The sequence below is a fragment of the Paenibacillus agilis genome (genome assembly GCF_007786455.1).
Lineage (GTDB): Bacteria > Bacillota > Bacilli > Paenibacillales > Paenibacillaceae > Paenibacillus_B > Paenibacillus_B agilis.
Map to the genome: position 1 here is coordinate 1 of NZ_VNJK01000007.1, position 55,940 is coordinate 55,940.

The 55,940-nt window shown below is 38.9% G+C and carries 79 protein-coding genes (1 of these 79 running past the window's edge); 4 read left to right on the forward strand and 75 right to left on the reverse strand.

Annotated elements, in window-relative coordinates; translation table 11 throughout:
• The first annotated feature begins 828 nt into the window (after positions 1-828).
• Positions 829-2,073 carry a DNA polymerase IV gene (locus FPZ44_RS24540; protein ID WP_144994987.1) on the forward strand — a complete coding sequence of 415 codons (1,245 nt, stop codon included), beginning with the start codon at positions 829-831 and terminating at the stop codon, positions 2,071-2,073.
• Positions 2,070-2,402, forward strand: coding sequence for a YolD-like family protein (locus FPZ44_RS24545; protein WP_144994989.1), 333 nt, complete (start codon positions 2,070-2,072; stop codon positions 2,400-2,402). The genes FPZ44_RS24540 and FPZ44_RS24545 overlap by 4 nt, the downstream gene beginning before the upstream one ends.
• Before the next feature lie 1,050 nt (positions 2,403-3,452).
• Here FPZ44_RS24545 and FPZ44_RS24550 read toward each other — a convergent pair.
• From FPZ44_RS24550 to FPZ44_RS24655, 24 genes are all read right to left on the reverse strand, one after another.
• On the reverse strand, positions 3,453-4,025 hold the full coding sequence (locus tag FPZ44_RS24550; RefSeq protein ID WP_144994991.1) for an SMI1/KNR4 family protein: 573 nt from the start codon (positions 4,023-4,025) through the stop codon (positions 3,453-3,455).
• Between the two features lie 18 nt (positions 4,026-4,043).
• The gene (locus tag FPZ44_RS24555) at positions 4,044-4,925 is read right to left on the reverse strand and encodes a hypothetical protein (protein WP_144994993.1); all 882 of its coding nucleotides are present in this window, start codon (positions 4,923-4,925) and stop codon (positions 4,044-4,046) included.
• Between the two features lie 58 nt (positions 4,926-4,983).
• Positions 4,984-5,214 (reverse strand): aspartyl-phosphate phosphatase Spo0E family protein, encoded by a 231-nt coding sequence (locus FPZ44_RS27185; protein WP_144994995.1) that lies wholly within the window; start codon positions 5,212-5,214, stop codon positions 4,984-4,986.
• Between the two features lie 156 nt (positions 5,215-5,370).
• Entirely contained in the window at positions 5,371-5,511 is a 141-nt protein-coding gene (locus FPZ44_RS26625) for a hypothetical protein (protein ID WP_186786230.1), read from the reverse strand.
• Between the two features lie 14 nt (positions 5,512-5,525).
• A complete protein-coding gene (locus tag FPZ44_RS24565) occupies positions 5,526-6,794 on the reverse strand; it encodes a helix-turn-helix domain-containing protein (RefSeq protein WP_144994997.1) in 1,269 nt (422 codons plus the stop codon).
• 290 nt (positions 6,795-7,084) lie between these two features.
• On the reverse strand, positions 7,085-7,303 hold the full coding sequence (locus FPZ44_RS24570; RefSeq protein ID WP_144994999.1) for a hypothetical protein: 219 nt from the start codon (positions 7,301-7,303) through the stop codon (positions 7,085-7,087).
• Positions 7,304-7,683: 380 nt separating this feature from the next.
• Positions 7,684-7,989 (reverse strand): helix-turn-helix domain-containing protein, encoded by a 306-nt coding sequence (locus tag FPZ44_RS24575; protein WP_144995001.1) that lies wholly within the window; start codon positions 7,987-7,989, stop codon positions 7,684-7,686.
• Positions 7,982-8,497: a hypothetical protein gene (locus FPZ44_RS24580; protein ID WP_144995003.1), complete on the reverse strand. Its 516-nt coding sequence runs from the start codon at positions 8,495-8,497 to the stop codon at positions 7,982-7,984. Before FPZ44_RS24580 ends, FPZ44_RS24575 begins: the two co-directional genes overlap by 8 nt.
• 53 nt (positions 8,498-8,550) lie before the next feature.
• Positions 8,551-9,123 carry a hypothetical protein gene (locus tag FPZ44_RS24585; protein ID WP_144995005.1) on the reverse strand — a complete coding sequence of 191 codons (573 nt, stop codon included), beginning with the start codon at positions 9,121-9,123 and terminating at the stop codon, positions 8,551-8,553.
• Positions 9,124-9,153: 30 nt separating this feature from the next.
• On the reverse strand, positions 9,154-9,732 hold the full coding sequence (locus FPZ44_RS24590; RefSeq protein ID WP_144995007.1) for a hypothetical protein: 579 nt from the start codon (positions 9,730-9,732) through the stop codon (positions 9,154-9,156).
• A gap of 678 nt (positions 9,733-10,410) precedes the next feature.
• On the reverse strand, positions 10,411-11,619 hold the full coding sequence (locus FPZ44_RS27005; RefSeq protein WP_261378542.1) for an AP2 domain-containing protein: 1,209 nt from the start codon (positions 11,617-11,619) through the stop codon (positions 10,411-10,413).
• 124 nt (positions 11,620-11,743) lie between these two features.
• A complete protein-coding gene (locus FPZ44_RS24600) occupies positions 11,744-11,965 on the reverse strand; it encodes a hypothetical protein (protein WP_144995009.1) in 222 nt (73 codons plus the stop codon).
• A gap of 69 nt (positions 11,966-12,034) precedes the next feature.
• Complete coding sequence (locus tag FPZ44_RS24605) at positions 12,035-12,823, reverse strand: CRISPR-associated protein Csx16 (RefSeq protein ID WP_144995011.1); 789 nt, start codon at positions 12,821-12,823, stop codon at positions 12,035-12,037.
• Positions 12,824-12,965: 142 nt separating this feature from the next.
• Positions 12,966-13,310: a hypothetical protein gene (locus FPZ44_RS24610; protein WP_144995013.1), complete on the reverse strand. Its 345-nt coding sequence runs from the start codon at positions 13,308-13,310 to the stop codon at positions 12,966-12,968.
• A 121-nt stretch (positions 13,311-13,431) separates the two neighbouring features.
• Positions 13,432-13,872 carry a hypothetical protein gene (locus FPZ44_RS24615; RefSeq protein ID WP_144995015.1) on the reverse strand — a complete coding sequence of 147 codons (441 nt, stop codon included), beginning with the start codon at positions 13,870-13,872 and terminating at the stop codon, positions 13,432-13,434.
• Between the two features lie 33 nt (positions 13,873-13,905).
• On the reverse strand, positions 13,906-14,055 hold the full coding sequence (locus tag FPZ44_RS26630) for a hypothetical protein (protein ID WP_186786231.1): 150 nt from the start codon (positions 14,053-14,055) through the stop codon (positions 13,906-13,908).
• 620 nt (positions 14,056-14,675) lie between these two features.
• Entirely contained in the window at positions 14,676-14,945 is a 270-nt protein-coding gene (locus tag FPZ44_RS24620) for a hypothetical protein (RefSeq protein ID WP_144995017.1), read from the reverse strand.
• Positions 14,929-15,561, reverse strand: a complete 633-nt coding sequence (locus tag FPZ44_RS24625) for a hypothetical protein (RefSeq protein WP_144995019.1) — start codon at positions 15,559-15,561, stop codon at positions 14,929-14,931. Before FPZ44_RS24625 ends, FPZ44_RS24620 begins: the two co-directional genes overlap by 17 nt.
• Positions 15,562-15,996: 435 nt before the next feature.
• Positions 15,997-17,187 (reverse strand): DUF3560 domain-containing protein, encoded by a 1,191-nt coding sequence (locus FPZ44_RS24630; RefSeq protein ID WP_144995021.1) that lies wholly within the window; start codon positions 17,185-17,187, stop codon positions 15,997-15,999.
• A gap of 472 nt (positions 17,188-17,659) precedes the next feature.
• On the reverse strand, positions 17,660-18,067 hold the full coding sequence (locus tag FPZ44_RS24635) for a hypothetical protein (RefSeq protein ID WP_144995023.1): 408 nt from the start codon (positions 18,065-18,067) through the stop codon (positions 17,660-17,662).
• 13 nt (positions 18,068-18,080) lie between these two features.
• A complete protein-coding gene (locus FPZ44_RS24640; RefSeq protein ID WP_144995025.1) occupies positions 18,081-18,302 on the reverse strand; it encodes an AbrB/MazE/SpoVT family DNA-binding domain-containing protein in 222 nt (73 codons plus the stop codon).
• A gap of 471 nt (positions 18,303-18,773) precedes the next feature.
• Complete coding sequence (locus FPZ44_RS24645; RefSeq protein WP_144995027.1) at positions 18,774-19,112, reverse strand: hypothetical protein; 339 nt, start codon at positions 19,110-19,112, stop codon at positions 18,774-18,776.
• 216 nt (positions 19,113-19,328) lie between these two features.
• Positions 19,329-19,529 carry a hypothetical protein gene (locus FPZ44_RS24650; protein ID WP_144995029.1) on the reverse strand — a complete coding sequence of 67 codons (201 nt, stop codon included), beginning with the start codon at positions 19,527-19,529 and terminating at the stop codon, positions 19,329-19,331.
• Between the two features lie 2 nt (positions 19,530-19,531).
• Positions 19,532-19,876 (reverse strand): LPD28 domain-containing protein, encoded by a 345-nt coding sequence (locus FPZ44_RS24655; RefSeq protein ID WP_144995031.1) that lies wholly within the window; start codon positions 19,874-19,876, stop codon positions 19,532-19,534.
• A gap of 541 nt (positions 19,877-20,417) precedes the next feature.
• On the opposite strand from FPZ44_RS24655, the gene FPZ44_RS24660 reads away from it, so the two are divergent.
• Positions 20,418-20,834 carry a PBECR3 domain-containing polyvalent protein gene (locus FPZ44_RS24660; protein ID WP_144995033.1) on the forward strand — a complete coding sequence of 139 codons (417 nt, stop codon included), beginning with the start codon at positions 20,418-20,420 and terminating at the stop codon, positions 20,832-20,834.
• A 37-nt stretch (positions 20,835-20,871) separates the two neighbouring features.
• Here FPZ44_RS24660 and FPZ44_RS24665 read toward each other — a convergent pair whose 3' ends face one another.
• The 3 genes from FPZ44_RS24665 to FPZ44_RS24675 form a co-directional block, all read right to left on the reverse strand.
• A complete protein-coding gene (locus FPZ44_RS24665; RefSeq protein WP_144995035.1) occupies positions 20,872-21,057 on the reverse strand; it encodes a hypothetical protein in 186 nt (61 codons plus the stop codon).
• Positions 21,058-21,088: 31 nt separating this feature from the next.
• Positions 21,089-21,439, reverse strand: coding sequence for a hypothetical protein (locus FPZ44_RS24670; RefSeq protein WP_144995037.1), 351 nt, complete (start codon positions 21,437-21,439; stop codon positions 21,089-21,091).
• A 160-nt stretch (positions 21,440-21,599) separates the two neighbouring features.
• A complete protein-coding gene (locus FPZ44_RS24675) occupies positions 21,600-22,010 on the reverse strand; it encodes a DUF6573 family protein (RefSeq protein WP_144995039.1) in 411 nt (136 codons plus the stop codon).
• A 538-nt stretch (positions 22,011-22,548) separates the two neighbouring features.
• On the opposite strand from FPZ44_RS24675, the gene FPZ44_RS24680 reads away from it, so the two are divergent.
• Positions 22,549-23,343, forward strand: coding sequence for a hypothetical protein (locus FPZ44_RS24680; RefSeq protein ID WP_261378543.1), 795 nt, complete (start codon positions 22,549-22,551; stop codon positions 23,341-23,343).
• A gap of 436 nt (positions 23,344-23,779) precedes the next feature.
• Here the strand turns inward: FPZ44_RS24680 and FPZ44_RS24685 are convergent, their stop codons facing one another.
• From FPZ44_RS24685 to FPZ44_RS24905, 48 genes are all read right to left on the reverse strand, one after another.
• A complete protein-coding gene (locus FPZ44_RS24685) occupies positions 23,780-24,133 on the reverse strand; it encodes a hypothetical protein (RefSeq protein WP_144995041.1) in 354 nt (117 codons plus the stop codon).
• Positions 24,134-24,424: 291 nt separating this feature from the next.
• Entirely contained in the window at positions 24,425-24,778 is a 354-nt protein-coding gene (locus tag FPZ44_RS24690) for a protein kinase family protein (protein ID WP_144995043.1), read from the reverse strand.
• A gap of 12 nt (positions 24,779-24,790) precedes the next feature.
• Positions 24,791-25,030 carry a hypothetical protein gene (locus FPZ44_RS24695; protein WP_144995045.1) on the reverse strand — a complete coding sequence of 80 codons (240 nt, stop codon included), beginning with the start codon at positions 25,028-25,030 and terminating at the stop codon, positions 24,791-24,793.
• Positions 25,031-25,103: 73 nt separating this feature from the next.
• Positions 25,104-25,427: a hypothetical protein gene (locus FPZ44_RS24700; RefSeq protein WP_144995047.1), complete on the reverse strand. Its 324-nt coding sequence runs from the start codon at positions 25,425-25,427 to the stop codon at positions 25,104-25,106.
• 71 nt (positions 25,428-25,498) lie between these two features.
• Positions 25,499-26,317: an ArdC-like ssDNA-binding domain-containing protein gene (locus FPZ44_RS24705; protein WP_144995049.1), complete on the reverse strand. Its 819-nt coding sequence runs from the start codon at positions 26,315-26,317 to the stop codon at positions 25,499-25,501.
• A 1,177-nt stretch (positions 26,318-27,494) separates the two neighbouring features.
• Positions 27,495-27,749, reverse strand: coding sequence for a hypothetical protein (locus tag FPZ44_RS24710; protein ID WP_144995051.1), 255 nt, complete (start codon positions 27,747-27,749; stop codon positions 27,495-27,497).
• A gap of 636 nt (positions 27,750-28,385) precedes the next feature.
• A complete protein-coding gene (locus FPZ44_RS24715; RefSeq protein WP_144995053.1) occupies positions 28,386-28,967 on the reverse strand; it encodes a hypothetical protein in 582 nt (193 codons plus the stop codon).
• A gap of 46 nt (positions 28,968-29,013) precedes the next feature.
• Positions 29,014-29,370 (reverse strand): hypothetical protein, encoded by a 357-nt coding sequence (locus FPZ44_RS24720; protein WP_144995055.1) that lies wholly within the window; start codon positions 29,368-29,370, stop codon positions 29,014-29,016.
• A gap of 28 nt (positions 29,371-29,398) precedes the next feature.
• Entirely contained in the window at positions 29,399-29,875 is a 477-nt protein-coding gene (locus FPZ44_RS24725) for a hypothetical protein (protein WP_144995057.1), read from the reverse strand.
• 3 nt (positions 29,876-29,878) lie between these two features.
• Entirely contained in the window at positions 29,879-30,094 is a 216-nt protein-coding gene (locus FPZ44_RS24730; protein ID WP_144995059.1) for a hypothetical protein, read from the reverse strand.
• 255 nt (positions 30,095-30,349) lie between these two features.
• On the reverse strand, positions 30,350-30,508 hold the full coding sequence (locus FPZ44_RS26635) for a hypothetical protein (protein ID WP_186786232.1): 159 nt from the start codon (positions 30,506-30,508) through the stop codon (positions 30,350-30,352).
• An 83-nt stretch (positions 30,509-30,591) separates the two neighbouring features.
• On the reverse strand, positions 30,592-31,038 hold the full coding sequence (locus FPZ44_RS24735) for a hypothetical protein (protein ID WP_144995061.1): 447 nt from the start codon (positions 31,036-31,038) through the stop codon (positions 30,592-30,594).
• 220 nt (positions 31,039-31,258) lie between these two features.
• Complete coding sequence (locus tag FPZ44_RS24740; RefSeq protein WP_144995062.1) at positions 31,259-32,071, reverse strand: DNA adenine methylase; 813 nt, start codon at positions 32,069-32,071, stop codon at positions 31,259-31,261.
• A gap of 41 nt (positions 32,072-32,112) precedes the next feature.
• The gene (locus FPZ44_RS24745) at positions 32,113-33,912 is read right to left on the reverse strand and encodes a DNA cytosine methyltransferase (protein WP_261378544.1); all 1,800 of its coding nucleotides are present in this window, start codon (positions 33,910-33,912) and stop codon (positions 32,113-32,115) included.
• Positions 33,913-34,477: 565 nt separating this feature from the next.
• On the reverse strand, positions 34,478-34,897 hold the full coding sequence (locus tag FPZ44_RS24750; RefSeq protein WP_144995064.1) for a hypothetical protein: 420 nt from the start codon (positions 34,895-34,897) through the stop codon (positions 34,478-34,480).
• Between the two features lie 113 nt (positions 34,898-35,010).
• Positions 35,011-35,358, reverse strand: coding sequence for a hypothetical protein (locus FPZ44_RS24755; protein ID WP_144995066.1), 348 nt, complete (start codon positions 35,356-35,358; stop codon positions 35,011-35,013).
• Between the two features lie 395 nt (positions 35,359-35,753).
• Positions 35,754-35,927: a hypothetical protein gene (locus tag FPZ44_RS26640; RefSeq protein WP_186786233.1), complete on the reverse strand. Its 174-nt coding sequence runs from the start codon at positions 35,925-35,927 to the stop codon at positions 35,754-35,756.
• Between the two features lie 243 nt (positions 35,928-36,170).
• Positions 36,171-36,752 (reverse strand): hypothetical protein, encoded by a 582-nt coding sequence (locus FPZ44_RS24760; protein WP_144995068.1) that lies wholly within the window; start codon positions 36,750-36,752, stop codon positions 36,171-36,173.
• 18 nt (positions 36,753-36,770) lie between these two features.
• The gene (locus tag FPZ44_RS24765) at positions 36,771-37,016 is read right to left on the reverse strand and encodes a hypothetical protein (RefSeq protein ID WP_144995070.1); all 246 of its coding nucleotides are present in this window, start codon (positions 37,014-37,016) and stop codon (positions 36,771-36,773) included.
• An 89-nt stretch (positions 37,017-37,105) separates the two neighbouring features.
• Entirely contained in the window at positions 37,106-37,477 is a 372-nt protein-coding gene (locus tag FPZ44_RS24770) for a hypothetical protein (protein ID WP_144995072.1), read from the reverse strand.
• Between the two features lie 222 nt (positions 37,478-37,699).
• A complete protein-coding gene (locus FPZ44_RS24775) occupies positions 37,700-37,885 on the reverse strand; it encodes a hypothetical protein (RefSeq protein ID WP_144995074.1) in 186 nt (61 codons plus the stop codon).
• A gap of 31 nt (positions 37,886-37,916) precedes the next feature.
• Entirely contained in the window at positions 37,917-38,162 is a 246-nt protein-coding gene (locus tag FPZ44_RS24780) for a hypothetical protein (protein WP_144995076.1), read from the reverse strand.
• 86 nt (positions 38,163-38,248) lie between these two features.
• Positions 38,249-38,800, reverse strand: a complete 552-nt coding sequence (locus FPZ44_RS24785) for a hypothetical protein (RefSeq protein ID WP_144995078.1) — start codon at positions 38,798-38,800, stop codon at positions 38,249-38,251.
• Positions 38,801-38,835: 35 nt separating this feature from the next.
• Positions 38,836-39,402 (reverse strand): AbrB/MazE/SpoVT family DNA-binding domain-containing protein, encoded by a 567-nt coding sequence (locus tag FPZ44_RS24790; RefSeq protein ID WP_144995080.1) that lies wholly within the window; start codon positions 39,400-39,402, stop codon positions 38,836-38,838.
• Between the two features lie 111 nt (positions 39,403-39,513).
• On the reverse strand, positions 39,514-41,829 hold the full coding sequence (locus FPZ44_RS24795) for an ATP-binding protein (RefSeq protein ID WP_144995082.1): 2,316 nt from the start codon (positions 41,827-41,829) through the stop codon (positions 39,514-39,516).
• A gap of 274 nt (positions 41,830-42,103) precedes the next feature.
• On the reverse strand, positions 42,104-44,791 hold the full coding sequence (locus FPZ44_RS24800) for a type IA DNA topoisomerase (protein WP_144995084.1): 2,688 nt from the start codon (positions 44,789-44,791) through the stop codon (positions 42,104-42,106).
• Positions 44,792-44,815: 24 nt separating this feature from the next.
• Positions 44,816-45,892 carry a GGDEF domain-containing protein gene (locus FPZ44_RS24805; RefSeq protein ID WP_144995086.1) on the reverse strand — a complete coding sequence of 359 codons (1,077 nt, stop codon included), beginning with the start codon at positions 45,890-45,892 and terminating at the stop codon, positions 44,816-44,818.
• Complete coding sequence (locus FPZ44_RS24810; protein WP_144995088.1) at positions 45,885-46,115, reverse strand: hypothetical protein; 231 nt, start codon at positions 46,113-46,115, stop codon at positions 45,885-45,887. The genes FPZ44_RS24805 and FPZ44_RS24810 overlap by 8 nt, the downstream gene beginning before the upstream one ends.
• Before the next feature lie 281 nt (positions 46,116-46,396).
• Positions 46,397-46,579 (reverse strand): hypothetical protein, encoded by a 183-nt coding sequence (locus FPZ44_RS24815; RefSeq protein ID WP_144995090.1) that lies wholly within the window; start codon positions 46,577-46,579, stop codon positions 46,397-46,399.
• The gene (locus FPZ44_RS24820) at positions 46,580-46,837 is read right to left on the reverse strand and encodes a response regulator transcription factor (protein ID WP_144995091.1); all 258 of its coding nucleotides are present in this window, start codon (positions 46,835-46,837) and stop codon (positions 46,580-46,582) included.
• Between the two features lie 14 nt (positions 46,838-46,851).
• The gene (locus tag FPZ44_RS24825) at positions 46,852-47,265 is read right to left on the reverse strand and encodes a hypothetical protein (protein ID WP_144995093.1); all 414 of its coding nucleotides are present in this window, start codon (positions 47,263-47,265) and stop codon (positions 46,852-46,854) included.
• Between the two features lie 449 nt (positions 47,266-47,714).
• The gene (locus tag FPZ44_RS24830; RefSeq protein ID WP_144995095.1) at positions 47,715-48,614 is read right to left on the reverse strand and encodes a Fic/DOC family protein; all 900 of its coding nucleotides are present in this window, start codon (positions 48,612-48,614) and stop codon (positions 47,715-47,717) included.
• A gap of 26 nt (positions 48,615-48,640) precedes the next feature.
• On the reverse strand, positions 48,641-48,811 hold the full coding sequence (locus FPZ44_RS26645) for a hypothetical protein (protein WP_186786234.1): 171 nt from the start codon (positions 48,809-48,811) through the stop codon (positions 48,641-48,643).
• Positions 48,812-48,869: 58 nt separating this feature from the next.
• Complete coding sequence (locus FPZ44_RS24835) at positions 48,870-49,106, reverse strand: hypothetical protein (protein WP_144995097.1); 237 nt, start codon at positions 49,104-49,106, stop codon at positions 48,870-48,872.
• Positions 49,107-49,205: 99 nt separating this feature from the next.
• Positions 49,206-49,463 carry a hypothetical protein gene (locus tag FPZ44_RS24840; RefSeq protein ID WP_144995099.1) on the reverse strand — a complete coding sequence of 86 codons (258 nt, stop codon included), beginning with the start codon at positions 49,461-49,463 and terminating at the stop codon, positions 49,206-49,208.
• Positions 49,464-49,478: 15 nt separating this feature from the next.
• On the reverse strand, positions 49,479-50,054 hold the full coding sequence (locus tag FPZ44_RS24845) for a hypothetical protein (protein WP_144995101.1): 576 nt from the start codon (positions 50,052-50,054) through the stop codon (positions 49,479-49,481).
• Between the two features lie 19 nt (positions 50,055-50,073).
• Positions 50,074-50,463, reverse strand: a complete 390-nt coding sequence (locus tag FPZ44_RS24850; protein ID WP_144995103.1) for a hypothetical protein — start codon at positions 50,461-50,463, stop codon at positions 50,074-50,076.
• Positions 50,464-50,812: 349 nt separating this feature from the next.
• Entirely contained in the window at positions 50,813-51,043 is a 231-nt protein-coding gene (locus FPZ44_RS24855) for a hypothetical protein (RefSeq protein WP_144995105.1), read from the reverse strand.
• Between the two features lie 50 nt (positions 51,044-51,093).
• On the reverse strand, positions 51,094-51,549 hold the full coding sequence (locus FPZ44_RS24860; RefSeq protein WP_144995107.1) for a helix-turn-helix domain-containing protein: 456 nt from the start codon (positions 51,547-51,549) through the stop codon (positions 51,094-51,096).
• Between the two features lie 20 nt (positions 51,550-51,569).
• Complete coding sequence (locus FPZ44_RS24865; protein ID WP_144995109.1) at positions 51,570-51,947, reverse strand: hypothetical protein; 378 nt, start codon at positions 51,945-51,947, stop codon at positions 51,570-51,572.
• A 45-nt stretch (positions 51,948-51,992) separates the two neighbouring features.
• A complete protein-coding gene (locus FPZ44_RS24870; protein WP_144995111.1) occupies positions 51,993-52,499 on the reverse strand; it encodes a hypothetical protein in 507 nt (168 codons plus the stop codon).
• Positions 52,500-52,592: 93 nt separating this feature from the next.
• Entirely contained in the window at positions 52,593-53,537 is a 945-nt protein-coding gene (locus FPZ44_RS24875; protein WP_222429838.1) for a tyrosine-type recombinase/integrase, read from the reverse strand.
• A 287-nt stretch (positions 53,538-53,824) separates the two neighbouring features.
• On the reverse strand, positions 53,825-54,121 hold the full coding sequence (locus FPZ44_RS24880; RefSeq protein ID WP_144995113.1) for a hypothetical protein: 297 nt from the start codon (positions 54,119-54,121) through the stop codon (positions 53,825-53,827).
• Between the two features lie 39 nt (positions 54,122-54,160).
• On the reverse strand, positions 54,161-54,433 hold the full coding sequence (locus FPZ44_RS24885) for a hypothetical protein (RefSeq protein WP_144995115.1): 273 nt from the start codon (positions 54,431-54,433) through the stop codon (positions 54,161-54,163).
• 49 nt (positions 54,434-54,482) lie between these two features.
• Complete coding sequence (locus tag FPZ44_RS24890) at positions 54,483-54,890, reverse strand: hypothetical protein (RefSeq protein ID WP_144995117.1); 408 nt, start codon at positions 54,888-54,890, stop codon at positions 54,483-54,485.
• 1 nt (position 54,891) lies between these two features.
• Positions 54,892-55,224 (reverse strand): hypothetical protein, encoded by a 333-nt coding sequence (locus FPZ44_RS24895; RefSeq protein ID WP_144995119.1) that lies wholly within the window; start codon positions 55,222-55,224, stop codon positions 54,892-54,894.
• 1 nt (position 55,225) lies between these two features.
• Positions 55,226-55,438, reverse strand: a complete 213-nt coding sequence (locus tag FPZ44_RS24900; RefSeq protein WP_144995122.1) for a hypothetical protein — start codon at positions 55,436-55,438, stop codon at positions 55,226-55,228.
• 206 nt (positions 55,439-55,644) lie between these two features.
• Positions 55,645-55,940 carry the 3' portion of a hypothetical protein gene (locus FPZ44_RS24905; protein ID WP_144995124.1) on the reverse strand. Its footprint extends 37 nt past the window's final position, so the window shows 296 of its 333 coding nt (coding positions 38-333); the start codon falls outside the window, past its right edge — the gene reads right to left on this strand; its stop codon occupies positions 55,645-55,647.

Sequence of the window (55,940 nt, forward strand, 5' to 3'; positions counted from 1 at the left end):
GGCGTAGCCGCCCTTGCAGGGCTGTTTACGGTGTGATTGGCTAAGATTGACCAATACGTTACGTCTACGGATGTGCGATGAAAATTTCAGGAGAAAGGAGCTCGCAGCAACTACCTGGTGATCAACCTTGCTTTTGACTTTTTATCGAATAAGTGACGGGACATATCCCGTCTTCCACGCTTTTGACCCTAGCGCTGGCGACCACCAAGTCGCCGTTTAGCGTAACTATTTCTTTTCCCTGCTCTGTTCCCGTGGCTTGCTGGGACGGGAATGCCTTTGACCCTAGCGCTGGCGACCACCAAGTCGCCGTTTAGCGTAACTATTTCTTTTCCCTGCTTTGTTCCCGTGGCTTGCTGGGACGGGAATGCCTTTGACCCTAGCGCTGGCGACCACCAAGTCGCCGTTTAGCGTAACTATTTCTTTTCTCTGCTCTGTTCCCGTGGCTTGCTGGGACGGGAATGCTCTTTTGCATGCCTTTGCATCTCTTTTATCCTTTGACCTTCCGCGCCGCCGGGTACCCCTTTTGCGTAGCAAAAAATTCGGAATGGAACAGAATGCTTTATCTGTTCGCTTCCGAATTTGGGGGGTGGCGGGGTTTCGCGGCCAAATAATTATGTTTTAAGGGTTAGATCCTATCTCTTTCCTTCCAGAAGATTTTAGATTTTATTTCAGGCCGCAAAAAAAGCCCTTTGTTCGTAAAATAGAGCAAACAAGCATGCAAGGACGTAATAAAGGCAAAATGACTGTGATCCAATAATATGTATATTGAATAATCTGCTCTTGATCCCATATAATAAGAACACACGTTCTATTTTTGGAGGTCTTAATGTGTCAGCAAAAAAGAAGGAGCGAATCATCTATTTGTTGGACTGCGAAAGTTTCTACGCGAGTGTTGAAAAGGCGCACCAACCACAATTCAAGCATCTTCCACTAATTGTTTGCGGCGACCCAGCCAGACGAAATGGCATCGTGCTCGCTGCTTGTCCAATTGCTAAGAGTTATGGCATTTCAACAGCAGATAGGCTATGGGAAGCCCTTAACAAGTGTCCAGATGTGATTGTAGTTCGGCCGCGCATGCAGCTCTATATTACGGTGTCCATGCAAATTACAGAGATCCTGGAAACGTATACCGATTTGGTGGAGCCGTATAGCATCGATGAGGTGTTTATCGATGTGACGAACAGTATTCATTTGTTTAAGATGACGCCCGAAGAACTTGCTGCAGACATCCAAAAAACTGTACTACTTTCGACGGGAGTCCGTATCAGAGCTGGACTTTCAAATTGCAAAATTATGGCGAAACTGGCAACGGACCTAGTCGCAAAAAAGAATAAGAGCGGTATATTCACATTGACGAAAGAAAGGCTGCCGGAAGCAATTTGGCCTCATCCGGTAGAAAAAATGTGGGGCGTTGGCTCACGAATGAAGCGAAATCTTAATCGAATAGGTATTCGAACGATCGGGGATCTTGCGAATACACCGCTGCCGAGATTAGCCAAGTGGGGCGTTAACGGAAAAATTCTATGGAGAGTAGCGAATGGCTTGGATGAATCTGAGGTAACCACTTCATCCCACGTTCATCAGAAAGCGATTGGGAACGGCCTCACTTTACCGATTGATTTTGTGGAAGCAGCTGATATAGAGATTTGTCTATTAGAGATCAGTTCGTGGGTAACTAGACGCTGCCGTTCAAAAAAACTTATGGCAAGTGTGGTATCCGTGAGCTGTGTAGGTGCGGATTGGGATCGGCCAACAGGCTTTTCTAGGCAACAAAGATTGCCCGACCCAACCCATTCAACGGATGATATTTACGCAGCAGTAAAAAAACTGTTCCATAAACATTGGGATGGACAGCCGGTTCGGAGATTAGGGGTTTCTGTATCTGACCTATCCGACGATTCGGTCTATCAGATTACCCTATTCGATAACCAGGAGCAAAAACGTAAATTGGACGCCGTTATGGACTCCATTAAAGATAAATTCGGAGAAACTGCCATTCTAAGAGCAAGCAGCTTTACTAGCGCAGGACAATCTTTAGATAGAGATCGTAAAATCGGAGGACATTTCAAATGAGCTTGAAACTAAAAGGAAATGGCTTGTGGGAATCAAGCCGAATGATGCTGCCGGAACACAAAGAAGCCATTAAGCTTCGCGAAGGACTATATAACCGACGTAAAAAACCCATGCTTAATGAAGATAATCTGGAGCAGCTTAATCATTACATCCAGGAGTCGTTTGAAAACATGCAGCGTATTACCTTGCAGGTTTTTCATCCGTTTGAACAAATAAGCATTTCAGGAATTATTATTGGATTCGATACCGTTGGCCGAAGAATAAAAATTCAATGCGAAACGATCCAATGGGTTAAAATCGTAGACATCCTGGATGCAATCTTAGATTAAAATAAGGAACTAAAAATATAACCCAAAGATTTTGTTTATGATAAAATCTCTCCATAAATGTTATTGGTTCTTCCTTCCAGTAAATTATTTTATAACTTTCTACTCTTTAAGAAGAATAAAATAACTACTGGATATTGGATGGTAATGGTTTTTTTGGCGAAATCAATTCCCCCCAATTTGGGGTATTTGTAATTCTGCAAGTAAAGAATTTTTGCAGATATCCAGAATAGCAAATCCCCCATTTTTAAAAATTTTCGTATGCGATGGTTTAAAAACCGAACAACTCATGATACAATCAAGCTCATAAAAATGAAAAAAACCACTAACGGCTGCAACCGTTAATGGTTCATAAGGATCTGGGATGCCTAATGGCTCTCCGATGTTTACCAAAAGTAGTTGTACATTCCTCGGGAAAAAGGGTGCAGCTACTTTTTGCTTTTATTACGATACTCCAGGGCTAGTTTTACCGAATCTCGAATAAAAGTAAGAATTGCAAGAATCACGAGCAAGTCGGAGTTCATCATCTGGATCACCTCCTCTACATGGAGGCACCAGAAGGACAAACCCATATCCTACTAGTCAAATTATATCAATATATAGGGGATGTCAATGGACTTGCATGTATTCCTAACGTGAATAAACTTGATAAACTCCAAAGAGCCTTGATATGAAAGGATTCTTGCATAAAAATTATTTTTTTATGTAGCCCAAGTGACACTACTACATCTAGCGTCCGGTACGGACGCGCCCGCATGGCGAGTTGACGGGAACCGGCGAAGAGCCATGCGGGCCGCCCAAAAGCCCCCTTAAACCTTCTGAGAAAAGAAAAAAGCACGGACACTATGCCCGTGCGACTTCCTATTCATCAATTGATGCCTTCATATCTGAAAGGTGTAAGGCCTAGAATACTCTATCGAAGACACCCTGACGAATATAACTGGACTCTGGCAGCTGCAATCAGACGGCTGGGATACTAGGGACAATGAACAATCGAATGTACTAATGAAAAGGGGATCGGCTCTGAGAGCTGATCCCCTTTTGTTTTAGACTCTAACTTTCTTGTTGGCGCTTATTAATTTCCTCAACGTGGTCATCATAATAGATGATTTTTCTGTTCTCTATAGTTCTACATTCAAACGTATTAGTTTGAAGATTGCCATTAGATCTTAGCAGCAAGGATAACCATTCTCCGAAATTCATGTTCATCCAGAAAAACGTACTTCCCCCACTCCAGAACATATAAGAGTCTTCGTTAACCCTAGATAAGTCATAGAAGTATTCGGTCGAACCACCGTAAGCAATCGGCATTAGTTGTTTGTTCGTTGAGTCAAGGAAGGAAAGGGTTTCTTTCAATTGGCTAAGGGAGTAAACGGATGTATCTTCTCCTCTATTACTGGTGAAGAATCTAGCGCCATTGTGTAATAAAAGAAAATCGATATACTCTTGCGGTAATTGAATGTCTGCCTGTTGCTGAAAATACTTAATTTCATCCAATGTTGCAGGAGGATTAAGTTCGTATGAAACTTCTTGAAGATCGCCATCATAATCTTGGATTAGCAGGTTATTCGAACTGTTGAACCTGTTTTTGAAGTTGTTTATTAGGTGTTCTATATTTATTGACATAGGCGTTTACCTCGATGATTAATAGTTTACAAACCAACTTGTGAAAGGAGTATGTTCCGATTTTCTTAGCGGAATTATGCTATCGAAAGGGCCGTTTGTTCCCCCTAAGTCGAGAGGATGCACATGGTGGCCTTCGATGCCGTCCCAATTGAAGTTAGCTCCTAAGCTGTACTTTTGTTGGATGTACGGCCTCCATTGTTTGTTTCTAACAGTATTATCCCATGCAGAGCGTAGTTTGTTATAAGAGTCACGGGGTGCTTTTACCCAATTTAATGAACCGGGTTCTGGGACACATTGCGGCACAACAGAGCTACAAATATTCGGATATACCTCCCCCTTTTTATTCATCAGACTGTGACCGTAGTCCGGGTAATTCACCGGGAAATTTGTAGAGCCTGTGTAGTAAATTTCACCGGACATTTGGAAACGCCAATAGTTTGTTCCGCCGATATACGTATCAACGGTTTCCTGATAGCCAACGCGGAGGTTATTGGTATTAACATACCACGTATGAGATCCATATTGCGAATATGCGTTATTTTTGTGTTTATTTACTTGAGGTGTGACCGTAACCGTTAGTCTATTCGGGGGACTGCCCGTCATTGAGGTGACTCGGTAGCCATAAGACAGTATGCCATTAACTGAATTGATTCGCACCATAACGGCTATTGAATCCCTACTCAAAGGGCTAGGGTTTTCGCTAAGTAATTGATTGTGTGCTTCTTCCCCTACTATTGGAGTGTGGTCCTTAAAAAAGGTGACTGGTATTTCCCTAGAAAAGTTTTGTAACTCGCTAGATTCTGTTTCGAAGTAACTCGTTTCCGCCTCAAGGGCGAACGCACTGCCTAACGATGTGAAAATAAGCACAACAAATAGCAATAACGACAATAGCTTTTTCAAAATAACGCCTCCTATGGATGATTCCAGCGCCTTCATCGGGTAGTTGCTGGGTAGGATGCTATTTTAGTTCATTCTGAGAGGCATCACCTCCTAACATAATAACGTTTTCTCTTCCATTAATTGATTTTAAGTGAAATGATTTGCTTTCATTTTTGTGTGTAGTATGGAACTTCGTAAGAAGTTTGTCGAGGTTTTGACTTATGTGGATCATTCGAACATCGGTCAGTGACAGGCCTGTCTCAAAAGCATCGTGCATTTGTTTTCGTAGGTGTTCAATTTCATTAATCATGGATATCAATCCTTTTTACATTGGTAGGTGAATCTCCCCATTCACCTACCATTACATCAGTTCCCCAGTGTTATCATACATCACGTTGTTTGTGATCCTATGATTTGAATTTAGAACAACAAAAAAAGACGCCAATTGGCGTCTTTTCAACCCGAATTACTTTGGAAACCATGGGATACCTACATTGTAGGGAACTACATTCCCACCGTTAGATCCTCCAACAACAATAGGTAGAATAGTGATGATAAGTCCCAATAAAGTAGCTGAGTACAACACTTTGATAGCTTTATTCTTCATGGTGACCCTCCTGTTCACAAAAATCGGTTATAGTAGTTACTGATCTTCTCTATTACGTCAGCTGATAATTGCGGTAGCTTGCCTATATTGAAGACAAGCCTCAAGCTTTCGCGCTCATTATCGACGTCATCTATGCACGCATAGGCATAGGCCCCTTCGATATACTCGCTAACTGCTTGGTTAATATCATTTACTTTTGAATAATAATCCCCCTTGAGCTTATAAAATCTTGCAACGTCACTCCTTTCCATAGGAGTCGTATAGGTTTGTGCTAAGATCTTACTTTCATAGGTTACGAGAAGATTCTGTATTTTATTTATATGACCTAATTCGAAACATAATGATATATATTCAGGCACTATATGCACCACGAATTTCTGGTCACAAAGCTGAAGAGACTTCTCGAACTGCTCTACAGCAAGATCTAACTTACCCCGTTTTGCATTTATCATAGCCGTTAGCAATCGATCATTATCTCCTTCTACAGATGGAACACACTTCCGGTATTCTTCTGCGTACTTCTCAGCTAAATCGTAATTACCTAAGTAGTAGTGAGAACCACGTAAAAGATCTGTCATATAAGCTCTGACTGCAATGGCTTCCTCTTCATTGCTTATAAGAACGGCCTTACTATATTTCACGGCATCTAGATATTCCCTTATTACAAAAGCATGAACAGCAAGACAATAGAGCAACGTTATGTACTCCCCAGGAGGTAACTGCTCTTTGTATTTGAGTACATACTTTCCAGATTGATACGTATCTTTTAGCTTGCTAAATTCGTTTCGCTCGATGAAATATACCTGGCACAAAGAACGAGCCAAAAAGGGCACAACACCGCGACCACGGCAGTAGTTAATAATTGTTTGGTGTAGAGAGAGTTTCAATTCGGAATTGTCTAGGGATTGTGTGGAATTAAATAGTTGTTCCGTGGCGTCATAACTGTCCAAACGTTCGGATTCTAGGAATTTGATAGCGATTTGGGTGATGGTTGCTATTGGCCTCATATCCTTGATAGCGTCTTCAAGAATACCGTGAATTACGTTAGGACTTTGTTCAGTTTCAATATAAAAAATTAAATACGTTTCATAGGGTATTTGAAGTGCTTCGGCTATTGCTTTTAAAGTTTTAAACTCAGGCTTCTTTACCTCACCGCTCTCAATTCTAGAAATAGTTGCTTTGTTTACGTTTGATAAACTTGCAAGTTCACTTAGAGATAACTGCGCCTTGTTTCTGTGTTGTCGAATCAGATCTCCAAATGTAAGTGTCGTAACTACAGTCATCTTACATTCACGTCCTTTTTCGTTATTAGAACTGATAACATGGGAAATTCATGATGAAGAATTATGAGGAACGAATCATAGAGGAAGTTTATGGTTGAATATCCATTTTAGATTATACTTCTTCAAGAGGTGTTGTCAATTAATTATCGAACACTGTTAGAAGGAAACTCAAATCGAACCAATTTTAAGCAGTCCTTTTTCCTTCCAGAACTTCTCTTGAAGTTCCGTTAACAGTAACTTTTAGGGAAGTATCCTTCAACAATGGCTATATAGCTAATAACGCCTACTAATCATACAACTATGGGAAGATTTTCTTTGTTAATGCGCATGTAACGCATCTCTGAAAGTGGCAATTTGCGCAAGCTACTCAGGGAATTTTGTTCGGATTTTAATGATTTGCTCGCTATTGACATTGTAGTGATCATTTGAAATAATAAGCCTTGAGTGATCCATGATTCTTTTTCATAGGGAAATAAAACTGCGCCTTGGTAGGGTACGCGGTTTTCCAAACAGCTGGCTCCAAACAGTTGGTTGGAAGGGCTAATAAATACTTCTTTTCCTGTAAAACAATGAACGAGTGAAACCGTTGAAACCGCGCCCGGCGAAGGCGCGGTTTTTTTTAGCTACGAACCGTAGATAATCCAATAACGCAACGTCAAATATCGTAGCTCGACAAACTAAGCACCTTTATTTTATAAAATTTACAATGTACCTGAACTGTTATATGTATATTTGAGAATAATTTAGCTATTGCGAGACGCAATGTCTCGCTTCCTCTAGCGTCCGGTACGGACGCGCCCGCATGGCGATTTGACGGGAACCGGCGATGAGCCATGCGGGCCGCGCAAAATCCCCTTAAACCTTCTGAGAAAAGAAAAAAGCACGGACACTATGCCCGTGCGACTGCTTGTTCATCAAATGATGCCTTCAAATCTTGAAGCTCTAAAACTTTGAAGACTCTATCCATTACATCCTGACGAATATTCCCCGTCGCACTTTCCAGCTGTGAAATACGTCCTTGAGTGGTTTGGGCTAAAGCAGCAAGCTGTTGTTGAGATAGCTTCAATTGCATTCTTCTAGCAAAGACAATATTTCCAATAACTACGGAGAAACTATCTAGGTAGTCTCTCACCTCTGGAATCTCGCGCGCTTCCTGTGCCAGCGCTTTGAAATCTTGCCCTAATCTCTTATTCATGTTCTTCAACTCCTATTTTGATGTACTTTTCTGGATTCGCCGTAAAATCGGCATATACCGATTCGGCTTCGTTGGCAATCCGTTCAAAATCATCATCAAATGTTGTTTGTTTAATGACCGCTCGCGTGAAGCAAAGTACCTGCATTCCTTCATATTCCCATTCAAAGAATACCGCTCGAAATGCCCCTGACCCTTTCCAATTCACACGAAATTCTAGTAGTGGAACATGATCTCGCAATTCTTTCAGCAGCATTATGGTGTATGGCCGTCCATCCTCACGATGAGTCTGGAAGTAGTTTTTAAAAGCATGCGTTACCCCATGCAGTTCTAAAAACTCAAGCCCACGGATGATGAAAGCAAACAACTGTAGCTTCCCTGTATCTTGTTCCTTTTCTGCTTCTAACTTTAGCTGACGGATGAAATCCAGAACCTGTTGTTGACCCGTATTCGGGTCATGTAGAAACTCAATTACTGTCTTCATTATATCGTATACGGTATAACATAGCAATGTTATACCTGCCTCCCCACTATATTTTATAAAATAGAAACTGCTGATTTTACTCAGCAGTACTCCTGCATATAATCGTTGCAACAAGATGGACACGGGGCAGACTGCTCTACTTCTTTACCTTCTTCTGTGAGCTCAATGGCTTTCTTTCTAGCTTCTGCTTTGCTCTTACACTTAATAAAATCTGTATAGCATCCATTAAGCTTACAAAGTCCTGTAGGTATCACCCAAGAACATTGATCGAAGCGATAGTAATAGATGAAATTTAACTCAGGATCTTCATCCTCATCCATTTCAGGGTCAACTATTTTATATGTATTTTCGAGACCAACAAAACTATATGTACCTTCTGTATGGAAGGCTTGAATAATACATTCTAATGAGTTCGTGATCATAAACTCACTTTTAAACAATGCGCAATAGATTGGCTCGTCAATATCGATTGGCTTCATCCCTTCATATTGGAAGGATTCTAGAACATCTTCCCCCCACGCTGCCAGGTGCATCTCATATTGTAGTTCATTCCATTTACTAATTTCTACCTCTGTTCCATTTAAGATAAAGGATGCTTGGTTGAATGGGCCAAGCACCATATTCATTTCTTTAACGATCGTTTTCTTATTCATCTCTATCTCTCCTCACCATATTTATAAGCTTTAATAGGCTTCTGACCAATCCATGTGCTCCTGATGGCAATCTTCACAAGCCGATACTTTAATCACTTCTTTCCCTTCATTTGTGAACTGTACGGCTTTTTCTATTGCATCTGCTTTGTTCTCGAAATATACAAACTCAGTATCGCAACCACCGAGCATGCAAATCCCCATCGTAAGCATCCAACTGCAACGATTAAAGTCATAGGAATATTCGAACCTAACACTCCGATCAGGAACCTCAGGAACTTCTGGTTCCACATATTTATACGATTCTATTAATCCAGTAAAGCTGTAAACATCCTCTACTTGCAATACATGTATAACAGACTCCAAAGCGTTAGTAATCATGTAATCATTTTTAAAGAAGCACAGATAGATAGGCTGATTAACATCTATCATCCCCATTCTTTCGAATTTGAAAGATGAAATTGCTTTTTCTCCCCATTGTGATAGGTGTTCTCTAAGTTGCTGTTTATTCCATTTATTGATCTCTATCTCAGTCCCATTAATAACAAAAGTAGCACGATTAAATGTACCAAATACCGTTTTCATTTCATTCAGGATGGTCTGCTTATTCATTTTAATAAATTTCCTCCTATAAAGTTGATTTATTGGCTGGAACCCCTCAACATCCGGCAACGGCCGTGTGTCTAGCCCTAGCGGCGATGAGCGGAATCCTTTAAGGTTTGAGAACAAAGGTGTTACTAAAGAGCTTGCTGCTTTCGTATGGAATTTTCAAAGAGCAAACATCCGTGTAACGTTGTGGTCATAGCCAAGGTCTTCACACCGGAGGCTGCCGTGCAAGGGTATGCCCGTCAGGGACGGCGTAGCCGCCCTTGCAGGGCTGTTTACGGTGTGATTGGCTAAGATTGACCAATACGTTACGTCTACGGATGTGCGATGAAAATTTCAGGAGAAAGGAGCTCGCAGCAACTACCTGGTGATCGATCCTTGCCTTTGACTTTGCTTTTATCTTAATCAAGATCGGGCGCTGCCCGATTACCTTTTGCGTCCGGAACGGACGAATCCGTCTTACGCTTTGGAGGAAACCGGAAAAGTGTAAGACGGGCACGCGGCCATTTCCTATTTTTTAGTCTGTGTATGTATTTCAAACGACAAGGGAATGTTGTTGACATCATTGTATAGTGATGATATCTTTACATCATAGTCGCTGGTCATGCACTAGCGTGGATTGTAACAAAATTACTTTTGCGAAAGCAAAAATAAAGAGCCTAAGGATTAATCCTTACGGCTCTTTTATCTTTCTTCATCCAAGTAGGGTTTATGATATTTATCCTCGGCTTTCCTTCTTGCTTCAATGGCCTCTTCCTTCTCGACAAAATATCCAAGAGATACCTGTTTGCCTTTATAACCAATATGTGCAGTCCACTTTTGCCGTGATTCATTCCAGCGCACGCCCTTGATACCACTCTTATTGTCTTTGTGAAGCTTTGCCTTTAATGCCGACTTCCGTGTACCGTCTACTTTGTCAGATTCGATGTGACGTTTAACTCCCTCATCTCGCTTAGCTAGTTTTTTACATCCACAGCTTTTGTAATGCCCAGCACGTAGACTGATACCTGCAACATAACTAGTTTCACCACAGCTACACTTGCATTCCCATAAGAGCACGTTATGCTTATCTCGTTTCTCACTGAGCTGGATGACAGTAAGCTCACCAAACTGCTGACCTTTTAAATCGATGCGGCGAGAGTCAACACGCTTAATTTTTCGAATTCCTTTGGACTTGTAAAAAGCAATTATTGTTTCAGGCAGCCAATACGGACTCTTACCGTTATAACCATCTGGCTTAGGTAGTTTATTATTATGGTATTGGTATTGTAGAGTAGGTTCTGGAATTCCAAATTCTTTACTAATTCGTGGTCGGTTATATATGTCTTTAGGCAAACTAATTTTTTTACTCATTCTTTCTGTATATCGGTCTACCATTGGGAAACTATTTATTGGTGTGCATCCAGGACAAGTGCGCTGATGCCATGCCATTACCTGATATGGATTCCGACAAACATCACAAAAATCCAAAGATCCCATTTTCCTTGCTTTTCCTGCCTTCCTTTTCTTGAAAGACGCGCTGCTAGATTCGTTTGCTCGTGCCCTTTTGCACTTTTCGCAGTAGCGAGCTCTTGATGAGGCCTGAAATATATCGTTACATTGGCGGCAATTTATATCAATTTTGGGTATTGGTCTACTTTTTCTTTTTCTTGAAGATATCCAAGGGTCATAACTCTGAGATTCTAGTGTAACTGTAACGGATTCTTTTTTCTTAGGACGCATACAACCACATGAAGTTACTTGACCTCCTCTCAAGTTTGATAATAATACAGGTTTTTCGGTTCCACAATCACAGCGACATAGCCATTGTGTCTTGCCCCTTCTATCTTTTTCGGCTTTTTTTAAAGCAACAAGATGACCGTATCTATCTCCTGTTATGTCTAGTTTTCTCATGGTTTTGTACGACCTTTGTAGTATTTTTGACACTTCTTACATTGTTTCGTTTTCTATTATTCATTACATATCTCCTAGAATGAAAATACAAGGAGACCGTAGCCTCCTTGTGTATTGAGTTAAACTAGCCTATTTGTGCGAGAATTTGGAACATAACATCGTTTGCACCGATAAGTTGAAGCCGCAGATAATTGTCCTCCGGTTTTGCTGAATGAGCTAGCCTATTGATATCCACCTGATTAGTCTTGATACGAGCCTCTAGCACGGAGCGAAGAGTTTTCGTGTCTGTTATGGTTGTTGTTGTCGTTGAAACGTTAATGAAACCAAGTCTGTCTGTTCTTTTCAATGTTGTTCATCCCTTCAATGTTTAAAGTCACTCTACAAAGTTATTCAAATTCCTGTAGGGGAATACTTACTACATCCCATTTAGATTATCTATTTTACCTAGCAGCTCCGCGAGGTCTCCGTCTGAAAACCAGCCATAAGAGATTGTCCCTTCTGCCGACACTTGCACACCCGATGGGTGCGTATACATCACATAATTGAGAGAATCAAGATATTGCCCCAAGACGACTTTTAAATACTCATGATCTCCTGACGTATAAGTCATTGGTGCTCCATAGGAAGGGTCACGGGGGTCTAATAGCGATATGAAGATGGTGTGGACTATTTCTTTTACGCAGATAGCGTCTGGAGCTACTATAATGCGGTCAAGCAGCTCCTGCCCTGAGATATCCCCGTCTTTGGCGAAATCATAATCTTTTATACTTACAGAGGTGTACGCTGCGCATGCTGCGATCAGATGCGGTGGTAAGGTGCCTACAACATGTTTACCCTTGATGTCCTCGGCATCGATGCTAGCCAGGACTATAGCATCAGGGTAAGTCTCTTTAAGTATATCGACTGTGCCTTGATGCCTTGAGACGATGACAGTATCGAGATCTACAATGCTTGCAACTGATACGCTAAACTTGCGTACTGGGAGGTTTGCTGCGATAATTTCCTCTGCAGACGCAAGCTTAGCGTCGCGCGGGATTTCCAAAGCGTAGAACTCTGTAATCCCTTTGTCAAGCAATGCAGCAGGGGCCAGCGTGGACAACACCACTTCCTGCACTCCTTTGCTGTGTGCACCTAGAGCAGCAACCGCAGGAAATCCAGTAGTTACGACTTTGAATGTATTTAATAGAGAGTTAATAGTTTGCATTAAATTAGCCCCTCTCGTCCTCATCCGCTATTTACGGCCTATTGGTAGGAGAGCTACGGCATTGCAGCACACCATAAAGTGCGATACAATGACCGTAAGCTCAGCGTCTCCTTACGGTCTGCATACCGTTTGGGGACTTTTTTTATTCGAACGCTTCGTCTAGTGCACGGTTTACAGCAGCAGCGTAATCTTCTAGGTCGGTTTCGTCTGCACTTTCTACTACTTCTTGTACACGAGCTGCACCGTGAACTTCTTTAAGTTCTTCGATTCTATCATTCAGAGCTTGGTTATCACTTACGACCTTCTTCCACCAATCGTACGTCTTCTGTAAGCAAATGTAAGCTTTTTTGTCTTCATCCCATGTAAACTGTCCATCATTTAGCGCACCAGTGTTTCCGATGAAGTTTGTTACGAAGTTAACACCCGTACCACTGTCAATAATGCCCAACGTAGCTTGATTACCTGTCTCTTTAATTTGTACTATCATTTTTTTCGCTCCTTTAATATGTTTTTTAAAAGTTAAAATCTCTATTGATAAATTAACTATAAACAATCCACTTTACTAAGTAAAACGAACAAAATTTTAATTTTGTAAGTTATAGCTAGTACTAATTACTCCTTTTATTCCTCCCTTTTTCTAGTACCATTTGTTCTGCGAAACTTTCACGAATTTCGAAGAATACTCTCACCATGGACTCAACATCTGGTATCAAGTGTTGACCATACGCTAAGCTAAAATGATAGTTTGTCTGGGGATCATTCGTTTCCAATACCATGGAAAGTTTGATAAGTCCTTTGCAGACATCGTTCAGCCTCTCGTGTACTGACTCCATCACAATGGTAGTTGGCATCATAAAATTAACGGGATTCTCTTCATCTAATACACAGTCAAACAATTGAAACGTTTCCTTGCTGAGCTTTAGCTTCACTTGTTCTGCATATTTCGCATCTACTCCATTAAAGAACCAATACTCATTGTTTTCACGTATCAGGACAACGTCCTGATACGTTTTGCTTAATGAATTCAGAATTTCATGCATGTTTACCACATTCATCATCTCCTAGTAGATTTTTCGTACCACTTAACGTAGAGACAAGATGTATGAAACACATTCGCTATATTTAGAGCGCGTAATATAGCCGCGCTGGTACGCATCATAAGCACGATCAAGCTTGTGCCCAACCCCATTCCACATTATTGAAGCAACATTCAAATTTTTACGATTCATCATTTTCATCCATCCCTTCTTTTTTCGAACATCCGGCAACTAAGGCGTGTCTAGCCCTAGCGGCGATGAGCGGAATATTTTAAGGTTTACCGGTTTGCTGTACAGTCGAATTGCCCTCGTAACTTGCTTTGCCTATGGAGTTTTCAAGGAGCGTAAACATCCGTGTAACGTAGCGGTCATAGCCAGGATTTTCACACCGGAGGCAGCTCTGCAAGGGTTTGCCCGATAGGGACGGCGTAGCCGCCCTTGCAGAGCTGTATACGGTGTGATTGGCTAAGATTGACCGATACGTTACGTCTACGGATGTGAGCCCTTGAAAGGCGACATAGAGCAAAGCACTCGAGGTAGACTCAGACGTACAGCAACCGGCTGTGCGGGCGAAGCCCGCGGTCTTTCTTTTGGCATGCAGGCGTGGCAGGATGACAGCGGATTTGGGCTGTCATGGGCCACGCCTGCATGCTTCAATCAGAGCCACCGCCTCCTGGCGCGTGGCATCCATGCTTTTCACATTAAAAAAAGACGCCAATTGGCGCCTTTTCCATTAATCTTTTCCTTCCAGAAGTTTTTTACTTGAATTCGCAACTTTTTGTACATTTGAAACGACAATACTTATTGGAGAAAAATTAACGATAGTGTTTCCCTAAATCTAAAAATTGATTGGGTCGATTAATAACATGAACGATATGATTACGTTCTCGTAAATAAGAAAGAAATTGGTTCTCATATTCTTCCCATTCTTGATCAACTTCTTTGCTACATGTAGATGTAAAGTCATTCTCGTATTCTATGAATTGCTCTGGCGATATATTGGTGTTGATATAAGCATAGTTCCCTTGGTCATCTGACCAAACATCATACCAGTATGGCTGCAGCTCATTATTTTCTTTCTTCATCGTGTTCAGCTCCTATCAAAAGGGATATAACTTCCCAACCTTCTCGAACCGCTGCGTCTGATAGAGCTGCTTCAATCTCAGAAAGTGCATCATATAAAGCATCATCCGTTGTACTGGAAGGAAAACGATCTCGAATATCATCAATGTGCCATGTCGTTGCAAGCACTGTATGCTTAGGTATGAATTTTCGAAGGCCTATTCTGCTTAGAATATCCGAGTGAAACATCTCCCCGTTATCTGCCTTTTGTAGATAATCTTCTAGCTGCAGTAGTAATTGGTGAACTTGTTCCCGATCGTTATTTAAAGAGTCGAATTGATTCTGCTTCTCTTTTATTAAGAACATCGAGTCATAGATTTGATCTAATTTTTCTTTTGCATCGTACCAGTGAGCTAATAGCTCCCAAGCTATTGTGTCGTCTTCCAATAAATAAATGGTTACTGCAAGTTTATTCTCATTATCATTTCTGTAAGTGGCATCATACATATATTTAGCATTTTTGTGTCTGTAATGCTTTTCATCAATAAAATCAATAAGATTCTCTTCATTGAACTCGAATTCATTTGCTTCCTCAAATTTTCTACAGAAATGAATAAAGTCATTATATGTGATTTTCAATTCTTTCAGCTCCCTTGGTTGTGATGATCTTACGTGGAGAACCGATCATGAAGCGCCGGCCATGCAAGTCTGGACGAATTGAGCGTAAGGGAGTGAAACGGCTGGTTTGGCCGTTTTTGCCCCTGGAGTGAAAGCTTTTTCGTCCACCACGAAGTGAAACGGAGTGCTCGGACTTGCATGGATGGAGGCGCGGAATGATAAGGTCGGAGCGTAAGATCATCTCTCTTACTCGGAGCAACGCGACAAAGTAAATCAAGAGTTTCCGGAAGGAAGCTTACCTTTTGAGCAGCTGCGCTGCTTGCTTCATTTCAAAGGTCTGCTTTTAGCAGAGCAACATTTCAAGCGCATTTTATTTTCTGCACGTTTGCAGCAATGAAATCAATGAACGTAAAAGGCCCAAAGAATCTTTATTCCTTGGGCCTTTTATTTGCTATATTAGTTCCACCAATTGATGACTGGTACACTGCCGTTCTCATATTTGTATAGATAGCAGTCTTCATAATTTACTACAAACCTGCCTTCTCGGTCTTGTCTTACTCCACGTCTTTCTTGAAACCATGATTTAAAGTTATTTTTTTGGGGAACATCGTTTTCTATACATATTTCTTTTATTGTGACGCTTTTTTCAGTTTTCTTAATAACCTGGAACGCTTTAATCATTTTTTTCCCACCAATTTCTATACGAACTACAATATCGTCTATTTCAAAAGGATTAACTGTTTCCTTTTTCTGTTCTATCCATTCCTCTGGAATTTTCATATCCTGAATTTCTGCATACGTGTATTTGAGTGTATATGGAACAACATCGGGCTTAACCTCTACAGTTTTTACATTTGCTTTAACAACTTTATCCCAACTACCGCGAATTTTAACAAGATAACCAGGTTTCAAATTGTCCTTGTTATATTGAACGCCGCCTAACTCTTCTAATTTATTGTGGATGAACGCAAGTTTATCTACTTCATATTCCATTTTCTCTATAAGAGTTTCTAGGCGTGAATCATCTTGAGTCTTCTCAATTAGACGCTGGTAAGTACGAATATTTTTATTACATTCTTCAATTCGATTGCTCAAGTATGATCGGTCCGTAAATTTACTCATACTTGCAGTTTGTTCAGCTGTTAAAGCCCTATCACGGAAATATTCACTTTTACGGTACTCTTCAAATCCTTTGTGATAACGGTCAAACATCTTTTCTCTTCTACGTGCGAACCGTTGAGATCCTGCATGTCCTGCAATAATAGGCTGCGTAAAGAAGGCAATGTCACCGTGCATACTGTTAATATCTGATTGCAGATTTTTTGCTCTTGTCTCTGCATTGTCAGCATACTTTTCTAACCGCTCAATACGTGCTTCTGCTTTTTCTACTTGTCTATCTATTTCTTGAGCGTAGGACAAACGCTCACCAATTTTGCCGCCATCTGTAAAGCCTAGATTTTGAGCTACTCGTATAGCTGAGAAATGATTTTTGGTTGAACGGGATACCCAAGCAGAACGAGCGCCCGAGAACATAAATGCACGAGTAATTGCTTTTTTCTCATCCGTGCTTAAAGATTTATACTCTTCTTTAGAGAACTGTAATTCGATTTTAGAACTATCAAGATTAAGAATATATTGTTTAGTCATTATAGTTTCCTTCTTTCTAAGAATGTATTTGCCTGCATGATATAGCAGCCGGTGTGCTTGCCGCTTGGCACATAAGGACCGTGTAAGGCTAGTTCCACCAAGGTTCCACCAGGCGCTTAAGCGGCGCTGGAACGGTGGAACTCTATTGTCATATGGGTAAACTGCAAAGCAGGCAAACCTTTGACAATAGAGTCCTACATGGTACGCTGGGACAGCTGCGGCAAGGGCCACTCTTTTAGGCTGCAGGCTTCAGCTCGGCTGAAGTCCACCTATATACAAAAAAAGAGTAACGATGACTCGTTACTCTACCTAATCTGAAGAAGTATTTGTTTTTCTATGTAATCAGGGTCCGTAAAGGACCATCAGTGCTCTTTGGATAGTATATTGGGCTTTAGTAGTAAATGAAGTAAGTACATCTTTTGTTCCGATGATAGTTGATCATACAATGTATCTCTTTCTTGAGTATGTAAAATCAATCGTGAATAACCTCCTGATTTGAATGTATCAATTTCTCTAAGCGTTTTTGTACCCTTCCAAGAACCATATTATTTCTTCTTTCTTCTTCTATTTCCCATCCTATTTCAGTGTGAAATAATGCATCTTTAAGCAAGTAATTCTTTAATTCCTCATCATTTGTACTCAATAGTGTTTCTGATAGCGATTTCCATTCTCCACAGTCTTTAAGAAGACATTGAGCTTCCATTACGATATCTATAAAATCTTCAAGCTTCTTTTCCTTAATGATGTAAAGACCTATAACAGACATAAAGTGTTCATCTGATCTTTCCCAAAATGGGTCAATTAAATGAGTTTTCGTCATTTCGATTACGATTTTCCCAATTTTATTTTGAGTCGCAGGCAGAATTTCTCCATTACTCATCCGATCATCTCTCCTATTCATCTTTATTAAAAGATATGTTATGTGATCCCTTGCTATCTAAAAGCAAAAATTGATTAAGCTGTTCTTGGTTGATTTTTTTTATAAGGTAGCTACTATCATCCACCTTTATAAATACAACTTCATCCTGTTGAGCAAGTTTTAAATCTTCTCGTACTTTCTTAGGAATCGTTACCTGTCCACGTTCTCCCACAGGTCTAGTTAATGACTTCGACAAGACTATCACTCCCCTAAATCCCAATTAAGTATGAAATTCATATAAGTATGTATTTCATACTTATAATATATTACACCCTTCCTTATTTTTCAATCTATAAATGATATGAAGGCGCGACGTCGTACGATGAAGCACCATTCAGAATTACATTTTACCAACGGGCAGTTGGTCCGTGATTTTTGGATCAGCGCCCCTCGCTGCACGAATAAAGGGTTATAATTGCAAGCTTATCATTTAAAGTGTTGTAACTTGTATGCCATTTAGAAAATCTGCTTAGTGGCAGATCTTGCAGCGAAGCTGCACTATTCAATCAAGAGCTGGCAAGCCAGGTCTCCTTTTCAGCGATTATATATTTCAGAATCGCAATAAAGCCCAACAAATAGATTAATCGTTTGTTAGGCTCTATTATTACTATGACTTCATTTTACTCATTAAATTTCATAACCAAATTCCCCACCAAATCAGGTTATTTTAAATCCCCAGCAGACAATAAGCACGAATACCTTGATGAATAACTATTTGATCACGCAGCTGCTGAATAGCGAGATCACTTCTCATTTCCCCATCAAAAGGATAAGACCAAATTGTTTCTTCGGCATCATGATCATCTACATGAGCTACTATAACTTTTGCATAACCGTCTTCTGTTCTTAACTCCTGATCCTCAGCGGTTTTATAACCATAAAGTTCAAGGTATTTCGTAATTGCCAATGCTGCAGAATGCAAGAAGCGTTCCATATCGTAATCTGGTATTGTTCGTTGAGAAAATCCCTCATCAATGATCTGTAAAATATATAGCGGTTGATTCATGTTGTAACTCTCCTTCTCAAGACTAGATAGTCTTATAAATTGTGTATTCGCCTGAATTTTCTAATAATCTAACATGGGAATGATCCATATAGATGTTTTTAGGAAGTAACCAATACTCTGCTTCATATCGAAATGTTAAACTTCCATCGGACCATGCCTGTATATCTTCTAACTTGCAATGTAGGTATTCGGCTAATATTTCAACTTCATCACCATTTAAAATATATTTAATGAGTCATCACTCCTTGGTAACCGAACACTCACTTGATATAGAACAGTGGAATCCTCATGATAAATACGGTCTTTTTTCATTTCTTGAATTGCGAGTGTAGAAGCTTCTGCATCCGTTTTTGCTTCAACATCAAATACTACGTCATAGACCCCAAGTAGAATGTAATGCATCTGATATACAACCACTTTCAGATTTCCCCCTTTTTAAAAGAATCTCTTGTTATTGGAGAATATAATATTCTCCTTATTATTTGTTGATCATATATTTCCTCACCTGAGAACCGAAATTGACGTTTGTAGTAAGACGATAGATCAAGGGAAGGAAATTTAGAAGATAAAATCATATAGTCTGCAACAAGTGTCCCCCAATGGTTTACTATCACCTGATTACGCTCAATCGATATTGGAATGACCGAATCATCGCCATGTCGAATATCATAATAAAATTTGTTCGGCACCCTTTCATTATTAGGGATTTTTAAACCCTCACATATCAATACGGGTCGCGCTTCAAAAAACGTTTTTCGTAACATTAATTATTGCTCCTTTCGTTTCTATGAGATTTTGTATTTGATGTTCCTTACGTGGAGAACCGATCATGAAGCGCCGGCAATGCAAGGTTGGACGAATGAACGTAACGGAGTGAAACGCCTGATTTGTGGCGTGTCGCCCGTGCAGTGAATGCTTTTCGGCCACACGGAGTGCTTGGCCTTGCATTGTTAGAGGCGTGGAGTGATAAGGTCGGAACGTAAGGGGCATCTCTTATAACAGGAGCTCTGCGACAATTTCAATCAGAAGTTTCCGCTAGGAAAGTTTCCTTTTAGAGGATTTGACAAACTGTCGAGTTCTCTTTTTTTATTTTTTTGATCTGTGCCACAAATGAGCGTTCACTTCGATATTAAACCTCTGAAAGGGGCTAACCGATATTGATGTTTTTATTCAATCGTGTCACACAGAAACATGTGTATCGTTATTAGACCCCTATAAAAGTTATTTCATCATAGAAGCAATTTTTTTGAGATATAGAGCGATGTCTATGGTGAAAAGACCAACACACTATAGGAGGAATCGATAATGAAGAAACAAATCTTAAAACTAACTCCCAAAATGGTACGTAATCTGGAGCTACCCTTAATACCTGGTTCGCCAATTATTATAGGCAGCGCGAATATTCATCACATTCAAGAGCGCCATCCTCGAGATTATCGCAAGTACTTCAAATCGATGCGAAGCATTTTAAAGAACCCAGACTTAGTAAAGCCACGCGAGGACGGATCACTCCAATTTATCCGCATAATTAATGGAGAAGAAGTAATTGTCGTTGTGCGACCAACTAAGAAAGGTGTCCTGTTTGTACGCACTATGTATTCAAACAAAAGACGAGTTGCAGAGACAATATCTCGCAACCCGTCTTTTTATATAGGCATCTTTTTTGTTGTTGAAAATGCAAAAGAGAGGATCATAAACAACTTCCAATGTGTTTTACTCTGATATCCATTTTTTCATTCCTCCTATCTTTAACTCCTTGTTAAACATAGAGCTTCCCATACCAAGGCTGGAAGCTTTTACGGTTATCTCTCCATGCTTGCTTTACATCTTCCGTCTTAAGATCACATTCTCCTTTCGCCCAAGTAGAAGCATAGCTATACCCTTTTCGGGTTGTTACTATAACGAGATCGTGTGTTTCTGAATAATTTTGTATACTAACTTGCATGGCTGAACTCTCCTTTACAAGTAAGGGGTGGTTATGGTTGGTCCAATAATTGAGATACACGAGCTGCAGCTTGAGCAGCAAGATACATTTCGTTCTTGATCTCTTGATATTTGGTATCTTGTAAAGCTACAGAGACCTCTTCCTCGTTTAAATCAATCAATCCGCTAATGGCGTAATATCTACACTCGGCTTCTGCATCAGTTAAATCACGCATAGGCAGTAGACGTCTATCATTTAAAAATTCTCCTAGTTCATCAGTCCATACAACATGAGTTAATAAATCATATGCATTGGCTAACAGCTGTAAAGCTGCTTGCTGCTCTGCAGTAAGCTTCAATCTATCTACTTTAGTTTTGCTGACATATGAAGAATAATTCATCACGTAAATAATTCTTCTCCTCCTCGCTTAGTTCTAGGCCTTCGTAAGCCCAAGACGCATTTACTTGTTGGAATTCCTTTTCAAATCTATCGAAAGCTTCGACTCCTGGTAACAACATCATAGCCCCACCTCTATTTTTAGTTGTAGAGGAGCCGAAGCCCCTCTATTCTTCTTCTTTAGGAAGCATGATCGTTAGAACAGGTTCTCCTAGATCACCGGATCCAAGACAACATTTCAAAAAGATGATTTCGTTTCTACCGTGTAGAGGATAAAGTACACCGAACTCAAGTTCATGCTTTCCTATCACCTTCTTTGCGGCAATCTTTAGCATCCAAAGAGTATCCCATAGACGCCCAGCCGTTGATTCACCAGACCGCCTATCGCCCTCAGAAGGTACGATATACGTATCCCAAACGGCTCTAGTTACTCCTACAGGAAATGAAAGTCCTGCTGTTTTGGCAGTGGCCGTCACATCAATAAGGCCACCGTCCGCTATAAATTGTGCTCTGGAATAAGCATCGATGATTTTCATTGGTGCATGGGTTTGATTTTTTCCTATTGCCGTTGTACTCATCCTTGTTCTGCTCCTTTCTTTTGCCCATCGCATGGCATGGGTCCCCAAAAGGGGAACTTTTTTTCCTTTTGACACGACCTGGAACCAAACGGTGAGCGAGCTGTCAAGGTTCCTGGCAGCTCTTTTTTTCTCTACCTTATTAATCATCCAAGAGAAAAAAAGAGTGCCCTTGACAGGTCGCGTCTCGATCTTAGTAAGAATTGTGAGGAGGAGCTTGCGAGAGGCTCCACACAATTCTTGCTTAGATCGATCCGGTTGGTACCATGCGAGGGGCAGAAGAAAAAAAGTACTGCGATCAGAGCAGGCGTAGCCTGCTTACCATGCCCTAGAATCCTTAAAGACATCGGCACGCAAAGGGGGATCAGACGGTTCATGGAATCTAGGGAGACTTAGACAGACTTGTCTTAGTCTCCCTAAGTCGCTGAACTGGCCCTCCTGCACGAGCTGGGGGAATAGTGTTATCACTACATATAGATTTTGCAAAGCTATAGTCTATTAGAGTGAACTATATATTGTGCGTCTGAAAAAGATGACTTTTTTGATTGAGTATGATATATTGTCTAGTGCTCTACCATATTTAATTCCAAAGGAGGAAAATAATCTGAACAATAAAGTGAAAAAGAAAGCCCTCAGAATTAGAGTAAATGCGAAAGAAAGTAGTAGACCTCGTCGTCATGTAGAAGCCAATCTCGTTTTTAAAAGTGTGTCCCATGAATTTACAGACGCGAAGACAGAATGGAACATCGATCGTTGTGTAGATAAAGACAGTGAAGGCTTCTCATCAAGCTGTGAATTATGCAACATGACGGGTCTAAAATATAATTTCGTCTTGTCTAACCCCAGCACCAATGAAATGCTTCGAGTGGGGACAACCTGCATTGTCCGCTTTAATATAGGAAAAGGTGTAGTTGATGTAGATAGTGGTATCACTCTTTTACAGAACAAAGCCAATGAATTTGTACATCTTCATAATCTTCAAACTATGGTAAATGACGTTTTGCTTATCACCCCAGACCCCAACACCCTACGTCAATTCTACGAGCTGCTAAAAAAGATAATGGACATCAAAGGCATCAAACACCCAACTGACCAACAATTGAAAGAAGCCTTCTGGGGAGATAAAGCCTCTTCCATAGAAGATAAATATAAGCTTATGCGTATGCGAATGATATGGGACAAGCCAGGAGCAATCGATACCCATAAAGTGAAGAAAACAAAGTATGAACCTGTTCCAAAAGAACATTCAACGTTTGGTTATAAAAGAAGGTCCCGTGTACAAACTACACTCGGTACATCTGGAGCAACTAGAGATCCACAGCGAAAATATTCTTAACCAAGTAAATAGATGCATAGATGTAATCGAATAATCGATGACACATCGTTCATATAGATGATTTTTTTCTTCTAGACTGGTTTTAATCTTAGGGGCTCTTAGCGACTTTTTGCTTAGAGCCCTTAGTTTTTCTATGAATAGAAGATTTCCAGAAGGAAAACAACCTTTTGCGGCAGCCATCTGTCGTTTACAATCAAGAGCTGGTGTAAGCCAGGTATCCTTTCACCTCAAACAGAATAAGCAGCATGCTGTTGACAATAACCAATTACTTATGTGATAATTAGTTCTCTAATTCCTTGTATAGAAATGTTTGAGCGAAACCGCGTACCTGCCAAGGCGCGGTTTTTTTATTTCATAGAAGATCGATATTCACTCACCAATTAACTAACCCATCTCAGGCTTTGCACATCAGGATCCAATCCGCAATCGATTCCCGTTATTCCTTCCTCTCTTGCGTGTAAATTAGATTACCGTCTTGTCTAAGCTCCGTTAAGTGATAACCTATCAGCTGCTGCGGCAACGCTAATGGACCATAACGGCATGATTCACAACAAGCAAACTTAATGTGTACCTGGTTTTTAACCCACGAAGGATCAATTCTAGGACGGACAATCATCTCGAACGTGAGCTGATAAGCTATGCGCGTAATACGTGGCACCACCGTATCGCAGTAATCGCAATAGAACGGCAAATACCCATCAAACAAATCCCCCGCCGGATTTACATTCATATCCTGACGATACCAAATCATCCGTAAATGATCGTAAATTGCATACACATTACCATACATGGAGCGCCTAAACTCCCATCGGCTGCCGTGGCTTAAAAGTTCGTCCCTCCTCTTTTTACTTCTAGCATCCATTCGAATATTGACATACCTTTTATGCATACAGGGATTCTGTGATATATAAGGCATTCCATAACAATCCTTTCAGAGATCTTCCTGAATCGATTGAACGACATCCAGGGCAGCGAGCAGCTGCACGTTTCAATCAAGAGTTGGCGTAAGCCAAGTTTCCTTTAAGCCTGGAAAGGGATGCTACCCCTTCCCAGGTACTTTCATTGTGTTGTTTGCAGCAGGCTATCCACCTTCTGTTACAGATAAGTTAATCTGACGGATTACATCTGGATCAAATACACAGAGTTCAATTTCTCCTGAAGGATAATGAATAGCTATTGCTTTACAATTAAACTCCTTGACCATTTCTGGCCAAGTCTCTTCATTAGGGTGTTCGACCTCCCAGCACTTGAAATCTATATGCTTCATTTCTGCCGCCGGAATATGTGCCTGAATAATACTTCCACCAAAGAGTGAAGCACCGTCTCTACTAGAAGAGAAGTAAACTCCATCCCCCCATATTCCCAAACTGGTATGAAATCTTGTTTTTAAAATCATTTCCTTGTTCGTTTTCGACGTGCCGTGATACCAGTTCAACGCTTCCCCCCTTTAGTAATAGCCAACGCGCACAGCACCTGGATGAATAAATTGTATGATGTGATAAAAGGACTCTATCCGTCTAATGGCTTCATCGATGGAATCAAACTGAATTTCCCACAATTGAGCGCAATCTGTGTTCATGATTCGGATGTAACCGTCATCCTCTACAATTAATAAAGCTTTATCATCATTTACGATAACCAGGCTGCCGATTTCAGGTTTTGTACATGTCAGTTGTTCTAGAATCATTGAATGTCCTCCTCGATGTTGAAAATTCCAGTTCAATCGGGTCTCGGTGAATCCGAGATCCGATTGACAGCTTCTAAGTAATGTACAAACTCCTTTCGTGTATCTCTTGCCTACCTGGTTCCATTAGTACATATCGAACGCAGGCGTAACCGGAATTACTGTCATAGTCAACGCTCACTTGCCATTGTGCTCTATCCGTTTTAGCCATGAACGCAAGTTGTCCTTCTTTGGTCAACCCAATGAATCGGGCCGACTGGAAACCAAGCATTTCAACTAAAGCATTGGTAATATCAACTGCATGCTCTTGATTGTCCCCCGCACTCAGCCCGTAAAAGCTTTTAGGATCTTCTGTATACCCCTCGTTGTACTCAATCAAGCTCCTATGTATCTTACTCATGCTGTTCATCCTTTCATTTGGTGGTAGGAGATTCCCAGCCTTCGGTTTATCCAAAGGCTGGCTTATTTCATCTATGCAACTTGCTTTGCTGATTGATTACGTTCTTTTTCAATCATTTCAATGATCTGGCAAGCTGTTTTTTGAATAGTGCTTGCAGCACTTTCGATATCTTTGGATTCCTTGGAGCCGTTCCACCCAGCAACATAGCCGAATGAGTATTGGCTTGTATCAAATCCAAAATAGGAAAGAACGACATAGGCTGTCCCTTCTGCTTCTACTTCCTCCATTCCTCGCGTTTTAGAGGAATTTTTATGTAGATAGGCATGTGACATTTCATGTATAAGCGTTTTACACTTATGAAGAGAAGCCATTCCCTTTTTAATTTTGATTTGATCCGTTACGGGGCTATAGCTTCCCTTTATCCCTTTCGACAATGTAGTTTCCTCGATAGGAAATTCGCATATGGACTTAAGCGTTTCGTAAAAGCTTTTTAGCTCTTCTGTTTCCATTTTTAATTCTGGCGTTAAGGTAGGCAGCTCTTCTCCCCCCGTTTGGGAGATGTCAAAAACAGAAACCGGATAATAGCCGTTTACTTTTGGTACCTCCTCCTCCGTTTCTTCGTCTTTCTCGATTTTGATAGAAGGAGCCCATATCTTTATCGCTTTTTCACCGCGCTGAACGAATCTCTTTACTTTTTTCCACTCTTTAAATCCGAGAATTCGCGTTGCATGCGGGCATTGTAAGTAGATAAGAATGGTATTCCTCCATGAATATTTATGAAACAGCGATTGTACCTTCAAAAACTCCTTCCATGCCTGCGAATCATAAAGGCTATCAACTCCTGATTTCAAAACTGCGTAAAGCTCATTTACCTTTTGATTGTTGCTCATGATGAACACTCCTCTATATGAAATATGGTGGGCAGGATGTCATCCTGCCCTTATCGGAATTAGCGAAGAAGTAAAGACCCTTGAACCGTTAAGTTCTTAAGCGCTTGAAGACGCTGTAATTTGGAAATTGCGATTGCTTGCTGTGACTTTGTTGTCAAGGAAACCATCTCCTTTAGATTTATGGATTAACCCCACTTCCAACTTCGGCTGCCGGTCTAGCCCGAGCGGCAATGAGCGGAATCATTTAGGGATTGGAAACAGAAAAGTGACTTGCGAACTTACTAGCTTGCGTATTATGTTTTCAAGGAGCTTTCTTCCACATGTCGTAGCCGTCATAGCCATGATTTTCACGCCGAAGGCAGCCATGCAAGGGTTTACCCTTTAGGGACGGCGTAGCCGCCCTTGCATGGCTGTATGCGGTGTGATTGGCTAACATTGACGGATACGACATGGCTTTGGAAGAAGCGGATGAAAACATGGAGGAGCACGCTAGTTTCGCAACCAACACTTTCGTTTCCAATCCCTTTGTGAGGCGCATGCCCTGGGCGCCGAGCAACCGTGACAACTGGCGCAGCCGGTTGTCTACCTTGCCCTTGACCTTCATCTTTGTTTTGTTCTGTTGTTTCAAGACCGTCTTTGAAAAGAATAGGAAGTTATAGAGAAGGAATATCTCTTATAGGAACAGCTGCTGCAGAACGATCCCTATATGAGCTGCAGCATGCAGTTAGTTATGAGGAAATAAAAAAAAGCCCCTTCGGGCAGCGAAGGAGCTTTACATCTATTTGAATATGATATGCAGTTTATCAGTAACACCTTCCACCCTTAACACCACTTTATAAATCCGTTTACCAAAGGAAGTAAACTCGTGAATAATTAGCTGTTATCAACAAAATAATCGATGGTGAGCATTAGAGACACATCTCTAAGTTGTAAAGTCCATCAAGCCGGCGGCCATTAACAATAACGTTCCAATGATAACGATGGTAACTGAGATTCGCTTTTTTAGTTTCGATCTACCTTCATCTACTGTAAAGGGGCTAAACAGTAGACCTATAAAACCTAGAACTTGAAGAATTATTGCTATTATTACACCTGAGATATTCAAATAGCCCATCATGCTTCACCTTACCTTATTATTTTTATGAATTTCTATGACGACTTCGCAGTAGCTTTTGTCTTAAGAAATAATCCCTATTTGGAACTTTTCATACGAACTATCTCCATCATAGCGTATAAGAAACTCAAGGATTATCTTTGTCCCATTGAAGCTTTTACCATTGTTGTTATACCCTAAATCCGGCTGCTTTACGGCTTTCCCCATCTCAACTAATTTCTCAACTACAGCTTGTCTTTCTTCTACATCGACTGCTTTAACCTCTGGCATATACTCTTTTAAAACGTAATATGTAGTGAGATTTATGATATTGTCCATATGATTACTCCTTTATATTAAAAGTCGTTACTGCTTCATACCTTTCCAGAAAAATAGCCAATCAGAAATGCAATAACAGCAATGATTATTCCTCTCTTCCAGCTATATTTATTCAATTTTACTCCTCATTTCTTGATTTCTTTTCAAGCATGATTCGTTTTATTACAGCCATGCTGTTCTCGCCCCTAGTTCAACAAATTCATTTTCATTTAATAGTTCAATAATGTTATTGAACCAAATAATACTATCAAAAGTATGAAGTTGAAGGCATTTGGAAATCTCTTTGATCTATTCGGCATATATAGTAACAGGCTTAAAGAAAGAACCAAGATACAGAAATATAGAATGGTCATTTTAACCTCCTTCTAGCAGCAGGCTACTATTCATTGAAAATTTTTAAACGACTGTCCAATGATTGCAGAGGATTTAAGGTCAGTCTTATCATCATTTAATAAGTGCTGATTTGTGACCAGTTTAATCTTCTTTATGTGTTTTCTCAGTTCTTGTGAAGGATTTGGTAATACCCTATAGCCTTCATCCAGATATGTTTTGCTAGGGTTATTTTTCATCCTAGTAGACACTTCCTTTTTTCTTGTCTTTAGTCCAGCCAACCGGCTTCATAAGCAATCAGCATAATTATTTTAAGGTTAAATTCGTGTTCATTCGATTTTTGAGAGTTTGATTTCCACAATAGGGACAAAACATCATTTCCTCTTCAATCCCGTCGAAGAAACACTTGATACATTCTCTTTCTAGCTTCTTCAATTCCATATCATTTATGACTTGTATATTAAGCTGAATCGGTCGTTTTAAATAAGTTCGGAAAGCTTTCCAAGCGGTTTCCTCAAAACCATCGGTGGACAAACCAAGGTGTTTGCATACTTTGTATCCAATAACCCAAGCCATTATTTCATCCCACCAGATAAATAGGAAGTAACGATATTCACCATTCTTCCACTTCTGACGGCGGAGTAAGTGAAGCTTCCTTCCTGCCAAGGACATTTTTTTAATATATAGCCAATGACCTAATTCATGCGATAGAGAGTGAGCGTAGTCATTAGTGACATTTGTGGCTTCTGAAGGAAGATAGATTGTTGGTGCATTATTACTATTGATTATCAATGAAAAACTGCCTGTCATCGAATGAATAGCCGAGACTTTTAAGTTAATGCCTTCCTTTTGAATAACATCAAGCAATCGTTCTATATGTTCCATCATATTCTCCTTATTAAGGATATCCACTAATTGCTTGATCAAGAATAGCTCAGTTATCTTCTATTAGGATTAGAGGAAAAGTATGTTCTGTCACCTGATTGTTCAGGAATGATTGAACATCACCAATATGAGCTGGATCAATTTCAAGGTACCAGCGAATATGAATGGCCGTTTCTCGATCATTCCAAGGGAAGAGTCTATAGATATCTTCGACTCTTGCCGGTGGACTTAAGACCGTCATAAGTTCCTTGCGGAGCTGTCCATAGGAGACTTTTTTAAGACCATTCTTCAAGTTACACTCGTAATTTTGGTTTTGAAGGAAGGTAATTAACGCCTTCTGAATTTCTTTTGGCATATCCTTATTTATTGTGAATTGAGTATATTCCAGTAATTCATATCTCTTCATAGCAAAACTCCTTTTAAGAACACTATCTTCATAATTTTGATGTGGTACTACCATTTGATTTCCCATATGTTCTTTTTGGAGCATGCATTGCTTTTAAATCAAAAGGATTTAATCCTTGCTTTACAACCCTCGAATAATGCAAGCCACAATAACCTTTAGCTGAATGATCATCCTCACAACCTGGAATTGAACAAATGAGTGGATATTTTCTTTCTGTTTTTACAAACTGTTTTCTGTGCTCATAATAGTGTTTCTTACACAGTCCTTTAACATTCGTTGGTTGCTCATCACCATCATCGAGCAAACAGATATGACAAAGAGTCTCCATTGCTATGTTAGAAATTTCTGATAGGATAGATAGCTTTTCTTTGTTACTAGTATCCCCTTGTAAAACCTTTGACATTTCAAACAATAGAGTAGAAAACCGTTTTGGAGATCTGAATAATTTATTCAATTGCTTATTGTCCAAAAACTCACTCGAGGTCATCTGTTTCTTGTATTTCATAATCTACATAAACTCGACTGTCAGGTGAGACAGGTTCATGTCGTCGATTTGATTCAACAAGTCATCTCGGCCTTTATCTGTTCTTACTAGCTCGCGTTTATCGCCGTTTTCTTCTACAAGATAAGCTATAAGTTTCTGTTTACTACCGTTTTCAAAAACTTTAATCTCCATTTCTGTATAAGCTCCTTTATTTAATCTACCTTTCAACTCTTTATCCATGCTATTCTCTCCTTTCATACTGACAAACAAGTAATCATTTTGTAGTTGTGCGAAACCGATTAATAAATAGAGCGAGAATTAGGCCGACCATAATGATTGGAGTTAACAACCAAAGTGCAGTTATGTATCCATAATTCACTCTAATCAATACCAGCATTAGGACTTGCACCAATACGATGATCCTTATTGATCGGTGCATCATGTTTTCTTCCTCAAAGGCTTATAAAATATCTCCCAAGATCCTCGGATTAGCACTCATAATGCAATCATTAATCCACTAACCGTTACTACTTTTTCAGAAATGGTTAATAATCCATTTCTAGAGAAATCTACAGCACTTGCAAGCTGATAGATTACAAAACCAACCATTACGGGGTATGAAAAAGCTGTAAACATATAAGATTTACTTTTCATAACATGCTCCTCCTATCATAATAATCTGCTTTCAGGCGCTTCGTGTTACACCTTAATTTTTTAAGGTATACGCCTCCATGAATCTAATTCTTATTACTTTTCTTTCGTTCTCTTGCTCCATCGATTCCACTTTTAACTTGAGTATTAGCTACTAGTTGATATTTAACATTCAGTAAAGCAGCAATCTGATTACGTGTTAGTGCATGCATAGAAAGTCTACGAATCTTTTCGGTATTCGATATTTTTTGATTATTAACAATGTCTACTATATCTTCAAGGGGACCATCTGCAGCTGGGCCAATGCGATGCAACTGCTCATAAGCAAGAACATCTTTGTACATGTATAACGATTTTTCCTTGATACCATCTAAAATAAATGAAGATGGTAAAGATTTAGGAAATGTCTCATCAAACTTGCTACGTTGGTATACCGTTTGTATAGTCATATTCCACCGATGTGCAAGACCGGCCATCGTACAGAGTGGTAAAATCTCTCCACCCAATAACTTATTAATTTCTTCTTTATTCAAGACAAAGTCCTCCCGTTGCACATCACTAATTAAAATGTTATCTTAAATACACATCATTTCATGTGGCCATGACGATCTGCACAATCGTCATGGCCATTACTTTTTTGCTTGCCTTAAATTTATCATTTATCATAATAGGATGCGATCGTAAAGATCTCGCTTTGCTTAATAATTTGGCATACTTTTTCTATTTTCACAGACATTTTACCGCCCCCTTTAATTATAGATTCATACTTATTTGCCCAACGCGTGCAGCTGCTAATGGGTTAATCCAAAGCACCTCTTCGCGAAATGCGCCGGCTTCTGCTTTAACTCTTTTTGTTTCGCGTTTCCAGTGTTTCAATCGTTCATCATATAACGAGTGTGCATATCCCGAAAGCAACACTGGTCCTAAATGTGCATCCAGCATTTCAAGTAGTTCTTCATGATCTTCTTCCGTCATTTCATACTTGTATATTCGTTTGTTACGAGTTGAAAGGATGTATGGTGGGTCGCAATAAATCAAACAATCCTTTTGGTTATAGCGCTCCATTAACGCTAACGCAGGCTTATTCTCAATTTGTACACCTTTTAATCGATCAGCAACTTTGATCAACTTTTCAGGCAAGTCTCTCCACTGTCCTGCAGCCATCTTATTGGGTGATTTATCCGTCTTAATATTACTTCTCCAACCAGTCCGATCACTCGTTTTAGCGCCAATAGCTTGCCACGTGCGTACCAGGAAGCGTCTTGCTTTTTCAAATCTGTCATCGGTTGGTTCGTATGCTTTGTAATACTCTTCACGAGAATACGGTGTCCAGTAAACTGCGTATGCAAGCTGTTCAGGACTTGTCCTCACAATTTCAAAGAGATTTGTAACATCACCATCAAGGTCGTTTACTGTTTCAATAGAAGATCTACGTTTACTAAATAACAGCGCTCCAGATCCGAAATAAGGCTCCAGATAAATCGTATGTTCCGGCATATTGCCTAAAATCCAATTAGCCATACTCCACTTCGCTCCTGGATAATGTAAAATGCGTGGAATACTCATTTTTATTTCCTGTCCTTTCTATACAACTATCCGTTTAGCCATCAATGAACAACAACCGATTCAATCTCTTCTAATGGAGCAATCCACACCTGATTCCATGTCATTTCAAAACCTATGCCTGCCTCAGCATGTGCTATAGCAAGTAACACAACATTGCCCATTTCAATTGCTGCGTCTCTAGGAACAGCATTGCCGATATATTCCCTTGCTTTTGCATCCGAACAACCAACTAATTGAAAAGGACGACCATCAGGCAAATGAGTCGGGAAACTCTGCAACATTGCTAACTCATAAGTCGTCAACGGCCTGTGCCATGTACCATCTTGAGCAATGATGATCCAAACTCCTTGTTCATTGTCTGCTGGGATTCGTGGATCAGCGACTGCTGCAGCTGCGGCATGAACATCAGCACTCCCTATAACCGTCTTACCTACATGATCCCAGCCCTGAACACCCATCGTATCAGCGCGAGGAGTACTTTTAATCCTTGGATCTGCTAGAAGCTGTGCTCCACTTTGAACATCTGTAACACCTGTTACGGTTCCTGCAGGCTCACTCGCATCTTGCATACGAAACTTATCTGTGTAGCGACCTGGACGGTCAGCTATTCTTGGATCACTAATACTACCTGCAGCCTGCATAATTCGATTAGCTGATCGTATTGTTTTTGCTGTTCTATCCCAATCCTGAACACCGTAGCTATCAGGATGTAATTTGGTGTTTACACGTGGGTCTGAAATACAAGTAGCTCCTTGGTTCGGTCCAGCAGCACCCGTAACACAAACGGAAGGCTCAGTAACTCTCTGAATTCGGAGTATATTGGTCTTTCCTTCACCGCTTATGTTTAAGCGCGGGTCTGATATTGCAGTTACACCGTTACTACGACCAGGTCCTGCAGTGCTTGTGACGGCTCTACTTGATTTATTCCAATCAGCTACTTCAAACGCTCCACTTCTTGGCTCATGAACAACTCGTAGATTCTGATAATCTACCTTATTCAGGTCGCGCCAATCCCCTCCAGGTGGTATTAACGATAGACGCATCCATGTTTTCCATTGTAGGCGTGGAAGTCGATGCAACGGGCCGCCTGCAACCATATCACCTGGAGTTGGTAAAGACTCAAGTACATCACCGATACTACGAAGTGGCTTACGCTCAGGGTAATAAATCACATTCGGCATCTGTTCTTCATGTCTTGCCATGATTAAAAATCGTACCCTGTTTTGCCCTAGACCGCCTATTTCGCCCAGATTATGGTCAGCTCTTATACTTACAACGTATCCATATTTCACAAGCAGCTGCTTGATCTGTTTTAATAGTGACTTTCCACGAGATGTGATGCGTGGTACGTTTTCAAGCTGTATGACAGCTGGTACGCTTTTTCCGTACTGTTCGCATGCCTCTAATGCCAACTCTAGTCCACTAAGTGTTAAATAGTTAAGAGCTTGATATTTCTTCGAACTCGCCTTTCCTTGTGGTAATAGTCCACTTAATCCCTTACAGGGAGGAGAAGAAAAAAGATAAGAAGGAACTTGATAACCAAACGCCTTCCAAATATCCCACGGCGTCATCTCTCGCCAATCATCTGTTGGCTCATGCCCGTGCCAATCTATGTACTGCCAGCGGCGGAAAAGATCCATTACAACTGCTTTTTGTTCTCCCGTGATAAGATCATGATTTGTACATGCAATCGGATCACTATCGATCGAACACAATAATTTGTATCGATATACATTCCCACCATACTCAACTTGAGATTTTAAAAGTCCAGCGGACCCACCGCCAATACCTCCAAATAGACAAGCTACCGTCTTATAATTGATGTTTTCTAAGACCTGCAAGATAATCCCTCCACATTCTTTGCTATATGTGGGCCAAGAGACTCAAAAACCGATTATCTTATCGTTAGCTTATAGTTAGAAGCCTGACGCATGATAGCTGGGCTTATTACAATACTCAATCCCTGAATAGCACTATTAAGAGATTCTGCACATAACATAATCATTATATGGTCTGAATCTCTAAGGAACGTCCATTGATGTCCCTGCACGGTCATCAAAGGAACAAAATTTTTAACACACATCATTTCATGTCACCTCATTTATATAAGCGTCCCTTGGCTTACTTATATTATAACCCTAAAATTTAACTAAGTAAATAAAAAGAGTAATAAGAAAGAGATTAATTTATATTGCTACTATTGATTAAAGACAAAGAAGCAGCTGCATGGTTACTCCCCCATACAGCTGCTGTTCAAAGAAAAATAAAGCTATGACTGAAAATAAAGACGGATTCTCAAGCTAACGGGCCATAGATTATCAGTTATGACAAAATCAATTCTACATAAATTTGTTATATCATAAAAAAGCACCCTCTTTGAGGGCGCTTCAATTAAAGGAATTATATCTACTTATTATTCTTTATGAACCAAAATCTAAATCCTATTTGGTTTGAATTATCGCAATATATGTAATACTTAGGATTTTCATGGCTTCCGGGACTCGTATCAGGATCTATTCTAGAAATATTAAAATCAAGCGTAACAATATTTCCATTTAACTCAACTTCAAGCTTAAGTGGTAACAACATATTTTGTACCAAAGTATCAATATTAATTAGTGCATCTCGCAATCTGTAAGTTTCGGTTTTTCCATCAAGATTATTCATGATTTGGAGACGATAATTCCCCTCAATTGCTAAAGAAAAATCATGAAGTAAAAATGGATCAATTTGTGATACTACAGTACTCCTATTGGTTTGTAGCTCCCTTTTAACATTAGCTGCGCTAATTTTTGTTGTTTCCTCTGTAACTGATATAAAACTCATCAAAATTCGCCCCTTTTCATTTTATTACAATCAATTTAATTATGACAGCTGCTTCTTAAATCATCAAATGTCCTATCAAGATTATCGAATGTAGACTGATCACTCTGCTATTATCAAGCAAGACATAACACTTTATCTCCTTCTATACTCATCAATACAGGCATCCCATTATCGTCCATATCGATATATTCTACCGAAGTACCAATTGTATCAACAATATACTTCTCTCCGCTAAATCTTGATGTTTCTAAGCTATAACCTTGAGGCATGATATACAACTTACCACCATCATCTATAACTCCACCATCTGTAGAATCATCCTCACATACTGGTCTTAACATAAAAATAACCAGTACGTCCCCGTCGTCAAAGTAAGATGTCCATTTATACAGTAATACCGTTTCCTGTAACATCCCCCGTGTTCCACATCCATTGCTAATTTCGTTTTCTTTAATGCTCACGATGATTTTCACTCCTCTTAGTATGATGGCGGCCGGTGTGCTTGCCGCTTGGCACATAAGGACTATGTGAGGCTAGTTCCACCAAGGTTCCACCAGGCGCGTTTTCGCGGCGCTGGAACGGTGGAACTCTATTGTCATAAGGGTAAACTGCAAAGCAGGCAAACCTTTGACAATAGAGTCCTGCATGGTACGCTGGGACAGCTGCGGCAAGGGCCACTCTTTTTAGGCCGACGGCTTAAGCGAAGCTTAAGCTTCCATATCGAGTACATTAACTTGCCCATGTACTCAGATACCCGTAGTTGAGTAGTTTAAGCGCAGCAAAAAAAAGCCCTATGGAACGGCAGAAGCCAGTCGCTTGGGCTTTTAATGGGTGATGAGGATTCGTGCTCATAGGTTTAGTTCTTATTTAGGGAGGTAATGGTGTTCATGCGTCGGAATGATGGAAATGCCTCTTCTCTAAGTACTCCCTGTTCGATCAATTCAATGATTTGATCATTGGATAGTTCTACGAGTCCTTTTCTACAATCGATATCAATACCTGTCATCTCTTCGAATAGTTCATGATCCATGATGTAATACTCACTTAAACTTTCACTTGTAAATATTCGCATTGGAGATTAACCTTTCTAACAATATAATATTCAGACGGTGTTCATGAGATTTGTTCTACATACTTGGTTTTGTAGCTAACTTTGTAACCCTCGCGACGGGCTTCTAAAATGAAATTAACACCATACTGAAGACGTTCGATCTTGTCCGCTGCATCGATCCGATTTTCTCGGATTGCTGTTTTATATTCCTCATTCAGATATTTATGTTTCATCACATTTACAATCGTGATAATGTTTGTACTCTTCGACAATCAACTCTTTTTCTTCTCTCTGAGATTGTCTACGCTGCTTGTCCTCATAGTTGGTGTCTACCTTCCATGTAATAAAGTCAAAAGTCGTTCCAGTGGTAGTCCCATGCATATTATGGTGCAGGTGTAATCTACCGTCCATCTTCCATAGATCATAACGAACCTGTCCTAGCACGACCATGAAACCATTATGTTGCTCTTCGATTTCACCATTGATCTTCCCAACAGTATGACCAGTAAGTTTGGCGAGAAAGTCCACAGCCATTTTTTTGCTCAACTTCTTAGCGTCAGCTTTCCTCTCAAGATGGACGCACTCTCCAATCTTTTCTTCGTCGATAATACATTCCAATGCTTCTTCCATCTTTATATACGAGATGTTTTTATCGTGGCGATCTGGTTCGTATTTGAATGAAGCATACGGTTTCAAACCTTGGAAAGCGAAAACACCATGATGGTTCCCGTCAAGGGCATAGATTGTCCACACCCTTCCTTTATAATAAAGTACCTTATCATACAGCACTTCAATATTATCCATATTAACTCCTCCTATACATTATAATGTGGTGGTAGATGGAGCTTCACGCATACTGATAATCTCTCTTGCAATAGGAATCAATTCTTCTTCAAAATCTCTTCTCAAGAATCCAACCGGCATCCAGGAAGCATAATAACAATCCGTACAGAAATTGACCCAAACAATCTCTGCTTCTTCTAATGAAATATCTAGGTCCACTATTTTTAGTTTTTGTTGTAAATCCTTGAGACCTTGAATATCTTCTTCTGAAAGGAATGAACTCATCTATATATACCTCCATATTCAATTTTTCTTTATTTTCATTATATCGCAACGACAATGATACAGCTTTGTATCATTTGAACACTTCCTATTCAGTAAATAGCTTTAAATGCTTTTACTAAATCTTTCGCCATTGAACCTACCAACTCATCATCATTTTTTTCATTAGATGTTATTTCAACCAGTAGATTAAGTAATAAGTCTCTTGGATCGTACGCAGGCTGAATCTTATTACTTTGTAACTTACCTTCAAAGTATTGATCGTAACTTTTAGCTTCATTTTCGCTTTTTTTAATAATGATTTTATATCCATCAACTTCTACTATTGGAGTGACTTTAACTGAATGTTTCTCAGTTTCGACCGCGCACCGCTCGACTTCTTCAAGAATTTCATGATGCTTACCCACACGAATGGAAACTTCTAAACAGGTATCACGCATTTCTACAAGAAATAATTGTTCCATTATACATTCTCCTATCATTTTGATAGTAAAGGTATTTTTTCCGTTAGAGTGCTTCCGACAACCTCTTCTTCCCAACTATTTAAACATGCATTGCACAAATTTACTGAAACATCTTGTGTTATTGGAACCTTAAAAGTCGCTTCCTTTTGGTCACCAGTTGTTAAGCATTCATCGCAACTAACCACTAGGCTCTCTCTCCTTTTCTAAGATCGGATGTGTACACTAAGTATCTTTCAATATCCTAGCTGCGTCAGAAGCGAAAAAATACTCATCCTGCTGAGCTATATATTCATCTGGAATTTGAATACCCCAATATTCTGCATATGAACGCAATGCTCGCATTCCTCCTCCGCGCCCCGGTTTACCAACAATAAATTGATGTTTATCTTCCCTTTTAAGAACATTCATTCCCAGTATCTCTCCTATTTCATTTTAAAATTTAATCAGTCTCTTTGATTTCTTGCTTCAGACTAATACATCGTAAAACAATAACTACACCTATAAATACAATCAAAAATGCGATAATTAAAGTATCAATTGAATGTGAATTATCTGTAATTAAAGCACCAATGAATAATACCAAGTATGTTAATAGAATCAAGTCAAACACCTTAATATAAGGAAAGATAGCATTGATAGCTGTTTCAGAAATATTCCGGTTAAGGATTTTTGATATTTTCTTCATAAAGATTAGTCCTCCTCAAAATAGTTCTTGTGAGCAAAGAGTTCCACATATTTAGTGATACATTTGACTTTTTTTGCAAGTACTCATTATTCATAATCCATAGAAAACATCCTTATACGAATCCCATGAATATTTTTAAGCTCATAATATATAATGCTTTTCTTCGTTTTTTGATCCCAGTACGAAACAAATGTAAAGGTCATTTTGGGAATCATATACTCAAGCACAATTTCACTGTTCTCTACAGATTTATCGATTATGACGTGAACCTTGTTAGTTTTAATAATATCTCCGGTAACACATTTGAATTCGACTTCAAGGCTACCATCATGATTAGACTGAACAGATATAGGTCGTACAATGAATTTCTCAAGAACAGTACTATTGTCAATTCTCATTAGTTTACTTCCTAGCCATAACTTGAACATTTCAATTTTGGCTCTTCGGCTCAATTTCAGTCTGTTTGAATTATCTTTCAAGTAAGAGAGAAAAGAGTCTCTTTTTTCAGCTCTTACGATGCTGAAAAAACCTGCTTGGATATCGAGATCAAAGTATTCTTGTGCTTCATCAACATTCTTATGAGAAAGCAGCTCCAAATATCGAGGATTCGCTAGGTCACTCCATTGAATAATCTCCATAATGCCCCCTTGCACCCTGATCGTATAGATTACTTTCAAGCTTTAGGAAAAACACTGTTTTCACTAAAAAATTGTCGAAGCCGTTTTTTTCCTAATTCTGTTTTAAATAAGCTAGCAAAGTCTTCAAGTAATACGGTAGATGGCTGTTGGTAATATTGGGGGGCTAAAACACTTTTAGGTGCATAATAGACTATGTACAATAGTAAAAAAATATCTTCTGCATACCATAGGGCTTCATAGGAATAGTTCTTGCTTTGTAGCTTGAATGTTGGATATTCAGTGTCAGTGAATTGCGTAGTAACTGTCATACCAACTTTATACTTTCCGAACCTATTGTGACTAATAATATCCCAAACAGAAGCATCCGATACTATTTTGCCATTCTCACAAATAAAACAATCTCCTTCGTTATAGAAAGTACGGGTACCCTCACAAAAAGGACAGTTTTTTTCATGTATTACTTTTCGATATTCGATTTCACTAGTTTCTTGATTTACTGCTAGTTCTACCAAGTCCCCAGGAACTAAGCCAAGACGTGCACGCTCATCTTTTGGCAGCGTAAATTGCAATTGCCCTTTTTCAGTTAATTTTGCTCGTAACATAGATAAACCTCCAAAGTAAGTACTTTTACCTTACGTCTCTAATTCGATTGTAATGTATAAGTACTTACTTGTAAATATTGCCTCTCATAACTTTTTACTATTAATGATGCCTTACTGAATGGATTCTGCTCTCCATTGTAAGTAATTATTTATATTATAAAATCCAGCTGCAGCAGCATTTCTTTCTAAGGACCACACTGTTTCACCTGGCTGTAAGAGATAACGATATTGTTCATCGACTACTTCTCGTGGATCCTGTTCTACTTCCTGTGTATCCTCCGATTCATTTAGTATTGAGAACCAATCTGTATCTACATCCTCTTCCCACGGCTTCTCTTTCCATAATTCCCTTATAACATCTTCTTCCTCTTCTAAGAGATATCCAAAGGCACGACTACTATTTAATTCTGTAATCGTGATACCTAAAATCTGAACTATTCGTTCACGCTCTTGTTGAAAGTGGATCTCATATTCATCATACTCAGCATGCTGATTTAGCTCGTATTTTTTCTGCTCTTCACTATAAGTAGATTGTTTTACTATCTCTCTCCAGTTCGGCTCTTCTGGGCATAAGCCTGCAGCATACAAACTAGCGTTTATTGAATTTATTAGTACTGGATCTTGCTCAGGAACATGAGCTAATACAATAGGATCCTGACTTACATCTTCAATAGGTCGAGAAAGTCCTTTTTTTTCACGTCCATTTCCAACTCTATCGATGAGCAATCTTTCTCTCCAGGCAAAACCAGAAGCCTTCTTTCCTTCGTTCTCTAAACTGCTCGTATACTTATAAAGCCACATATGCATATAACGCTGTCTCTCTGAGCTCATTTCTAGAGATATATCATGGTATCTTTGATAAAAAGCTTCATCGTGCCCAGCATCGAGGCTATCGCCTTGATGGGATACTTCATGTTCTAGAAGAGAAAACAGATAGGCAGCTGTCTTCATTGGATCTCCTTTAAGCTTTTTTACGATATTTACGTTAAAAGCGATATAGTTTTCTCCATCCGTCCAAGCCTCGGCTGTATTAGACTGCCCCAGAAGAATACTGTACATATGCTCTCCATAAGCAATCCGTCCGTTCTTATAACGTCTTTTCTGTAAGCATGCACCTGCATATTGCTGTAGACACCATCTTAAAGCAGTCCATACTCTACGAGTTTCATGATCTAGATGTTCCTTTTCTTGAATGATTTGAATACGTTCAACAAACGCATCCTTAAGGGCTGCATAGTTAACGAGCTCTGGTCCAAATTCTATAATGTTCTTAACAACATAAGTAGCTTTGTGTTGACAATAAATCAGATAGTTTTCCGCGATTTGTTCTAGACACTCTAAAAACTGAGCTGGAGAATAAACTCCAAATCGCTCCATTGTTCTAGGATGTACAAACATAGTAATTTTGGCTTTAGCCATAGTCTCTGCTTTTGGTATATCCATATGGTTTTCAACTATACAAAACTTTTTGTTATACTCACAACGAACTCTGTGTAATAAATAAGACAGGGTTACATGTCTACTTCCAGGTAAAATTGTAATGACTTCCTCATGATTAAATATCTTAAAGAGGTCCCCTTCACCAGCTAACAATGACCTTGCTGATTTTTCCCGACGTGCTTCTGTTTTTCTATGATCCCCGAGCTTCGATGAAATATCATCTGCCATTTGTCCAAACTGCTTAGCAATTACCTTCCAAACTGAACATGTCTTCCTTAGAATTTCTGTACGAGAAACGTTTAGTCCTATTGCCTTTTTAGAAACAATAAGCCCTCCTGCCCCCCATATATGGGAAGCGTCATGACGAATCAATACACCTTGATTGTAAATCGATACAGCACCCTCCACTTTAACGCGATAATAAGCATACTCATCTTCATAGTCCCATTTTTCTTGTGAAGGATCTCTAGTAAGTATTCGTCCGTTAAGTTCTACTGTCGCTGGTGTATATCGAATGAGATCTCGTACCTCTTGGATTGAGGACAAGAGCTCGCTTTCCGTCAATGCTTCATACCATTTGCCTGAAATATGACATCCTGGCTGAACTTCTTCTATTTCATCTAGTTCATAGTTGTAGCCCATCTCTTTTGTATCCACGATCATTTGATGATGGTTTGAAATCCAGGTTGTCGATGCATGAGCCATTATTTGACCACGGCCAAGTCGGAAGCGACCATATGTAGCATCCCCTTCTATATGGGGAGTTCCAAAACGACCAAAGTAACGAAGAACATCTTCTCTAGAAGCAAAACCTAATCCATCATCTGAGCAGCTGAACCCTTCTCGAGTCATTTTGAGTTTTATCGATTTTGCATTTGCATCAACGGAATTCATGATCAATTCAATTATTGCTTTCCCTATTGATCCAGCTTGATTATAAATAATATGGTGAATAATCTGAGTGTCTAATTCAAAAGGCAATAGCATGGTTAATCGCTCCTTATTTATCAGATTGATTCTTTTCTTTTGCCGCTTCTATACCGCATTTAGCAGAGCAATATTGTCCCTGTATAATAGTAGGACCATCACATTTAGGACACTTATGTGATGAACGACTTTTTACGTACAGTTCTCGCATTTGGACTTTATTAGCATCCCAATTCACATTTATCATCTCCATTTTAAAATCATTGTCTTGTTATAAATATAAATCCACCCATGGAACGTCATTGATTTCATGGATTAACCTGCTTTCAATTTATTACTTGATAAAACTGTATCGATTGGCTTCCCTATCGTATCCAAGCGCTGTATCAAATAGCCCCTTACTTCCCGTGAACCCTTCGATTTTATCCGTTTTTCCATTTTTCAAAAGCTTCTTTATTTGAGAAAGGGTTATTTTCTTTCCTAGAAACTCTTTGGTGAGCTTAAACTTACACCCATCACGCCATCCACTGCAGCCATAGATTTTTTCTGACTCAATCACCGGCTTTTTGCAAAGCGGACAAATACCAATGCTTTGATCAGCTGCTTCTGGAAAGCGTGTTTCCACTTTTCCATCTTTCATGAAGAAAATAAGGTCGTAAGTTCCTTTTTTCCCGACAATGTCTTTGACTAATACTTGTTTTCCAGCAAGAAGCATTTTAGCTGCATTCGCTGGTATTGCAATGTCTCGGTACGTTTTCCAGAGTACGAACTTGCATCCTTCGCGCCATCCGCTGCAGCCATATCCTTTAGGCCCCTCAATAACTGGTTTGCTACAAGTGGGACAAGAACCTAAGCTTTTGTCATCAATGGTAGGTAAACGAGTTTCTATAACCCCATTAAGTAATTTAATGTAGAGGTCGTATGGTTCTTTACCTTCTTTACCAGGTACTTTACTGAGAAGTACTTCTTTCCCATCCAGCAAAGAAATAGCCTGCTTACTCTTAATAGGTACCCCTCTAAACTCTTTCCACAGGACAAAATCGCATTCTTCTTTTCCTGCTATACAATGGTAAAGTTGCTTTTTTTCTACGACGATGCTTTGGCACTTAGGACATTGACCAACTTCTTCGATATTCTCAAATGTATGCCCATTGGGTAAGCTTTGAATGCGTTTACGTAATGCCTCTTTATCCTTCAAAATATCGTGAGCAAGTTGTTTAAACTCTTGTATCAGTGATTCAGTTGTTATTAATCCCTTTTCAACTTGAGCGAGCTTTGCTTCAAACTCTCCAGTTAACTCCACACTTGCTATAGGATGCTCATACACCATTTCCATAAAGGAACGGCCCTTTTTAGTCAGGTAAACGAGGTTCTTTGTTATTTCGATATACTCTTGTGAAACAAGCTTCTGTACAATATTCGTTCTAGTGGCGGCAGTACCAATGCCCTTATCTTTAATAGCCTCTAGGACATCATCATCTATGCCTTCTTCTGCATATTGACCTGCATTTTTCATAAGTACTTCTAGCTCATCATCATTGAGCCGCTTTGGTTTTGAAGTCTGGCCTTTTATAAACTCAGCTGCAGCTGCAGCTGCTTCAATTCCTTCTTGTAACGGCGGTATCGTGCCAAGTTCAGGCTCTGTTTGATGAACGTCTAATTCTTCTCCCTTAAGAAACATGCGCCATCCAGGTGTAACTATCTCAGTAGAACGAGTATAAAAAGTCTCACCAGCTATTTCGGTAATGACTTCTTTCTCACGATCCATTCCTACCGGATGATGGGCTGCCAATGTATGCTTAAGAATCAATTCATATAATTTAGCTTCATCCGGTTTTAGTGCATCTTTCGAGTCCTTAGCTTGCAGTAATGGGTTCTTTGATGTTGGAACGATCGCATGGTGAGTGGCTGCCTTCTTGTCATCTACAAAACGTGTGTTTCCATTAAGACTACATATCTCGGATGGAAAAAATTTTGCATATTCGCTCTTCTCACGTAAAACAATCAAATGAGCTGCTAACTCGTCAGCCTTATTACTAGATAAATGATTACTATCTGCCCTTGGATAGGATACATATCCTTTGTCATAAAGTGCTTGTAAGGCTGCCGTTGATTTAACCGTACTAAAACCAAGTTGCTTCCTTGCCTGTGTTTTAAGTCCAGATGAATTCAAAAGCTTTGGTGCATACCGTTTCACTTCTTTAATCGTAAAGCTTTCAATAATACCCGTTTGCCCAATTATCTTATCCTTCATTTGATTAGCCTTTGCTTGATCTTCAAAACGACTAACCTTTTTGCCAGACTCCTCTTTAAACCACTGTGACTTAAACGATCCCTGGTCGGTATTGATCGTAGCAATCAGATGACAAAACGGCTTCGGCTTAAAGCTCTCCATACTGATTTCCCGATCATACACCAACCGAAGCGTTGGTGTTTGTACTCGACCTGCAGAAAGATTTGCTTTACCACCGGTTACATCTTGAGCAAGCAGTGAAAAAAATCGTGAAGCAGTGAATCCTAGCCAGTAATCTGCGTAAGAGCGAACTTCGGCTGCGTCTCCAAGTGAGTTAAATTCATCTGAATCTCTTAAATTATTCATACCAGCAAGAATGGTTGATTCTGTGAGATCATCAATCCATAAACGCTTCCACTTCTTCTGATAGCCACATTGTCGAAGCAAAAGGCGTCCAATCCACTCGCCCTCTCTATCCGGATCTAGCGCAAGAATACATTCTTTACTATTTGCAAGCAGCTCCTTAACTACGTTAAATTGTTCTATTTTTTTAGGATCTACTTCTGTAAGCATTTTTTGGGGAATGACAGGTAGTGCATCCCACGTCCATTCTTTAAATTCGGGATATGTATCTGGTGTTTTCAAACGTATGAGGTGTCCAATTCCCCAAGTAACTACGTCCCCATTCTTAAGAATGATATGCCCTCTCATTTTTTTTGCAATTCCAAGAGCTTGTGCAATGTTATCTCCCATATCAGGTTTCTCTGCTATAATGACTCGATTATACATATTGAAGATTTCCTCCTAATGAAATTAATCAAATACCTGGTAAGACACGACGCGATTCCTTCCTCTATCCTTAGCTTTATACATTGCATCATCAGCCTGCTTGATAATCTGTTCCGCGCTTAATCCTTCTTTATAAAGGCTGTAACCGACACTAACTGTCACTGGTGTAATAGATGGCGACTGCTCTTCCACTCGCTCACGAAAGAGTTCAGATAAATCACCTGGGTCTATATTATCGACAACGACCGCAACCATTTCTTCTCCACCATATCTTGCAACTAGTGCATGCTCCTTACATGTATCTTTGAAGATTTTCGCTACAAGCTTTAGTATTTCATCTCCTGCTTGATGCCCCTGGGTATCGTTTAATTGCTTAAAATGATCTATGTCAACAAAAATAAGGGCATAAACTCGGTCTTGAAGGATAAAATCTTTCAACTTACCGATAAAGTAATGTTTGTTATACAAACCTGTAAGCCCATCCGTAACGGCAGAGTACGAAACGGCTTCTACCATGTCTATGATGCGTTGGTAAAATAGCAAAAGTGTTACAAGATAGGATGCTGCGATAATCATTCCACCAACAAGCAACGCTCCCCCTAACTCAAATCCGCTCATTGCTTGTATTAAGAATCCAGAAGCAAATGATACATGCACAATTTTGAACAATAATTGCTTTGGTAACTTCGGAATATGTTGTACATAGGAGAGACAAATAAAGCTCACCATTAGGATGAGCAAAAAAATGGTGCCAATGGTTGTATTCAAAATCAATATTATTCCTATTGGTAAGCAAGCAACTGCAAGACCAGCATGCAGTTTTAAGTGTTTAAATTGCCCAGGATTAAAGAAGTTGAAGAATGTTGCTTGAAGCAATATGAAGGTTAGCAATGATGCAGTGGAAAAAATCCCTCTGAGCAATGTACTATCTAGAGCAATCGCTAATAGGTAAATCATTAAAAAGCAAGCTGCTGCAGCTCCGCTTAAAAGGTATACATACTGATAGTTCTTTGTTCTCCATCGGTCGTAAAGCAAGTAATTAATGACGCTTAATGAAGCCATTAGCGTACTTGTAATAAGTGTAGGTGCCCATTCACCCATGTTGCTCCCATTCCTTTCTTAGCTCTTCACCAGATCGATACTTCTTCCCATAACCTAGTTGACCAAAAGTCACTACATTATGGTTACTCTGGCTCTTCGTATTAGAATAAGCCGACTCACCTGATATTTCTCCTATAACAATTCCATCACCTTTTTTAATAAGAGGTCCATTGAAAGGAGTCACAATTCCTTTATCCTTTGAATTACTGTCTGGAGATTTCATAAAATATCCTCCTATATTCTTTTTTCAAGACGGTTTTTTATGTTGAAGTGCCAAACTATAAAGACTATCCCTTATTGCCTTTTTCGTGACAGGAAGAGTTTCAGGAGTTGCCTCAATATCAACATGGCCGCATGACGGAGTTCTACTACAGACCAATATGATTAGAGCTGGCTTGTTAGGATTGTATTTAGATAAATTAAATTCGAGCGGTCCTTCTTTAATCTCTATAAATCCGACTTGCTCATAAATCCCCATACCACAATTTGAACAATTCACTAGGTTCACCCCTTTTGTTTATAGCGAAGTAGTTGGTGGACTCCAATTAATAAAAGCACTGCAAAGCTAGAAACAAAGACAATTTTTTGGGCTTCGTTCAAAAAACCATCTGTAAAACTCGCCTTCAATCCCCCCCAAATACCGAATAATATCAATAACTGAGAAAAAAGTTTATGCGCCTTACTCATTCAGTCCTTTACCTCCTGTTTTTGGGGCGAGTCTTGAAGATTAAACACTATAATCTTTGATAGTAATTCCCTACAAGATGATGCCTTGGCTTTGCTCAAAATATTATTTAAATGACTTAGAACGGTACTTTCAGAAAGTATTATCTTTCTCGCGAGTTCTCTATTTGAATAGCCATGAAGAGCTAGGTAATTGACGATTTCAGTCTCTCTTTTTGTAAATCTGTGTTCTTTAGCAAAATCTTCAATCTTTATTTCCATGTGAACCTCCCAATTCAGTCTTCTTCAATAACCTCTACTTCTCGATTCATTCTCAAATAGATAAGTTGTACCAATATACTAATTACAAGTAGGACCGGAACAACGATTAACCAGCTTGTTGGAACTGGAAAACTTCCTAGCAGCCAGTCCCATCCTCCAGGGAACTTATATTGAGAAGACCCTTTTTTAAACACTGTATAAAGCATGAAAGCGATAAAAGTTACTCCATTGACACTAGCAACAATGTGCCAACCTAAATACAAAAATGACGATACGACTAATGTCCATAGTACAAATAGCAGTAATGGGTAATCATTTAGGTCACCAGTACCTCCAGTAATTAGATCCCATATGTTAGCGAACGCAAATATCAATAATGTGATACTAAATCCTGTTGTATACGCAGTCTTGGTTCCTTTAAATTGCATTTTCACTCCCCTTTTCACACTCGCGAAATAGAGTAATTTCCTGTTAATTTCGCTATCATCATACCACAATAGTCCTACACCCTCAATCTTTTTAGAGATATTTATATGCCTATTTTACTATTATTTTATCAAAAAAATATCAATTATATCTTTATACAGTTTTTAAATCCCTCTTTACACCCTATTTCTTGCTTCTTATGATCTAAATAGACCATATCTATTCTTATGACGAACCTGTTGCATGAACCAATAAAAAAATCCGCCTAGATAAGGCGGATCTTTAGGTTTCGGAATTATGTTGTTGTTTAGGTTTTCCCCATACTGTACGAAATGATTTATATTTACGGATGGCACTTTTTATTAAGTCGTAACCGATAAAAATGAGCAGAGCAGAACATAGAATACTTGCCAGTACATTTAGAAAGTTCATAGCATTAATCTCTCCTTCATCATTGCCCCATCTCAAACTGATTTTGGATCGTATGTTGAGTATGTTTTGCAATATCATCCAATAGGCTATTTTTCAGCTCTTTGTTTAAGTATTGGTGATTCTCGAGTGGAATTGTATGTATCGTATCATCATCTTTGAATTTAACTTTTACGCGCTCATTATGTCCGATTTGATCGATACTGTATCGCTCAACAAGTTTGGCGAGCTCGGCAGCATCAATTTTAGCCGTTTGATCTGGTACCCCGTTAGGTATCTTCAAGACATCAATAAGCTTCATAGGCTGCTCTGGTTGTATCCATTTATCCATTTGAAAATCATCCTTTACCGGGCTTAAGCATTTTTCGAATACTTTAACGAGTGCTTCTCTGTTTGTAGGGTTATCTGTTTGTTTTACAGCCTGAAAATATTCTTCTTTCGGTACCTCTTGCCAGTTCAACTCGTAGCCGGCTTCTTTAGCAAGTTGCCCAAAAAACTCTCGGGTAGTTCGTCCATTACCTTCCCTAAACGGATGCATATAATTGATTTCCGTATAGTAGTAAGCACTCCTGGATGCAAACTCCTCTTTAGAAAGACCTTTGAGATGATTTTCTGCTTTTAATTGGGGAAAGGTTTGGTCAGCTAATCGATTAATCATATCTTTCTCACAAAACCAAAAGCCACTTTTACCAATATTAACGTTACGTAACTGTCCTGAAAAAGGATAGACATCCTGGAACAGCTGTTGATGCATAGCTTTAAGATGGTCTAAGTCGAAATCTCCTTTTATCGGGTTGAACCTCATCTCCATCGCACGTCTTGCCGTATGGAAGCGTTCGAAGTGATGCAGCTCTTCTTGATTCCTAATATTTAGATGATTAATCAATACTTTTGAATCTGGATAGCAATAAGGACTACTCATCTCGTCTCCCCCATTGATATGATGAATTATTTCATTTTTCGAACAGCTTCATTGAACTCGTCCTCAGTTAATTGGCCGTTTATCATTTTATAAATGAGCTCTTTCCCTTCATCACTGATATCTGCATTTTCATATCCCCAAGAAGCATTCATGCTATCAAATTCCTTATCAAATTGATCTCGAGACGCATTTTTCATTGTAATTCACCTCATAAAATATTATAGAGTGAGACTGCCTATACCTTGAATCTATTTGTTATTCTATAACTATATAATTAAGGCCATGTCTGCCTGCAAATAAATTGATCTCTTCGATTGACATATTGTCTAGTGCATCTATGACATCCTGACCAATATCAACGTGCTCTAATAATAAGAACGTTGGTCGCCAATTGTATTTAAGCAGTTCTTCTAACATTCCGTTAGTTGAGGTATCATATACCAATCGGGTAAAATCACCGCGATTAATAAACGCTTGAGCCTTGCCCCACATATTAATCCTCCTTGATTCATTGCTATATAAAGCCGCAGAAGGCTTAAAAACGACATTTCATTTCCTTTTGAAGAATGTCTAGTTTTTACTAGTTATTTATTATTGATTGGAATTTTTCTTTTTATCTTTGTTATAACTTCTTACGGAAGTATGTTCTAGAATCACCGTTATAATGGTTCGATTGTATCCAGTGTCTTGATAACTTATTTGTAAAGGTGTATTTGGTACAACCCAATCATGAGAACCTTCTGCATATGGTTTAGATAATAGTTGCCTTTTTATGCGTTGCATATCTATTCCTCTTTGTTTACAGCGCAACTTTGCATGATGAGAAAAAACTGTTTTTTCAGGAAACACTATTAAACCACCCCTTTATCTAATAACAGAGACAATTCCTAAAATAAAAATATCTTCAAAGATAATAGCTACCCATAGATACTTCACGTGATTATTGTACACCCACACTATAAATATTCTACAGTAAAATATAGTTTGTAGAATTGCATAAATAATTGGAATGGCAAGCAAGGCAGACAACACAAAAGCCAATGAAATTTCAACTACACCAAATTTACTTATATTTTTCTGAAACTCGATGAGCTGCACGTCTACTGGCTGACTTGTAGGGACATTTAGCTGATTCGTTACAATTATAAAGGTAACGTACAATAACACTCCAAAAATAATTAAAACATGGTGTAGAGGGCCTTTAACTCTTACTTTAGTTAACATCGTTCTCATCGGACTTGGATCAACAAATTTTTTGTAAATCCATAGCATAATCAGAACTTGAGGTATTCGTATAGACATTCGAATCAAATAGTTTTCTGAATGCATTATAGTTAAGTTCATTACTGCTAACACACAGGTAAACAAATAAAATGCAACTTTCCTTTTGTTTGAGAAAAAATCTAAGAATGAACTTTTAATTTGATGAACTAAGTTCAAATTAATGCTCCCCTTTAAGTCAATATGGGCTGTTTTCATCATCTAAATCATGGTATGACCTAAGCTTTAATATGTTTCCCTGTGATGATTTAACAACCTTCGATTTCAGGCCGTCAATATTCATTGATATCTCTACAAAATGAATAAAGTTTTCATATAGATAATTGGTATACTTTAATCTTATTTCATCATACATATCCGACGTTTCTCTCCCTTCACTTGATCCATCACAATTAATGAAGAAAGAGAAAGCATTTTGAGCAATACTAGGGAGTATTTCAGATACAAGGTTTGTCTTAAGTGGAAATTGATCTACATTGAATAGCTGGATAGCTAAGTTGCGTACTTCGTTAATTTCTTCAAGCTTATCATGAGTAACAATAATGAAATTATGACTAATCCAACCCATTAATATCACATTCCTTACGAAGAGTTATCTTTCAATTAGATTTTCTCTTTAATAATCGAAACCCCATAAAAATTAAATAGAACACAACAAGCCACATACTTAGTCTGATCCATAAACCAATGTTTGAGTATAAAAAAGCTCTGTCAGGAAAACTTTGTTCAGTTACTGGAATGTCTAGAAAATAGAAATATGATACAACCCGAGAGATAGGAAGCTCTGTCAAACTTAATCCTCCTAACATGGCCCATACAATTGTCGGAATGAGAAAAACAATCCAGAACCATATTGGACTTGCTATTGAAATTATTCCAATTAGTTTTTTCATAAGCCCCTCCAAAACATGACTGATCTATGGATAAAATCTATAATATAGTCTGTCAAACTGTTCAAGAGCTAACCAATTTACTTTCTTCTCATCCCATTCGTCTCTTGCTAGAGCTGAAAACATTCCTAGCTCAATATCGTTAAACTTATAATTTATTTTTTCAGCCTTCTTAATTACTCGTTCCACTCTTAAATGAAGTTTTGACTTTTTAGGCTGTTTAGGAACATCGCACCAAACCGACCCCTTATACTTCACCGGTAACACTTCCTTTATAAATTTGGATAGAATTAAAACCTTCTCTATAATCAAACGTATCTCGAAAAGACCTCTTCGATTGTCTTTCCAAAGAACTCTGCTACTTTTAAAGCATTTTCCTTTTTCGGACTCGCACCTTCAAAAAGCCATCGATCAACATTACGCGCACTAACTCCTACAATCTGTGAAAGTTCTTTAGTTGTACATGGTTTCTTCATCATCAATTCATAAAGATTATCATTTTCTATAGACCAGGTTCTTAATTTCCGAATAGGAAGATTCGGATATATAGAAGAGCACGTTTTACAAGTACTCTTATCATTACCCTTCATAATTTTGTTTTTTCCACAAGAGATGCAGAGTTTGCGCTGCAGGCGATCCTTAGTACGTTTTTCTTTAGCTGCGTCCCTTCTTCCTTTACATCCCTTGCACAAGTAAGGGATTGAGTCAGACCCGCATTCAGCACATTTTCTCTCTTTCCTTCTTGTAAATCGTAATTCTTTCATGGATGAAGCTTCATTTGAAATCATACTTTCAGGTCTTCAACGCTGGGGCCACACCCAAGTGATTTATATCCAATAATCTCACCTTTTAGATTTTTAATAGGTTCGTATACCGAAACGACATCGGACCTATTTATTCGCAGAGTAACCATGGCATGAACAATGTAGATTGTATTTTCAACTGGATCTGGAATACCTTCAATCTCCATGTATGGTTTAAGCACAGGGATTTGTGTTCCATCGACCTCTATCATATTGATAACTTTCCTTTTTGACTTTGCTTCTTGATATGTTGTTGAGCTTCTTGCAACTTGTCCAGAGGGAGGTATTGTAATAATAGGTCCATTTAGTCCTTCTGGTATTAGATTTATTGTTTCACTTGTTAAATTAACTAGATTCATTTTTAGAACATCTCCTTATGTATTCAGGTTAGAAATCATATTCATTTAGAATTCAAGATAAAAAAGCCTCATATTCTCGGGATAAGGACCTTTTGAAATCATTTTGTCTAAAAAGCGTTGAATTGCCTTTTCTATTAAGGGTTTCGCGATATTAAGTTCACTTTCTGTAAAGAACATCAATTCTGCAGGATTGAGTCCATTAAGCTGGCTAATATTAAACTTCGCATTTGCAGATTCTACGACAGCCATCGCCCTCGAACTTGTGGTTGAGAAAATCAACGTTTTTAAGTCAACCTTATCCATCACACTTACATAAGGTCTTTTCCAAAATGGGAACCATGAATAATGAGCACGACGATATAGATGTAAACCATAGGTCTGACGAGAAAACAGTGTATCTAAATCCGCCTGCAGATCGTCATCTTTAAAAACTACTCTCACAATTAATGAATGCAGTTTGAATGCTTTGGCTTCTTCATGGTTAGGATGAATATATTTCTCAATGATAATTTGATAAGGTGGCATAACTAATGTTTGTTCTCTTTTCCCCATATCTATCACCCTTTCAGTTTCTGCAGGTTGATAAGTAACCTTATTACTGCTTATTGCTATTGAAATAGTTCTCAGAAACGAATTCTCTAATTACTATCCTTTAATATCAAGTAATCTTCGCTTTAATTGCTCCCGGGTAGGCTGCGTGTATCTGACTGTAGATTGAATGGCTGCCGTCCCTTGATTATTGATGTGTCCAAGATATAATGCTATCTCTTCAAGTTTCCATCCAGCCTTTCTTGCACGATGAGCAAAGTCGTGACGAAGATCGTGGAAAGTAATATCCTCTATGAGTATCCATTCGTCCTTTCGAGAATCTGTTTTGATTTTATTAAACCATCTGTGAAGACCGTTTTCAGTCAAACGTTCGGAGCGTTTGGAAGTGAATACAAATGGGCTATCGGGAAATTTTCTAGTCTCACTCTTTAGATAGTTGTACAATGGCCCTCTAACTTCATTTAATATATCTAGCTTCCTCATCTTTCCGGCTTTGTGACCAACCGTAATCACACCTATTTTAGGTCCGATATCGGCATTTCTTACAAGAAAGTTTGTAACATCAGATGAACGACAGGCCGCCCAATACCCTAAAGCAAACATCGCTGCACTTCGCTCGTCACCTGCACGCTCGATCAAATTTTTTAATATATAGCGCTGGTCCAGAGAAAGTTCTCTAGGTGCAAGCTGCTCCTGTGGAGGAATTACAATATTTTTTGAAGGGTTCTTAACATGAATACCCTTTTCCTCCAACATCCAGTTTGCAAATTGTCCAACAACTGTCTTTACACGATTACGATGGCTCACGGAGTAACCTTGATCTTCTAATTCATTTATAAAAGTTTGTAAAGCATTCTTCGTCAGTAAATCCGTCTGAAACCTACCGCCACTACCTGGGCGTTGAAGAAGCCATTCCATAAATTGACGCATCACTCGTATGTAAGCATCGATCGTAGACGGATCTTTGGAATTCATATCCAAATGATTTTTGAAGTCATCCATTAAAGGAATATGATCTGAAAATGCTAGTACGTTACTCATGTTAACCCCTCATTTTTTCTGTTGCGAATATTCTCTCCTCATTATATCACTTTCGAAGGGTTAATAGAGGGTTTTTTATCGTTTTACGCAACAGATCATACATTCTGTTGCGAATATGATCAGACGAGTTTCTTCCTTTTATAATGTAGTTCTCTTCTCTGTATTTTTTTGTTGTTGCGTAGAGAGCCGTGCCGACATAATCATTGTTCCATTCGCGACACAAAAGTTGTTCCATAGAAAATTTGCGACACAATCATTGTTCTGTTATCTAAAGTATTACCAACAACTTAAAAGAGACTGAGATCGGAAACAATATCTCCAATACTAACTATCCCCATAAACATACCCAGCAAAACTGGAATTACGGGTATTCCAATAATTAATATTAAAAAGAGGGAGCCTTCCGGAGTGTTAAGTTCTTTATCATCCATGCCGAACTTCCGTGCATAATTATCGATAAGTGATTCGACCTTTTTGCTTTTCAATAACTTAGATCCAATTTTTACAGCGACTCCTATGAGTAAAAAAATTACCCAGATACCTAGCATATCATTCATCAACTGCGCTGCCACTTTATCATACATTTAGTTACCACCTTTCCAAAGTTCTCTTTCTTCCTTTTACTATTTGTCCTTCCCTTTATAGAGCAATGCAATTAAAACCAATATACTTGCTCCAATTGAACCGAAATTCACTACATATTTAAGCAAAATAACTTGATATATCTGTAGGGTCTGATCCAATGTAATTGATTCATTTGAACCCAAAAATGCCGCTGTAGCTACAGTACCTGCAATAACTGTAAAAATGGAGATTAGTAGAGCAATATACTTGAACATTTTCGGTCCGATTTTTTTTATTATTTCTAATGCTCTTGGAAGGGAATTTACTACCATCCGTTACACCCCTATTTATTTTGATGAGTTTCTTCCTATTATAATGTAGTTACTTTTCATATGTTACATCGTAGTCAACAATTTGATTCATTCCATTGTAAACAACCACAATCTCCATATCTTCTTTTACAGATTTCCAATCGTCTTCGTTCATTGCTAATTCTTCACCTTCAACCGTTATAGTATATATCTTTGCATGAGACTCATGTGAATACGTAATGGGAAGAATACTGTCTACATATACTACACTTTCTTGCTTTATGATTTTATTTTTTACGATACCCATTATCTGATAACGTTCTTTTGACTTACTTTCCATTTCTTCCATGATCACAGCATGCTGCTCATCTGCTTTCTCAAGCGCATCCGACCAAGCCATCTTAACTTGATATATAAAAACAAAACAAGTAAGAACTACTGCAATAACAAATAAGTGCACACTAAAATACTTAAACATCCTAATTATCCCTCTGTAAGTTATCGACTGAGATATAGCTTAAAAAACAGAGTACTTGGTCTTCATTGAAACTTTTATTTGTTTCTAAAGCTGCAATTAATTCCACTAATCTTTCATTATGTCCAAAAATGTTAGAGGCACTTTGTACTGCATCTTTTAAATGCTGTATTTCCTTTAGATTCAAATAACTATCAGGTTTATACTTTTCTAAAATCTTTTTCGCCAAAACAATACTCATAGCGTCTATGTGTTCACTTATAAATCTTTTCTTGTACCAAGAAAAGATAACGTACACTAAGACTAGCCCCATTGAAATCAAAATTAAGCCGGCCATACTAGTCCCTTTCTTTATAGAAATGCTTTTCACAAGTCTTTATTATATCTTCTGCCATCATTTCATATTGGGTGTTATTGGTCACTGTACGCAATGCTTGTATCAAAGCATCTCTACAATGAGATTCAGGCCTTGCGTGACTTGTTGAGAATCTAGATGTATCCACTTCCAATTCAGCAGCAATATCTATTAATCTTTCTAGCTTTTTATTCATAACGATTCCCCTAAAGTATAAAAACTATTTTTCTTGATCATACTAATCATTAAGCGTTGGTGAGTCGGCCGACCCCCGTACATAACGCACACGAATTATGGCGCGCGCCGTAGTATTTACTTTGGCCATAACGATAGGAAGTAAATTATTAGCTGAAAACCGACGGGTTTTCGGCTATTCGTGTTAGATCTCTTGGACCTTTCAGATTACCTAAGAAAGTCGCCTAAAAACGGAGCCGATAATAGAACGAACCAAAATGTACACAATAAAGTTAATTGCTTTGAATAAATCCTTTTTATATTTGGATCATCTGCAGCCCTGAGCCCAATTAAAATAAGCATGGGAATTATAGTACTAAACAATACAATAAAACCAGGATGAACTATCAGTTCACCTATGTAATCTAGAATTTTAAAAGCTTCTATATTAGTTTCATTAGCTAGGCTTGGCAATTTTACTATTTCAAAAATGACCATTATTATTTTCAAGAAAATTATCAGTC

Bases quoted from the DNA above. Each gene is read 5' to 3' on its own strand.
- FPZ44_RS24870 (WP_144995111.1), bottom strand. From the start codon at position 52,499: ATGGGGAAAAGAGAACAAACATTAGTTATGCCACCTTATCAAATTATC.
- FPZ44_RS24750 (WP_144995064.1), bottom strand. From the start codon at position 34,897: ATGAGTTTTATATCAGTTACAGAGGAAACAACAAAAATTAGCGCAGCT.
- FPZ44_RS24715 (WP_144995053.1), bottom strand. From the start codon at position 28,967: ATGATGGAACATATAGAACGATTGCTTGATGTTATTCAAAAGGAAGGC.
- FPZ44_RS24740 (WP_144995062.1), bottom strand. From the start codon at position 32,071: ATGAGTATTCCACGCATTTTACATTATCCAGGAGCGAAGTGGAGTATG.
- FPZ44_RS26630 (WP_186786231.1), bottom strand. From the start codon at position 14,055: ATGATGAATCGTAAAAATTTGAATGTTGCTTCAATAATGTGGAATGGG.
- FPZ44_RS24880 (WP_144995113.1), bottom strand. From the start codon at position 54,121: ATGTATGATAAAGTGGCAGCGCAGTTGATGAATGATATGCTAGGTATC.
- FPZ44_RS24850 (WP_144995103.1), bottom strand. From the start codon at position 50,463: ATGGGTTGGATTAGTCATAATTTCATTATTGTTACTCATGATAAGCTT.
- FPZ44_RS24585 (WP_144995005.1), bottom strand. From the start codon at position 9,123: ATGAATAAGAAAACGATCGTTAAAGAAATGAATATGGTGCTTGGCCCA.
- FPZ44_RS26645 (WP_186786234.1), bottom strand. From the start codon at position 48,811: ATGAAAAATGCGTCTCGAGATCAATTTGATAAGGAATTTGATAGCATG.
- FPZ44_RS27185 (WP_144994995.1), bottom strand. From the start codon at position 5,214: ATGATTAATGAAATTGAACACCTACGAAAACAAATGCACGATGCTTTT.
- FPZ44_RS24725 (WP_144995057.1), bottom strand. From the start codon at position 29,875: ATGAAATACAAGAAACAGATGACCTCGAGTGAGTTTTTGGACAATAAG.
- FPZ44_RS24835 (WP_144995097.1), bottom strand. From the start codon at position 49,106: ATGTGGGGCAAGGCTCAAGCGTTTATTAATCGCGGTGATTTTACCCGA.
- FPZ44_RS24875 (WP_222429838.1), bottom strand. From the start codon at position 53,537: ATGAGTAACGTACTAGCATTTTCAGATCATATTCCTTTAATGGATGAC.
- FPZ44_RS24895 (WP_144995119.1), bottom strand. From the start codon at position 55,224: ATGGCCGGCTTAATTTTGATTTCAATGGGGCTAGTCTTAGTGTACGTT.
- FPZ44_RS24730 (WP_144995059.1), bottom strand. From the start codon at position 30,094: ATGGATAAAGAGTTGAAAGGTAGATTAAATAAAGGAGCTTATACAGAA.
- FPZ44_RS24705 (WP_144995049.1), bottom strand. From the start codon at position 26,317: ATGAGCAACAATCAAAAGGTAAATGAGCTTTACGCAGTTTTGAAATCA.
- FPZ44_RS24550 (WP_144994991.1), bottom strand. From the start codon at position 4,025: ATGTCAATAAATATAGAACACCTAATAAACAACTTCAAAAACAGGTTC.
- FPZ44_RS24765 (WP_144995070.1), bottom strand. From the start codon at position 37,016: ATGAGTTCATTCCTTTCAGAAGAAGATATTCAAGGTCTCAAGGATTTA.
- FPZ44_RS24770 (WP_144995072.1), bottom strand. From the start codon at position 37,477: ATGGAACAATTATTTCTTGTAGAAATGCGTGATACCTGTTTAGAAGTT.
- FPZ44_RS24665 (WP_144995035.1), bottom strand. From the start codon at position 21,057: ATGCAAGTTAGTATACAAAATTATTCAGAAACACACGATCTCGTTATA.
- FPZ44_RS26625 (WP_186786230.1), bottom strand. From the start codon at position 5,511: ATGAAGAATAAAGCTATCAAAGTGTTGTACTCAGCTACTTTATTGGGA.
- FPZ44_RS24775 (WP_144995074.1), bottom strand. From the start codon at position 37,885: ATGAATGTTCTTAAAAGGGAAGATAAACATCAATTTATTGTTGGTAAA.
- FPZ44_RS24565 (WP_144994997.1), bottom strand. From the start codon at position 6,794: ATGACTGTAGTTACGACACTTACATTTGGAGATCTGATTCGACAACAC.
- FPZ44_RS24655 (WP_144995031.1), bottom strand. From the start codon at position 19,876: ATGTTACGAAAAACGTTTTTTGAAGCGCGACCCGTATTGATATGTGAG.
- FPZ44_RS24695 (WP_144995045.1), bottom strand. From the start codon at position 25,030: ATGATTCTAGAACAACTGACATGTACAAAACCTGAAATCGGCAGCCTG.
- FPZ44_RS24805 (WP_144995086.1), bottom strand. From the start codon at position 45,892: ATGGGTGAATGGGCACCTACACTTATTACAAGTACGCTAATGGCTTCA.
- FPZ44_RS24660 (WP_144995033.1), top strand. From the start codon at position 20,418: ATGAAGAAACAAATCTTAAAACTAACTCCCAAAATGGTACGTAATCTG.
- FPZ44_RS24780 (WP_144995076.1), bottom strand. From the start codon at position 38,162: ATGAAGAAAATATCAAAAATCCTTAACCGGAATATTTCTGAAACAGCT.
- FPZ44_RS24810 (WP_144995088.1), bottom strand. From the start codon at position 46,115: ATGAAATCTCCAGACAGTAATTCAAAGGATAAAGGAATTGTGACTCCT.
- FPZ44_RS24685 (WP_144995041.1), bottom strand. From the start codon at position 24,133: ATGTATGGTAATGTGTATGCAATTTACGATCATTTACGGATGATTTGG.
- FPZ44_RS24825 (WP_144995093.1), bottom strand. From the start codon at position 47,265: ATGCAATTTAAAGGAACCAAGACTGCGTATACAACAGGATTTAGTATC.
- FPZ44_RS24590 (WP_144995007.1), bottom strand. From the start codon at position 9,732: ATGAATAAGCAGACCATCCTGAATGAAATGAAAACGGTATTTGGTACA.
- FPZ44_RS24800 (WP_144995084.1), bottom strand. From the start codon at position 44,791: ATGTATAATCGAGTCATTATAGCAGAGAAACCTGATATGGGAGATAAC.
- FPZ44_RS24645 (WP_144995027.1), bottom strand. From the start codon at position 19,112: ATGAATCAACCGCTATATATTTTACAGATCATTGATGAGGGATTTTCT.
- FPZ44_RS24865 (WP_144995109.1), bottom strand. From the start codon at position 51,947: ATGAATCTAGTTAATTTAACAAGTGAAACAATAAATCTAATACCAGAA.
- FPZ44_RS24760 (WP_144995068.1), bottom strand. From the start codon at position 36,752: ATGGATAATATTGAAGTGCTGTATGATAAGGTACTTTATTATAAAGGA.
- FPZ44_RS24610 (WP_144995013.1), bottom strand. From the start codon at position 13,310: ATGATAGTACAAATTAAAGAGACAGGTAATCAAGCTACGTTGGGCATT.
- FPZ44_RS24830 (WP_144995095.1), bottom strand. From the start codon at position 48,614: ATGAGTAGTCCTTATTGCTATCCAGATTCAAAAGTATTGATTAATCAT.
- FPZ44_RS24700 (WP_144995047.1), bottom strand. From the start codon at position 25,427: ATGAGTAAGATACATAGGAGCTTGATTGAGTACAACGAGGGGTATACA.
- FPZ44_RS24710 (WP_144995051.1), bottom strand. From the start codon at position 27,749: ATGGACAATATCATAAATCTCACTACATATTACGTTTTAAAAGAGTAT.
- FPZ44_RS24900 (WP_144995122.1), bottom strand. From the start codon at position 55,438: ATGAATAAAAAGCTAGAAAGATTAATAGATATTGCTGCTGAATTGGAA.
- FPZ44_RS24605 (WP_144995011.1), bottom strand. From the start codon at position 12,823: ATGCAAACTATTAACTCTCTATTAAATACATTCAAAGTCGTAACTACT.
- FPZ44_RS24890 (WP_144995117.1), bottom strand. From the start codon at position 54,890: ATGTTTAAGTATTTTAGTGTGCACTTATTTGTTATTGCAGTAGTTCTT.
- FPZ44_RS24790 (WP_144995080.1), bottom strand. From the start codon at position 39,402: ATGTTACGAGCAAAATTAACTGAAAAAGGGCAATTGCAATTTACGCTG.
- FPZ44_RS24785 (WP_144995078.1), bottom strand. From the start codon at position 38,800: ATGGAGATTATTCAATGGAGTGACCTAGCGAATCCTCGATATTTGGAG.
- FPZ44_RS24720 (WP_144995055.1), bottom strand. From the start codon at position 29,370: ATGAAGAGATATGAATTACTGGAATATACTCAATTCACAATAAATAAG.
- FPZ44_RS24545 (WP_144994989.1), top strand. From the start codon at position 2,070: ATGAGCTTGAAACTAAAAGGAAATGGCTTGTGGGAATCAAGCCGAATG.
- FPZ44_RS26635 (WP_186786232.1), bottom strand. From the start codon at position 30,508: ATGAAAAGTAAATCTTATATGTTTACAGCTTTTTCATACCCCGTAATG.
- FPZ44_RS24575 (WP_144995001.1), bottom strand. From the start codon at position 7,989: ATGAATAAGAGATTAGGGCAAGATTTCAAAGCGCTGGCACAGGAAGCG.
- FPZ44_RS27005 (WP_261378542.1), bottom strand. From the start codon at position 11,619: ATGAGAAAACTAGACATAACAGGAGATAGATACGGTCATCTTGTTGCT.
- FPZ44_RS24815 (WP_144995090.1), bottom strand. From the start codon at position 46,579: ATGAGTAAGGCGCATAAACTTTTTTCTCAGTTATTGATATTATTCGGT.
- FPZ44_RS24620 (WP_144995017.1), bottom strand. From the start codon at position 14,945: ATGAAGAAAGAAAATAATGAGCTGCAGCCATACTGGTATGATGTTTGG.
- FPZ44_RS24675 (WP_144995039.1), bottom strand. From the start codon at position 22,010: ATGAGTACAACGGCAATAGGAAAAAATCAAACCCATGCACCAATGAAA.
- FPZ44_RS24795 (WP_144995082.1), bottom strand. From the start codon at position 41,829: ATGCTATTGCCTTTTGAATTAGACACTCAGATTATTCACCATATTATT.
- FPZ44_RS26640 (WP_186786233.1), bottom strand. From the start codon at position 35,927: ATGGATCATGAACTATTCGAAGAGATGACAGGTATTGATATCGATTGT.
- FPZ44_RS24885 (WP_144995115.1), bottom strand. From the start codon at position 54,433: ATGGTAGTAAATTCCCTTCCAAGAGCATTAGAAATAATAAAAAAAATC.
- FPZ44_RS24860 (WP_144995107.1), bottom strand. From the start codon at position 51,549: ATGAAAGAATTACGATTTACAAGAAGGAAAGAGAGAAAATGTGCTGAA.
- FPZ44_RS24635 (WP_144995023.1), bottom strand. From the start codon at position 18,067: ATGAGTAATGGAGAAATTCTGCCTGCGACTCAAAATAAAATTGGGAAA.
- FPZ44_RS24820 (WP_144995091.1), bottom strand. From the start codon at position 46,837: ATGGAAATAAAGATTGAAGATTTTGCTAAAGAACACAGATTTACAAAA.
- FPZ44_RS24630 (WP_144995021.1), bottom strand. From the start codon at position 17,187: ATGACTAAACAATATATTCTTAATCTTGATAGTTCTAAAATCGAATTA.